This window comes from Salmonella sp. 741265055_HSA (genome assembly GCF_046569525.1).
GTDB classification, from domain to species: domain Bacteria; phylum Pseudomonadota; class Gammaproteobacteria; order Enterobacterales; family Enterobacteriaceae; genus Salmonella; species Salmonella enterica.
Genome location: NZ_JBKFSQ010000025.1, coordinates 1 through 57,671, shown reverse-complemented (window position 1 = coordinate 57,671; position 57,671 = coordinate 1). Strand labels below are relative to the sequence as shown.

The 57,671-nt window shown below is 52.0% G+C and carries 50 protein-coding genes and 3 pseudogenes (1 of these 53 running past the window's edge); 23 read left to right on the top strand and 30 right to left on the bottom strand.

Features of this window, described 5'->3' with window-relative positions; translation table 11 throughout:
• The 6 genes from sucA to ACLD4K_RS14715 all read right to left on the bottom strand — a co-directional run.
• Positions 1–2,310, bottom strand: partial view of a 2-oxoglutarate dehydrogenase E1 component gene (gene sucA / locus ACLD4K_RS14740; RefSeq protein WP_001181500.1) — the 5' portion only. Its footprint begins 492 nt before the window's first position; only the first 2,310 of its 2,802 coding nucleotides appear in the window; it begins with the start codon at positions 2,308–2,310; the stop codon falls past the left edge of the window.
• Positions 2,311–2,833: 523 nt separating this feature from the next.
• A complete protein-coding gene (gene sdhB / locus ACLD4K_RS14735; RefSeq protein WP_001727709.1) occupies positions 2,834–3,550 on the bottom strand; it encodes a succinate dehydrogenase iron-sulfur subunit SdhB in 717 nt (238 codons plus the stop codon).
• A 16-nt stretch (positions 3,551–3,566) separates the two neighbouring features.
• Positions 3,567–5,333, bottom strand: a complete 1,767-nt coding sequence (sdhA, locus tag ACLD4K_RS14730; protein ID WP_000775561.1) for a succinate dehydrogenase flavoprotein subunit — start codon at positions 5,331–5,333, stop codon at positions 3,567–3,569.
• Positions 5,333–5,680, bottom strand: a complete 348-nt coding sequence (gene sdhD / locus ACLD4K_RS14725) for a succinate dehydrogenase membrane anchor subunit (protein ID WP_000254356.1) — start codon at positions 5,678–5,680, stop codon at positions 5,333–5,335. The genes sdhA and sdhD overlap by 1 nt, the downstream gene beginning before the upstream one ends.
• The gene (gene sdhC / locus ACLD4K_RS14720) at positions 5,674–6,078 is read right to left on the bottom strand and encodes a succinate dehydrogenase cytochrome b556 subunit (RefSeq protein WP_000263340.1); all 405 of its coding nucleotides are present in this window, start codon (positions 6,076–6,078) and stop codon (positions 5,674–5,676) included. The genes sdhD and sdhC overlap by 7 nt, the downstream gene beginning before the upstream one ends.
• A 393-nt stretch (positions 6,079–6,471) precedes the next feature.
• Entirely contained in the window at positions 6,472–6,717 is a 246-nt protein-coding gene (locus tag ACLD4K_RS14715) for a hypothetical protein (protein WP_001539488.1), read from the bottom strand.
• Between the two features lie 100 nt (positions 6,718–6,817).
• On the opposite strand from ACLD4K_RS14715, the gene ACLD4K_RS14710 reads away from it, so the two are divergent.
• Both ACLD4K_RS14710 and ACLD4K_RS14705 read left to right on the top strand, forming a co-directional pair.
• Positions 6,818–8,101, top strand: coding sequence for a citrate synthase (locus ACLD4K_RS14710; RefSeq protein ID WP_000785811.1), 1,284 nt, complete (start codon positions 6,818–6,820; stop codon positions 8,099–8,101).
• Between the two features lie 135 nt (positions 8,102–8,236).
• Positions 8,237–9,283 (top strand): AbrB family transcriptional regulator, encoded by a 1,047-nt coding sequence (locus ACLD4K_RS14705; protein WP_023237461.1) that lies wholly within the window; start codon positions 8,237–8,239, stop codon positions 9,281–9,283.
• A gap of 54 nt (positions 9,284–9,337) precedes the next feature.
• Here the strand turns inward: ACLD4K_RS14705 and nei are convergent, their stop codons facing one another.
• Together nei and ACLD4K_RS14695 are read right to left on the bottom strand one after the other, a co-directional pair.
• A complete protein-coding gene (nei, locus tag ACLD4K_RS14700) occupies positions 9,338–10,129 on the bottom strand; it encodes an endonuclease VIII (protein ID WP_411012068.1) in 792 nt (263 codons plus the stop codon).
• A gap of 67 nt (positions 10,130–10,196) precedes the next feature.
• The gene (locus ACLD4K_RS14695) at positions 10,197–10,340 is read right to left on the bottom strand and encodes a hypothetical protein (protein WP_411012067.1); all 144 of its coding nucleotides are present in this window, start codon (positions 10,338–10,340) and stop codon (positions 10,197–10,199) included.
• Between ACLD4K_RS14695 and ACLD4K_RS14690 the strand changes: the two are divergent.
• A pseudogene (locus tag ACLD4K_RS14690) lies at positions 10,299–10,419 on the top strand (IS630 family transposase); the annotation flags it as partial. The gene ACLD4K_RS14695 and the pseudogene ACLD4K_RS14690 overlap by 42 nt on opposite strands.
• A gap of 97 nt (positions 10,420–10,516) precedes the next feature.
• Here the strand turns inward: ACLD4K_RS14690 and ACLD4K_RS14685 are convergent.
• The 16 genes and pseudogenes from ACLD4K_RS14685 to ybgI form a co-directional block, all read right to left on the bottom strand.
• Complete coding sequence (locus ACLD4K_RS14685) at positions 10,517–11,632, bottom strand: glycosyltransferase family 4 protein (RefSeq protein WP_411012070.1); 1,116 nt, start codon at positions 11,630–11,632, stop codon at positions 10,517–10,519.
• A 9-nt stretch (positions 11,633–11,641) separates the two neighbouring features.
• Positions 11,642–12,787 carry a glycosyltransferase family 4 protein gene (locus ACLD4K_RS14680; RefSeq protein ID WP_220536539.1) on the bottom strand — a complete coding sequence of 382 codons (1,146 nt, stop codon included), beginning with the start codon at positions 12,785–12,787 and terminating at the stop codon, positions 11,642–11,644.
• Between the two features lie 46 nt (positions 12,788–12,833).
• A complete protein-coding gene (locus tag ACLD4K_RS14675) occupies positions 12,834–15,356 on the bottom strand; it encodes a glycosyltransferase family 4 protein (protein WP_411012066.1) in 2,523 nt (840 codons plus the stop codon).
• A gap of 10 nt (positions 15,357–15,366) precedes the next feature.
• On the bottom strand, positions 15,367–17,517 hold the full coding sequence (locus ACLD4K_RS14670) for a methyltransferase domain-containing protein (protein ID WP_411012065.1): 2,151 nt from the start codon (positions 17,515–17,517) through the stop codon (positions 15,367–15,369).
• Positions 17,518–17,535: 18 nt separating this feature from the next.
• Entirely contained in the window at positions 17,536–18,831 is a 1,296-nt protein-coding gene (locus ACLD4K_RS14665) for an ABC transporter ATP-binding protein (RefSeq protein ID WP_411012064.1), read from the bottom strand.
• Between the two features lie 2 nt (positions 18,832–18,833).
• Positions 18,834–19,619: an ABC transporter permease gene (locus ACLD4K_RS14660; protein ID WP_411012063.1), complete on the bottom strand. Its 786-nt coding sequence runs from the start codon at positions 19,617–19,619 to the stop codon at positions 18,834–18,836.
• A 5-nt stretch (positions 19,620–19,624) separates the two neighbouring features.
• Positions 19,625–21,007 carry a phosphomannomutase CpsG gene (gene cpsG / locus ACLD4K_RS14655; RefSeq protein WP_411012062.1) on the bottom strand — a complete coding sequence of 461 codons (1,383 nt, stop codon included), beginning with the start codon at positions 21,005–21,007 and terminating at the stop codon, positions 19,625–19,627.
• A gap of 35 nt (positions 21,008–21,042) precedes the next feature.
• Positions 21,043–22,441 (bottom strand): annotated as a pseudogene (locus tag ACLD4K_RS14650) (mannose-1-phosphate guanylyltransferase/mannose-6-phosphate isomerase).
• 607 nt (positions 22,442–23,048) lie between these two features.
• On the bottom strand, positions 23,049–23,789 hold the full coding sequence (locus ACLD4K_RS14645; protein WP_411012061.1) for a transport protein: 741 nt from the start codon (positions 23,787–23,789) through the stop codon (positions 23,049–23,051).
• Between the two features lies 1 nt (position 23,790).
• Positions 23,791–24,126 (bottom strand): hypothetical protein, encoded by a 336-nt coding sequence (locus tag ACLD4K_RS14640; protein WP_077957009.1) that lies wholly within the window; start codon positions 24,124–24,126, stop codon positions 23,791–23,793.
• Positions 24,127–24,584: 458 nt separating this feature from the next.
• Positions 24,585–25,151: a tyrosine-type DNA invertase gene (locus tag ACLD4K_RS14635; RefSeq protein ID WP_000824704.1), complete on the bottom strand. Its 567-nt coding sequence runs from the start codon at positions 25,149–25,151 to the stop codon at positions 24,585–24,587.
• Positions 25,152–25,210: 59 nt separating this feature from the next.
• On the bottom strand, positions 25,211–25,342 hold the full coding sequence (locus tag ACLD4K_RS14630) for a hypothetical protein (protein WP_411012060.1): 132 nt from the start codon (positions 25,340–25,342) through the stop codon (positions 25,211–25,213).
• Between the two features lie 323 nt (positions 25,343–25,665).
• Positions 25,666–26,400: a 5-oxoprolinase subunit PxpA gene (gene pxpA / locus ACLD4K_RS14625; protein ID WP_411012059.1), complete on the bottom strand. Its 735-nt coding sequence runs from the start codon at positions 26,398–26,400 to the stop codon at positions 25,666–25,668.
• Entirely contained in the window at positions 26,390–27,322 is a 933-nt protein-coding gene (gene pxpC, locus ACLD4K_RS14620) for a 5-oxoprolinase subunit PxpC (protein WP_000932044.1), read from the bottom strand. The genes pxpA and pxpC overlap by 11 nt, the downstream gene beginning before the upstream one ends.
• A complete protein-coding gene (pxpB, locus tag ACLD4K_RS14615; protein ID WP_411012058.1) occupies positions 27,316–27,972 on the bottom strand; it encodes a 5-oxoprolinase subunit PxpB in 657 nt (218 codons plus the stop codon). Before pxpB ends, pxpC begins: the two co-directional genes overlap by 7 nt.
• 15 nt (positions 27,973–27,987) lie before the next feature.
• On the bottom strand, positions 27,988–28,731 hold the full coding sequence (gene ybgI, locus ACLD4K_RS14610; RefSeq protein ID WP_000798844.1) for a radiation resistance protein YbgI: 744 nt from the start codon (positions 28,729–28,731) through the stop codon (positions 27,988–27,990).
• 329 nt (positions 28,732–29,060) lie between these two features.
• Here ybgI and ACLD4K_RS14605 point away from each other — a divergent pair, with 329 nt between their 5' ends.
• The gene (locus ACLD4K_RS14605) at positions 29,061–30,542 is read left to right on the top strand and encodes an MFS transporter (protein WP_001041123.1); all 1,482 of its coding nucleotides are present in this window, start codon (positions 29,061–29,063) and stop codon (positions 30,540–30,542) included.
• Between the two features lie 38 nt (positions 30,543–30,580).
• Here ACLD4K_RS14605 and phrB read toward each other — a convergent pair whose 3' ends face one another.
• Positions 30,581–32,002 (bottom strand): deoxyribodipyrimidine photo-lyase, encoded by a 1,422-nt coding sequence (gene phrB, locus ACLD4K_RS14600; RefSeq protein WP_183059891.1) that lies wholly within the window; start codon positions 32,000–32,002, stop codon positions 30,581–30,583.
• 110 nt (positions 32,003–32,112) lie between these two features.
• Positions 32,113–32,319, bottom strand: coding sequence for a YbfA family protein (locus ACLD4K_RS14595; RefSeq protein ID WP_000401437.1), 207 nt, complete (start codon positions 32,317–32,319; stop codon positions 32,113–32,115).
• A gap of 336 nt (positions 32,320–32,655) precedes the next feature.
• On the opposite strand from ACLD4K_RS14595, the gene kdpF reads away from it, so the two are divergent.
• The 10 genes from kdpF to ACLD4K_RS14545 all read left to right on the top strand — a co-directional run bounded on the left by kdpF (position 32,656) and on the right by ACLD4K_RS14545 (position 45,266).
• Complete coding sequence (kdpF, locus tag ACLD4K_RS14590) at positions 32,656–32,745, top strand: K(+)-transporting ATPase subunit F (RefSeq protein ID WP_001670793.1); 90 nt, start codon at positions 32,656–32,658, stop codon at positions 32,743–32,745.
• Complete coding sequence (kdpA, locus tag ACLD4K_RS14585; protein ID WP_411012057.1) at positions 32,745–34,424, top strand: potassium-transporting ATPase subunit KdpA; 1,680 nt, start codon at positions 32,745–32,747, stop codon at positions 34,422–34,424. The genes kdpF and kdpA overlap by 1 nt, the downstream gene beginning before the upstream one ends.
• A gap of 20 nt (positions 34,425–34,444) precedes the next feature.
• Positions 34,445–36,493, top strand: a complete 2,049-nt coding sequence (gene kdpB / locus ACLD4K_RS14580) for a potassium-transporting ATPase subunit KdpB (protein WP_411012056.1) — start codon at positions 34,445–34,447, stop codon at positions 36,491–36,493.
• Positions 36,494–36,501: 8 nt separating this feature from the next.
• Positions 36,502–37,086 (top strand): potassium-transporting ATPase subunit KdpC, encoded by a 585-nt coding sequence (gene kdpC, locus ACLD4K_RS14575; protein WP_000579804.1) that lies wholly within the window; start codon positions 36,502–36,504, stop codon positions 37,084–37,086.
• Positions 37,083–39,767, top strand: a complete 2,685-nt coding sequence (gene kdpD, locus ACLD4K_RS14570; protein WP_411012055.1) for a two-component system sensor histidine kinase KdpD — start codon at positions 37,083–37,085, stop codon at positions 39,765–39,767. The genes kdpC and kdpD overlap by 4 nt, the downstream gene beginning before the upstream one ends.
• Entirely contained in the window at positions 39,764–40,441 is a 678-nt protein-coding gene (gene kdpE, locus ACLD4K_RS14565) for a two-component system response regulator KdpE (RefSeq protein ID WP_411012054.1), read from the top strand. The genes kdpD and kdpE overlap by 4 nt, the downstream gene beginning before the upstream one ends.
• A gap of 277 nt (positions 40,442–40,718) precedes the next feature.
• The gene (speFL, locus tag ACLD4K_RS14560; protein ID WP_015632840.1) at positions 40,719–40,823 is read left to right on the top strand and encodes a leader peptide SpeFL; all 105 of its coding nucleotides are present in this window, start codon (positions 40,719–40,721) and stop codon (positions 40,821–40,823) included.
• A gap of 378 nt (positions 40,824–41,201) precedes the next feature.
• Positions 41,202–43,400: an ornithine decarboxylase SpeF gene (gene speF / locus ACLD4K_RS14555; RefSeq protein WP_080207843.1), complete on the top strand. Its 2,199-nt coding sequence runs from the start codon at positions 41,202–41,204 to the stop codon at positions 43,398–43,400.
• Positions 43,397–44,716 (top strand): putrescine-ornithine antiporter, encoded by a 1,320-nt coding sequence (gene potE, locus ACLD4K_RS14550; RefSeq protein ID WP_000042655.1) that lies wholly within the window; start codon positions 43,397–43,399, stop codon positions 44,714–44,716. The genes speF and potE overlap by 4 nt, the downstream gene beginning before the upstream one ends.
• Positions 44,717–44,780: 64 nt before the next feature.
• Positions 44,781–45,266 carry a pyridoxamine 5'-phosphate oxidase family protein gene (locus tag ACLD4K_RS14545; protein WP_000070056.1) on the top strand — a complete coding sequence of 162 codons (486 nt, stop codon included), beginning with the start codon at positions 44,781–44,783 and terminating at the stop codon, positions 45,264–45,266.
• Between the two features lie 114 nt (positions 45,267–45,380).
• On the opposite strand, the gene pgm is transcribed toward ACLD4K_RS14545, so the two are convergent.
• Positions 45,381–47,021: a phosphoglucomutase (alpha-D-glucose-1,6-bisphosphate-dependent) gene (gene pgm, locus ACLD4K_RS14540; protein WP_000974385.1), complete on the bottom strand. Its 1,641-nt coding sequence runs from the start codon at positions 47,019–47,021 to the stop codon at positions 45,381–45,383.
• Between the two features lie 24 nt (positions 47,022–47,045).
• On the bottom strand, positions 47,046–47,588 hold the full coding sequence (seqA, locus tag ACLD4K_RS14535; protein ID WP_000848395.1) for a replication initiation negative regulator SeqA: 543 nt from the start codon (positions 47,586–47,588) through the stop codon (positions 47,046–47,048).
• Between the two features lie 184 nt (positions 47,589–47,772).
• Between seqA and ybfF the strand changes: the two genes are divergently transcribed.
• The 9 genes and pseudogenes from ybfF (at position 47,773) to tcuC (ending at position 55,408) form a co-directional block, all read left to right on the top strand.
• On the top strand, positions 47,773–48,543 hold the full coding sequence (gene ybfF, locus ACLD4K_RS14530; RefSeq protein WP_000773245.1) for an esterase: 771 nt from the start codon (positions 47,773–47,775) through the stop codon (positions 48,541–48,543).
• 133 nt (positions 48,544–48,676) lie between these two features.
• A complete protein-coding gene (gene ybfE / locus ACLD4K_RS14525) occupies positions 48,677–48,970 on the top strand; it encodes a LexA regulated protein (RefSeq protein ID WP_001040939.1) in 294 nt (97 codons plus the stop codon).
• Between the two features lie 150 nt (positions 48,971–49,120).
• A complete protein-coding gene (gene fldA, locus ACLD4K_RS14520) occupies positions 49,121–49,651 on the top strand; it encodes a flavodoxin FldA (RefSeq protein ID WP_001018621.1) in 531 nt (176 codons plus the stop codon).
• 203 nt (positions 49,652–49,854) lie between these two features.
• A pseudogene (locus tag ACLD4K_RS14515) lies at positions 49,855–49,940 on the top strand (ryhB-regulated fur leader peptide).
• Positions 49,933–50,385, top strand: a complete 453-nt coding sequence (fur, locus tag ACLD4K_RS14510) for a ferric iron uptake transcriptional regulator (RefSeq protein ID WP_000131699.1) — start codon at positions 49,933–49,935, stop codon at positions 50,383–50,385. Before ACLD4K_RS14515 ends, fur begins: the two are co-directional and overlap by 8 nt.
• A gap of 114 nt (positions 50,386–50,499) precedes the next feature.
• Positions 50,500–51,426: a tricarballylate utilization LysR family transcriptional regulator TcuR gene (gene tcuR, locus ACLD4K_RS14505; RefSeq protein ID WP_411012053.1), complete on the top strand. Its 927-nt coding sequence runs from the start codon at positions 50,500–50,502 to the stop codon at positions 51,424–51,426.
• Positions 51,427–51,523: 97 nt separating this feature from the next.
• Positions 51,524–52,927 (top strand): FAD-dependent tricarballylate dehydrogenase TcuA, encoded by a 1,404-nt coding sequence (tcuA, locus tag ACLD4K_RS14500; RefSeq protein WP_000228705.1) that lies wholly within the window; start codon positions 51,524–51,526, stop codon positions 52,925–52,927.
• Positions 52,914–54,053 carry a tricarballylate utilization protein TcuB gene (tcuB, locus tag ACLD4K_RS14495; protein ID WP_080097140.1) on the top strand — a complete coding sequence of 380 codons (1,140 nt, stop codon included), beginning with the start codon at positions 52,914–52,916 and terminating at the stop codon, positions 54,051–54,053. The genes tcuA and tcuB overlap by 14 nt, the downstream gene beginning before the upstream one ends.
• Positions 54,054–54,103: 50 nt before the next feature.
• Positions 54,104–55,408 (top strand): tricarballylate/proton symporter TcuC, encoded by a 1,305-nt coding sequence (gene tcuC, locus ACLD4K_RS14490; protein WP_000057014.1) that lies wholly within the window; start codon positions 54,104–54,106, stop codon positions 55,406–55,408.
• 48 nt (positions 55,409–55,456) lie between these two features.
• Here tcuC and chiQ read toward each other — a convergent pair whose 3' ends face one another.
• Together chiQ and chiP are read right to left on the bottom strand one after the other, a co-directional pair.
• Positions 55,457–55,789, bottom strand: coding sequence for a ChiQ/YbfN family lipoprotein (gene chiQ / locus ACLD4K_RS14485; protein WP_000722260.1), 333 nt, complete (start codon positions 55,787–55,789; stop codon positions 55,457–55,459).
• 49 nt (positions 55,790–55,838) lie between these two features.
• Positions 55,839–57,245 carry a chitoporin ChiP gene (chiP, locus tag ACLD4K_RS14480; protein ID WP_001258803.1) on the bottom strand — a complete coding sequence of 469 codons (1,407 nt, stop codon included), beginning with the start codon at positions 57,243–57,245 and terminating at the stop codon, positions 55,839–55,841.
• Positions 57,246–57,671: the final 426 nt, after the last annotated feature.

The window sequence follows — 57,671 nt, the reverse complement described above, 5'->3', positions numbered from 1 at the left end:
ACGCATCCCGCGCAGCGCCTGACGGCGCAGCATATGGTAGACCTGCGCCGGGGTGGACGGCACGCAAACCTGCATATTCTGCTCGGCGCAAAGTTGCAGATAACGTTCCAGACGCGCGGAGGAGTGCTCCGGGCCCTGCCCTTCATAGCCATGCGGCAACAGCATCACCAGACCGCACATCCGGCCCCATTTCTGCTCGCCGGAGGAGATGAACTGGTCAATCACTACCTGCGCGCCGTTGGCAAAATCGCCAAACTGCGCTTCCCAGATAGTCAGGGTACGTGGTTCCGCCGTGGCATAACCGTATTCAAAGGCCAGTACCGCTTCTTCAGACAGCACGGAGTCCCAGACTTTAAACTGTCCCTGACCGCTGTGAATATGCTGCAACGGCGTATACGTTGAGCCGTTCGTCTGGTTGTGGATCACCGCATGACGATGGAAGAAGGTGCCGCGACCGGAGTCTTCCCCGGACAGGCGCACCGGAATGCCTTCATCGACCAGCGTGGCGTAAGCCAGATTTTCCGCGCCGCCCCAGTCAAACAATTTCTCGCCTGCCGCCATTGCCTGACGGTCGCCATAAATTTTCGCCACGCGAGACTGCATTTCAATGGCTTCCGGCACGGTGCTGATACGTTTTGCCAGCTCCTGCAGGCGCTTCATTTCTACCTTGTTCGGGTATGCTTCATCCCATTCGTGGTTGAGATACGGCGACCAGGTGAACGAGTGCATATTCATCGGACGCCACTCTTTCACCACACATTCGCCTGCATCCAGCGCATCGCGATAGAGGTTGACCATTTCGGTGGCATCTTCCAGCGTTGCGACCTTATCAGCTTCCAGTTTGTCGGCGTAGATTTTACGCGGCGTCGGATGCTTTTTGATTTTCTGGTACATCAGCGGCTGGGTTGCGCTTGGCTCGTCGGCTTCGTTGTGGCCGTGACGGCGGTAGCACACCAGATCGATAAAGACATCGCGTTTAAAGGTGTTACGGAAGTCCAGCGCCAGACGGGTCACAAAAGCGACGGCTTCCGGATCGTCCGCGTTGACGTGGAAAATCGGCGCCTGGACCATTTTACCGATATCGGTGCAGTAAGGCGTTGAACGCGCATCCAGTGGGTTAGAAGTGGTGAAGCCCACCTGGTTGTTGATAACGATACGTACCGTACCGCCCACTTCGTAACCGCGCGCTTTCGACATGTTCAGAGTTTCCTGAACCACGCCCTGGCCGGTCACCGCGGCGTCGCCGTGAATAGTGATCGGCAACACTTTGTTGCTGCTCGGTTCGTCCAGTCTGTCCAGACGGGCACGCACGGAGCCCATCACCACCGGGCTCACAATTTCCAGATGCGATGGGTTAAACGCCAGCGCCAGGTGAACCAGACCGCCTTCGGTTTCGATATCTGACGAGAAGCCCATGTGATACTTCACGTCGCCAGTACCCAGATGTTCTTTATGCTTACCGGCAAATTCGTCGAACAGATCCTGCGGTTTTTTACCCAGTACGTTGATCAGCACGTTCAGGCGACCACGGTGCGCCATCCCCAGCACCACTTCGCGAGTGCCGCTGTTACCCGCATGGCGAACCATCTCTTTCAGCATGGGTATCAGCGCATCTCCCCCCTCGAGCGAGAAACGTTTCGCCCCCGGGAATTTGGCGCCCAGATAACGTTCCAGCCCTTCAGCGGCGGTCAGTTCGTTCAGGAAGCGTTTTTTCTCGTCAGCGCTAAAGGCCGCACGACCGGATTCGATGCGCTGTTGGATCCAGCGTTTCTCTTCGGTGCTGGTGATGTGCATATACTCAGCGCCAATCGGGCCGCAGTAGGTCTGTTTGAGCGCGTCGAGCAGCTCGCCCAGCTTCATCGTCTCTTTGCCGCTGGCAAAGGAGCCGACATTGAAGGTTTCCTGGAAATCGGCCTCGGTCAAATCATGGAAAGAAGGGTCCAGATCCGCCACGCGTTCTTGTTTCCACAGACCCAGCGGATCGAGGTTTGCATGCTGATGGCCACGGAAACGATAAGCGTTGATAAGCTGCAGGACTTTAACCTGCTTCACATTGGTGTCAGGGTCGGAAATCGTAGAAGAGTGACGTGAGCCAGCCAACGCCTGCCGCCGGAAATATTCACGTGTTTTTGAATGGAGTTGATCCGGTTTGACTCCGGTACCAGGTAACTGCTGGAACGTCAAACGCCAGTTAGCGTCTACCGAGTCAGGATCGGTTAAGAAGTCTTCATAGAGCTGTTCTATCCAGCTCTGATTCGAACCAGAGAGGTAAGAAGAGTCCAACCAGGCTTTCAAAGCGCTGTTCTGCATCGTGATCCCTTAAGCATCTTTTCTGCTTATTTAATACTCTAAATAGGTCACGTTTCAGGAAGGCGGCAAGCTTGCGAATCCCTGGGAGCTTACATCCAGTAAGTGACCGGGGTAAGCAAGTGCAGCCAACGCACATGCAACGTGAACTATGACGAGTATTTCGCCGTGGATACTAACCACGCATACGCTGTATGCGTGCCGGGGTTCACTTGTTGCGGACTGTCGTGTCATCTGCGTCCGCTAAGGAACCTTTAAAAACTGTCTAATAATCTTCGCTGTTCAGGCTACGACTGCGTTGCGGCCTTCGCTCACTCCGGTCACATAGTTAACTATGCTCCCGAAGATTCGTTCAGACCGCGCCTTGTCTCGCTCTGAACATCTCGATTATTACTAATCATATGGCAGTTTTTAGAGGTTTCCTGCACTTCTATTGCCTGATGGCGCTGCGCTTATCAGGCCTACGGGATTGCGCCTGTAGGCCGGATAAGACGGTACGTCGCCATCCGGCAACCACTACAACTACTTACGCGCTACGCTGCAACAGCATCGACTTAATATGGCCGATAGCGCGCGTCGGGTTTAGTCCTTTAGGACATACACTGACGCAGTTCATAATGCTGTGACAGCGGAATACGCTGAATGCATCGCTCATCCCTTCCAGACGACTATCGGTCTCGGTATCACGACTATCGATCAGGAAGCGATACGCCGCGAGCAGACCCGCCGGACCGATAAACTTATCCGGGTTCCACCAGAATGACGGGCAGGATGTTGAGCAACAGGCGCAAAGAATACATTCATACAGCCCATCGAGTTTTTCACGCTGCTCCGGCATCTGCAGATGCTCACGAGCCGGTGGATTTTGCCCATTATTCAATAAGTAAGGCTTAATCTTCTCATATTGTGCGTAGAATTGCCCCATGTCTACCACCAAATCGCGGATCACCGGCAAACCGGGCAGCGGGCGAATCACAATCTTCTTACCCGGCTGATTCAGCGCCGAAATAGGGGTAATACAGGCCAGACCATTCTTACCGTTCATATTCAAACCATCAGAACCACACACGCCTTCGCGGCAGGAACGGCGGAAAGAAAGGCTGGGATCTTTTTCTTTAAGCTGGATTAACGCATCCAGCAGCATCATGTCGCGCCCTTCTTCGCCTTCCAGGGTGTAATCCTGCATACGCGGAGCGTTATCGACATCCGGGTTATAACGATAAATCGAAAATTCGAGTTTCATCATCCTGTCTCCGCAATTAATAAGTACGAATCTTCGGCGGGAACGCCGGACGCAGTTTCGGCTCCATATTGACGCTTCGGCGCGTCATGGATTCCGTTTGCGGTTGATACAGGGTATGACACAACCAGTTGGCATCATCACGCTCCGGGAAATCGAAGCGGCTATGCGCGCCGCGGCTTTCCGTCCGGAAGTTGGCGGATACGGCAGTGGCGTAGGCGGTTTCCATCAGGTTATCCAGCTCCAGACACTCAACACGCTGGGTATTAAACTCGCTGGACGTGTCATCCAGACGGGCGTTTTTCAGACGCTCGCGGATCACTTTCAACTGCTCAAGCCCTTTCGCCATCGCGTCGCCTTCACGGAATACGGAGAAGTTATGCTGCATACACTCCTGCAACGCTTTGCGGATAGCCACCGGATCTTCGCCATTGCGGTTATTGTTCCAGCGATTCAGGCGCTCCAGAGAACCTTCAACGTCAGACTCGCTGGCGTCGCGCAACACGCCCTGCTCGGCGATGGATTCCTGTAAATGCAGCCCCGCCGCGCGGCCAAAGACCACCAGATCCAGCAGTGAGTTACCGCCCAGACGGTTGGCGCCGTGAACCGATACACAGGCGATTTCGCCTACCGCAAACAGCCCCGGAATCACCACGTCTTCGCCCTGCTCGTTCACGGTCAGCGCCTGACCGGTCACTTTAGTCGGAATACCGCCCATCATGTAGTGGCAGGTCGGGATAACCGGAATCGGCTCTTTCACCGGGTCGACGTGGGCGAAAGTACGGGACAGCTCCAGGATACCCGGCAGGCGAGATTCCAGCACCTCTTTACCCAGGTGATCCAGTTTCAGTTTAGCGTGCGGCCCCCACGGGCCGTCGCAGCCGCGACCTTCACGGATTTCGATCATGATGGAACGCGCCACCACGTCACGACCCGCCAGGTCTTTGGCGTTCGGCGCATAACGCTCCATAAAGCGCTCGCCGTGTTTGTTCAGCAGGTAACCGCCTTCGCCGCGGCAGCCTTCTGTCACCAACACGCCCGCCCCGGCGATACCGGTCGGGTGGAACTGCCACATTTCCATGTCCTGCACCGGGACACCGGCACGCAGCGCCATACCGACACCGTCACCGGTGTTGATGTGAGCGTTGGTGGTGGACTGGTAGATACGGCCTGCGCCGCCGGTCGCCAGCACCGTTGCGCGGGCTTTAAAGTACACTACTTCACCGGTTTCGATGCACAGTGCGGTACACCCCACCACCGCGCCATCCTGGTTTTTCACCAGATCCAGCGCATACCATTCGGAGAAAATCGTGGTGTGGTTTTTCAAATTCTGTTGATACAGCGTATGTAGCAAGGCGTGACCGGTACGGTCAGCCGCCGCCGCGGTACGTGCCGCCTGCTCGCCGCCAAAGTTTTTCGACTGGCCGCCGAACGGGCGCTGATAGATACGTCCATCATCAAGACGGGAGAACGGTAGCCCCATGTGCTCCAGTTCCAGAATCGCTTCCGGTCCGGTCTTACACATATATTCGATGGCATCCTGGTCACCAATGTAGTCCGACCCTTTTACGGTATCGTACATGTGCCATTCCCAGTTATCTTCATGGGTATTGCCGAGCGCCACGGTGATGCCGCCCTGCGCGGAAACGGTATGCGATCGGGTTGGGAACACTTTAGACAGCAGCGCACAGGTTTGGCCGCTTTGGGAAATTTGCAGCGCCGCGCGCATACCTGCGCCACCGGCACCAATCACAACAGCATCAAATTCTCTGACTGGCAGTTTCATTACACACCCCACACCACAACAAATCCATAGATGACGTAAACCACCAGCGCAACAACAATAACGAGTTGCAGTATCAGACGCACTGCCAGTGGTTTAACGTAGTCGGTTAACACCTGCCACATGCCGATCCAGGCATGAATCAAGATGGAAAAAAGCGCCAGCAGGGTGAAGACTTTGGTGAAGGCCGATGAGAAGAAACCGGTCCAGGCTTCAAAGGTCAGTTCGCCGCTCGTGGCGAAAAAACCCACCATGTAGATGATGTATAACGTCAGAACGATAGCGGTAGCACGGACCAGGATGAAGTCATGTACGCCATTGCGTCCTAATGCGGAGGCGTTGCTTACCATACGAGGACTCCTGCGAGAAGTGAAAGCACGACAGTGATAACAAAAGAGATTTTGGCAGAGCGTTGACCCGCTTCGAATGTTTCTTCCAGATAGCCAAAATCCATTAACATGTGACGAATTCCCACGATGACGTGATACGCCAGCGCGGTAAGGATGCCCCACATGATAAATTTAACGATGAAGCCGTCCATAATGTCGGCGGCCTGCTGGAATCCTTCCGGAGAAGAGAGGCTGGTGCCCAGTAGCCACAGTAGTATGCCGACGGCGATGAAAGTAATCACACCGGATACGCGATGGAGAATGGACGCTATCGCTGTGATGGGGAACCGAATCGTTTGTAGATCCAGATTGACAGGTCTTTGTTTTTTCACATTTCTTATCATGAATAACGCCCACATGCTGTTCTTATTATTCCCTTAAGACTTCGGTTACAGAGGTGAATCTACCTGTAGCCAGAAAGACGACGGGATTTCCTTCCTCCGGTCTGCGTGCGGGTCAGACAGCGTCCTTTCTATAACTGCGCGTCATGTAAAACACTGCTTCCAGTAGCTAAAACGACACGTTACAACGCTGGGTGGCTCGGGATTGCAGGGTATTCCGGAGACCTGGCGGCAGTATAGGACGTTCACAAAATCATTACAATTAACCTACATATAGTTTGTCGGGTTTTATCCTGAACAGTGACACAGGTCACGATAACAACATTTTTTTAATTTTCAATCATCTGATTTGACAAACATTAAACAAAATTGTTACAAACAACACCAGAAAAAGCATATAATGCGTAAAAGTTATGGGGTCACTCTTTCACCAGTTAATAAGTTATGCAACAGTACAATGATATTGACCCATTCTTTCAGGACAGTTATTAGTGATAGACAGGTTACATTACTCGGATTGCTACGTTCCTGATTTGCTGCTAATTCGAAATTAATCAATCCGTTACCTGCAAGCGCCCATTGCTCTGTACCCAGGTCATCCCCTCTTTCACAGAGCGGCGAGCCAAATAACAAACTGGTAACGGTTGATTGATGCATACACAGAATCTTCCCTGCACTAACGACGAGGAAGATGACGTGGAGAAGGCAAGTCTGAGTTCCGGCAGTCTTAAGCAATAAGGCGCTAAGGAGACCGTAAATGGCTGATACAAAGGCAAAAATCACCCTTACTGGTGACACTGCTATTGAACTGGATGTGCTAAAAGGTACACTCGGTCAAGATGTTATTGATATTCGTAGTCTCGGTTCAAAAGGAGTTTTTACTTTTGACCCTGGTTTCACCTCTACCGCATCCTGCGAATCTAAAATCACCTTCATCGACGGCGACGAAGGCATTTTGTTGCATCGCGGTTTCCCGATTGACCAGCTTGCTACCGATTCCAACTATCTGGAAGTCTGTTACATCCTGCTGTACGGCGAAAAACCGACGCAGGAAGAGTATGACGAGTTCAGAACGACAGTCACCCGCCATACGATGATCCATGAGCAAATCACTCGCCTGTTCCATGCTTTCCGTCGCGACTCACATCCGATGGCGGTAATGTGCGGGATCACTGGCGCGCTGGCGGCGTTCTACCACGACTCGCTGGATGTGAACAATCCGCGTCACCGTGAAATCGCGGCGTTCCGCCTGCTGTCCAAAATGCCGACCATGGCGGCGATGTGTTACAAATATTCCATCGGTCAGCCGTTTGTTTATCCGCGCAACGACCTTTCCTACGCCGGTAACTTCCTGAACATGATGTTCTCCACGCCGTGTGAAACCTATGAAGTGAATCCGGTACTGGAGCGCGCGATGGATCGTATTCTGATCCTGCACGCTGACCATGAGCAGAACGCCTCTACGTCAACGGTACGTACCGCAGGTTCAAGCGGCGCCAACCCGTTCGCCTGCATTGCCGCCGGGATCGCCTCCCTGTGGGGACCCGCGCACGGCGGCGCCAACGAAGCCGCGCTGAAAATGCTGGAAGAAATCAGCTCTGTTAAACACATTCCGGAATTTGTTCGCCGTGCGAAAGACAAGAATGATTCTTTCCGCCTGATGGGCTTCGGTCACCGTGTTTACAAAAACTACGATCCGCGCGCCACCGTGATGCGTGAAACCTGCCACGAAGTGCTGAAAGAACTGGGTACCAAAGACGATCTACTGGAAGTGGCCATGGAGCTTGAGCACATTGCGCTCAACGACCCGTACTTCATCGAGAAGAAACTGTACCCGAACGTAGACTTCTACTCCGGCATCATTCTGAAAGCGATGGGCATTCCGTCCTCCATGTTCACCGTGATCTTCGCCATGGCGCGTACCGTTGGCTGGATTGCACACTGGAATGAAATGCACACTGACGGCATGAAAATCGCCCGTCCTCGTCAGCTGTATACCGGCTACGATAAACGCGATTTTAAATCGGCGCTGAAGCGTTAATTGACAACCGGATGGCGACGCAACCCTCGCCATCCGGTACATTTTCCTTTTTTCTTATCCTCATTATTTTATTCTTACCCCGTTACTCTCTATGATTAATTAAGGTTTCGCTAAATATCATTCAGGGAGCATGGAATGCCGATTCTGCAGTGGTTTTTGCTGTTCCTGTTATCGCTGCTTATTTCCCTTATTTTTCTCTGGCTGCACCTTCCGGCGGCAATGCTGCTCGGTCCAATGATTGCGGGTATCGTGTTGAGTTTGCGAGGTAGTACGCTACAACTTCCGCGCGGTATTTTTCTCGCCGCGCAGGCGATTCTCGGCTGTATGATCGCCCAAAATCTAACCGGTTCGATATTGACCACCCTCGCCCTCTACTGGCCGGTCGTGCTTTTAGTGTTGCTGGTGACGCTGCTTTCCAGCGCGGTAGTCGGCTGGCTGCTGGTACGGTACAGCTCGCTGCCCGGCAACACCGGCGCATGGGGGTCATCGCCGGGCGGCGCGGCGGCAATGGTAGCGATGGCGCAAGATTACGGGGCGGATATCCGCCTGGTGGCGTTTATGCAGTATCTACGGGTACTGTTTGTGGCTGGCGCGGCGGTGCTGGTGACACGCCTGATACTCGGCGACAGCGCGGCAGCGGTCAGCCAACAGGTGATCTGGTTTCCGCCGCTTAGCGGTAATGTATTGACGACGCTGCTATTAGCGATCGTGGCGGGCATTGCCGGTCGCCTGATGCGTATCCCTTCCGGCACGATGCTGCTCCCCATGTTGGCAGGCGCGCTTCTCCATTCGCAAGGCATCATTGAGATTGAATTACCCGAATGGCTGCTGGCCGTGGCGTATATGGCGATAGGCTGGCGTATTGGGCTGGGTTTTGACAGACAGGTTTTTTTTATGGCGCTGCGGCCATTGCCGCAAATCTTATTGTCAATTTTCGCGCTGATGGCGATTTGCGCCGCGATGGCGTGGGGAATGGCTTACTACATGCAGATTGATTTTATGACGGCTTATCTCGCCACCAGTCCCGGTGGTCTGGATACGGTTGCCGCGATCGCGGCAGGAAGCAGTGCCGATATGGCGCTCATCATGGCAATGCAAACCCTACGGCTGTTCAGTATTCTGTTAACTGGGCCAGCAGTGGCTCGTTTTATTTCAACCTATGCGCCCAAACAACCTTTGTAGGGCTGATAAGCGTCGCGCCATCAGGCAATAGCCGCTCGCCGATGGCGGTTCCGGCTATTTCTGGCAATGCGGGCACCAGTAAAACGGGCGTGAGGACAATGTTGTCTTTTCAATAATGCCGCCGCACCGCTCGCACGCTTCGCCGTCACGGTGGAAAACCTTAAAGCGAAACAGTGCGCCATGATGTTTGTTTTCATCCGCCTGACCGCGAGTCGTGTAGGACAGGCGCGGAATATCCAACAGCGCGTAAGAAAGCGCATTCAGTTGCGCCTCGTTGAGATCTTTCGCTTTATGCTGTCCGGTTAACCCTACCTGCCAGAGGATTTCAACGCGCAGATAATTCCCCAATCCCGCCAGAAAGCCCTGATCCAGCAACAGTCCGGAAAATTGTCGGTTGCGAAAACGCGGCGACAGCAATCGAGCTTTAACCTCTTCCGGAGTGAGACGCACGTCCAGCACATCCGGGCCGACTCGCTGTAAAAAGGGGTGTGTCGTGAGCTGCTCTGCTGTCAGCATTTCGATATCAGACGCGCTATAAAGCAGAATAGTTTTATCCGCCGTTTGTAGCCTGACGCGCAATATACGCGTGGTCTGTGGTATTTCACCGGTATCGATCACCCGCCATACGCCATAGAGTTGGTTGTGGCTGTAGAGCGTCAGGCCATTTGAAAAGTGGGTCAATAACGCTTTTCCCCGCGTCTCTATCCGGGTAACAATTTGACCGGTAAGTTGCGATTCATACGGTTTTAACTGTGCAAAGGCAAACCAGACATCGGTTAAGGGTTTGCCTTTGATTGCCGCCTCCAGGTTATCCGCCGCACGACGAATTTCCGGGCCTTCAGGCATGATAATATCCTTTGTTAACAGGTGATTAAGGGGCTGCGCCGCGCACTATGATAACATCGTCTTTCAGCTACAGCGCCGTCGCTATCGCTTTGATCATGATATTTTTTATCCGACAACTCCAGCATCGCTGCTGGAACGTGCTAAAACCGCCGCCATTAGCATCATCAACGTCCTGTGGCAGGCGCTTCACAACATAATAACGTGTAATCATCAGTGCCGTTCAATGTGACAGTTGTTGAAAAAATTGCCATTTTATGGAAACCATCAATCCATTCCCCGGAGTTAAATAAGTGAAGTGAAACGAACTACTTCTTTTTTTAACTTTGTAATGTACATTACATATATTCATTAATGTCCTATTCCGTCATGACAGCGGTAACGGGCAGATCAGGTTTTTTGTTCCAGTAAAGTGAGATAGAGATTAACGTAAGCATCAATCATATGCCTGGCCGTAAACATCTTCTCAAAGCGATGACGTGAGTTTTCGCCATAGCGCAGGGCGATCTCATCGTTATGCCACAATTCATTCATCGCCTCCACCAACGCAGCGCTGTCGTGCGGTGGGATCACACAGCCGTTAACCTTATCAAGGTTGATAAATGATGTTCCGGTACCAATCTCGCAGGAGATAAGCGGCCTTGCAAATCGCGCACCTTCCAGCAGAGTGATGCCAAAGGCTTCAGATCGCAGATGCGATGGAAACACGACGCCACGGCAAAGTTGAAAGAGAATATATTTATCCTCATCATTGAGCCTGCCGGTAAAAATGACGTTACGCAGCCCGCGAAGTTTCGCTTCACGTAGCACCTCGGTTTCCAGCGGCCCGCCGCCAACGATGACAACCGCCAGTTGGCTTTGTTCAGCGGCATCCAGCAAAATGTGCAATCCCTTGTAATAGCGAAAAGTGCCGACAAAGAGGAAAAAATTCTCGCCAACCGTTTTGCGCCAGTGTGCCAAGCGTAGCGGGTCGTGCTGAATATGATACTGTTGCAGACCAAAAGGTATGACCACCGTTTTGTCCAGGTATTGTTGTAACGTCTGGCTGGAAGCCACATAGTTAGGAGATGACGCCACAATACAATCAACGCTTGAAAGAAAGCGATGCTGTAATGGTTGATACAACTTCATTAACCGCTTTTGTTTCACGATATCAGAATGATAAGTGACTACCGTTTTGGCATCCGGACGTGTGCTCAGATGCAAAATATCCATAAATGGAAATGGGAAATGGTAATTAATAATGTCGTAGTTATCTTTAATTTTTTTAAACCGCTTTATTGCCTGTAGGGAAAACGGCGTGGAAGCGACTTCAGTTAATTGCTTATTATAAATGACCCGATGATCCTCATAAACAACAGGGCCAGTATTTTTATCCGGACTAAAAGTAAATACATCGGTAGATATTCCCTGTTGGGCAAGGCCCTGAGACAACTGGTAAATGACCTGCTCAATACCACCATAGGTATCAGGATAATAGGTCTTATAGACGTGTAAAACTCTCAACATATACCCTTAAATCAATTTATAGGCATTGATGGTCTGGGCTGCGCAGTTTTCCCAGGAAAACTGCCGGGCCTGAACAAAACCGCGTGCTATAGCCGTTTTCCGCCACTGTTCATCCTGTAGACTTTGTAAAATATGAGCACTTATCGCATCTATATCATTGGGTTCAGATAATAACCCCGCGTCACCGGCTACTTCAGGCAGAGAACTAACATTGGAACTCACGACCGGAATACCGCAGGACATTGCTTCAAGAACAGGTAATCCGAATCCCTCATAAAATGAGGGGTAAATAAAAGACCTGGCTGCTGCGTATAAATAAGGAAGGTCATTATCAGGAACATAGCCTAAATAGCGAAGCCAGCCTTCACGCTTACTCTTTTCGACAATCTGCCAAAGAGTATCGTCTTCCCAGCCGTGATAGCCACACAGGATTAAAGGATATCGCATACGCGTTTCCATCGGCAGCATCTGGTATGCCTGCAACAGGCCGCGAATATTTTTTCGCGGCTCCAGAGTGCCAATATATAGACCATAACATTGCCACTCCAATTGATATTTTTGTAGTACAGCCTGACATTCCATCTGACGACGTGGAATATAATCACTACTGCAGGCTAAAGTGGTTGTAATAATTCTCTCTGATGGATAATTGAACATGCGTATCATTTCCTGACGGGAAAAGTCAGAAACGGTCAAAATCAGTTTTGCCGAGGATAAACTTTCGCGCAGCGATTTCTCCATATAACGAACACGATCTTGCGGATGATACTCCGGGCAGGTAAATATCGAAATATCATGGAATGTTGCCACTGCGCGCTCAAGCCGATATGGTAGGTAAAAATTAGGACCGTGAAAAATGTAATCTTTATAATTACGCAATGCCCATGCCTGATGCCGTGGGTGCATCATAAAATAGGCGTCAATCAGTAATGGTTGACGACGCAAAAAAGCTGACAATCGATGATGATTGTTTTTTTTATTATCCCCTTTATTTCCAGATAATGGTATTTGATCAATAAATGTAGTGCCGTGAAATAGCTTTAACTCTTCAATCTCACTAGCGACAGCAAGTTGCTTAACCAGTTCAAAAGAATAGCGGCCAATACCCGTTAATGGATATTTAATAGGTTCAGTTGCAAATATTATTTTCATAATCAGTTCATAGCAGGACGGTACCAACCGCCCCGCTTGAAAGTAATTATTTATTCACGGCAGGTGATATAATTGGTAGATTTTCCAACAGAAATTGAGTGCTCTGCTTCCAGGTTAACCAGTTTATATTTTCTGAACGAGGATGAATATTTTGTTCATAAAGAATTAACCATTCTTCAATAGCTTTAGCAATATTTTCCGGCGCCTCACCGGAAAAATAAAATGCGTGCTGTTGAGCAATCTCTCTAAATACTGGGATATCACGAATAATCACCGGTAGTTTTTTCTGTGCCGCCTCAATCAACGGTAAGCCGAATCCTTCTCCTAACGAGGCGAAAATCAGCGCGCGCGATTGTGTATATAGTTTCGATAAAAACTCATCGCTAATGTTCTGTAACCAGAACAGTTTTTTATTTAGTTGCGGGTGATGGCGTAGGCGTTCGCACAGCGCGTCAACTTTCCATCCCTGCTTACCAATAATAAAAAGATTATCGTTTTTACCCTGCTGCCACAGTTGCTCAAAAGCGGCCAGCGTTTGCGCATGTCCCTTCCTCGGCTCTATAGTGCCAACCATGATAAAAGACGGCTCAGCCGCTACTTTTGCCAGCAACTCATCGGCGTTTTCCGGCATACCCGTTGAGGGTAAACTATTATCAATGTCGGCACCGAGATGGAAATTACTTATCTTCAATAAGGGGTTAGCATTTACCCAGTGGTTGTTTTCGGCAATCCAGAGCTTTACGTCTTCCGCCACGCTCGCTGAGACGCAAATCAGTCGGTCGGCATGCTCCGCAAGGCAGGATAGCCAAATTGGGAATTCGCGTTGAATACCTTCAACACTCCATTCGGGCCGTCTTAGAGGTAAAATATCGTGCATCAGGAAACAGACGAATGCGCCAGCCGAGCGGATATAATCAATTGGTGTAGCCCCTTTCGAAAACAAATGCTCAGTCCGATCGGTAACAATGAGAATATCATCCTTACTGAATAACACGGGCTCATCAGAAGCGAATTCACAGTTGAAATGCCTGGAAAGATAGGCGTTAGCGTAGCGGTAGCATTCACCAGGCGTGTAGTAAACAGCGCTGACCTCATACCCTTCTACACCAGATTTCAACAGCTCGCTAAGAATACTACGCGATACGCGTTGAATGCCGGTCTTTGCATCGTGTTTCACTAATACGGAAATATCCACCAACAGCTTGCGCTGATGTTTTTTAAAGCTATTACGCGCTACCGCCCACGCCAGGCCAAGGCGATCAACCTCGCTCAATACATCAATTTCCTGTATTGCTGCAAATCGGGAAGCGCAAATATCGGCAACAGAAAGCGGAACGTGGTCCTTTTTCTCCATCAGTAATCGGCTAAAACCGTCGATAGCCAGTTTCGCCGTATTAGCCCAGGAAAACTTTGCCGACTGCGTTAACGCGTGTGCTTTCAGAGCAATGAAAAAGGCGTCATCGGTAAGGGCTTTTTCCATCAACTGACGAATATCGTTCACGTCCCGCGGATCGAACATCGCCTCATCCCAGCCGATAACTTCCGGCAGGCTGGTTACGTTAGAGCCCAGCGTCGCAGCCCCGCAGCGCATTGCTTCCAGCGGCGGCAGGCCGAACCCCTCATGCAGCGATGGAAACACAAACAGCTTGCATAACGTATAGAGAGCAATCAAATCGTCATTAGCCAGAAAGCCGGTAAAAATAAGCTGATTACGAGCTAATCCATAGTTCTCCGCCAGGGTTAAGATGCGTTCCAGGTCGTCCGGATCCACCTTGTATGCCAACACCATTGGATAACGTTGCTGCAGGGATTTTGGTAATTGACTATAAGCCTTAATTAACGCTTCGATATTTTTTCGCGGCTCGATCATCGCCAGGGTTAAAATGTATTCATCAGGAAGTTTATACTTTTTTTTCAGGACTAAAATCTCATCGGCCGAGTACTCCTGGGGGCCAAACTCTTCGCCAACCGCAGAAGAGATATGGTGCACGCGAGATGCGGGAACATTTGTATATTCAATAAGCTCCTGCGCTGCGGATTGTGAAATGGCAAAGAAGGCATCAGCCTGTTCAAACTCTGCGAGTTTATTCATATAAAACTCGCGGAAATTAGGATCGCGAAGATAGTGCTCCGAATTGAGCAACGGAATCAAGTCATGGCATACACAAACTGTTTTCCACGGCACGTTATCAACAGGTATGGAGACAGTGTAGTTATCACTATGTCCTTCAAATAAATTAATGATGTAAACGATATCAGGATTAATATTAGCGATCGCTATGTCTCTCGCCGCCAGCGCAGCTTTGCTGCGACCATGATTATCGGTATTACAATAGGCGGTTGGGCCAGCCGCGGAAAAGATGAACATATCCTCATCAGCCAGGATATCGTGGTAGGCTTTTTTGACATTATTAATATTGTCAATGGGGTACATGCCATTTATCAAAATACTAACGCGGTGTCCTTCTGAATTTTGAATAATGGCACGGCTCATAGCCAGAGTACTACGTCCGATTCCGCGGAATCTACTTTCCGACTGGTATCCCTGGACATCAATCAAAATGTGCAAGGTGATCTCCTTAATTATTTTTAGTTAGTTTGAGATAAATTTCATGGACTGCTGGCGGCAACATTTCAGGATGCAATACCTGTAACTCGGTCTGCGCAACCTGCTGCGTGCTGGCCTGGTACTGGCTATCCGGCAACGGATTCATTCGGCGGTAGAGCTGGTATGCGGGTTGATAAAGTCCTAACTTATGTAAAGTGTTTACCGCGTTATACTTCACTTTGGGATGTTTACGCAGGAACGAAAATGCAAACTGTAGGATTCGTTTTACCAGATGTTTACAGCGCTGGCTAAAACCATACTGCCGTAGCAAATGAATCTGTAGGCCGGCATAACGGTAACAACGGGTCATTCGCCATGAACGGCTGCGATGAATTTTGTCTATTTCATGGCGCAACTGATGTTTTACATTTTTTAAATGATGAATATCTTGATGGGCTGCCGCCAGCTTCTCCTGTAATATCGCTGTCTCAGGCGGCAACGACACAGCTTCCGCTGGCTGGCACCGGGCCTGTTGTAGTAAATTATCAAGCTGTTCAACGTGTTCAATAAGCCATTTCAGCTCGCTTTCCCCCCTCCTGGAACCAGCCCCGGCCATGACAGCGATATCAGATTCTGTCTTTGTTTCCGTCAGCGCAGCCATATCGTGCTCAAGCTGGATCATCTGCGTATTAAGTTGATACATCTGCTGACTCAGTTGTTCACAATGAGCCACCTCGTTACGCAGGCGGGTTTGGCTTTCCAGCAGCACCGTCTCCTGGGCGGTAATCCATTGCTCAATGGCGCTGATATTACTTTCCGGCGCCGGAAGCCGATCTTTGGTTTTAAACAACTGTGCCAACAGGGTAAAACTCCACGTATCAACTGGCTTTTGCCATACGGCGTATAACCAATTTGACCAGGGTTGCGGTAAATTAAAGGGGTGCAACGGCGCGGAACGCCATAATCCCTTCCAGCTTCGCTGTTCATCAAACAGTTCATTTACAAAAATGAAAAAGGACTGAACGATATTTGGCGGCCAACTACAGTCGCGCGGGATTTTAACGATAGATCCAAAGTCAATCAGAAAGGCCTTTTGCTGACTATCAACCATTACATTCCAGAGACGGATATCATCGTGCCATAGTCCTTGTTTCTCCAGCTTAACCAGTTCCATGAGCAATGACTGCAGAATTTTTTCACGATCGGGGGTTTCACCAGCTCTTAGCATATCGCTTAACAGGCGACCTGATAATTTCTCCATTACCAGCCAGCCAAAGTGATCATTATTGCCATACGCCAGCAACTTAGGTGCTTTAAAACCTCGCGGCGGATGGGTAAGTATTTTCGCTTCGTTGTTTAACTCTTCCCGATTGCGCTGTCTCTCTTCGACGGTTAATAAATCGTCAGGAGTATTATAATAGAAAAGCTTACAGATATAATTTTCGCCGAAATAATAGCGTCGGCTCTTTTTATGCGCAAAACCAGCTCCCGCATACGGGTGATCCTGCCAGCGCTCAAATGGCTGGTTGAAATTCTCCAGTATCACATGAGTATTGCTTATCAGGAACATAGGTCGCGGCACGGGAGAAAGATGGGTATTAAACTGCCCAATCACGCGATAAAACGCGCATTGTTCAATCAATTCACGGGGATCATGCGGCTGAGAAATATACCAGAACAATGGCTCTTCTTTTACCGCTAACTCAAGGATCATCGCTTGTGTGCAGTCGGCCAGGCGCGACAGTAACCGTTTAACTTCTTCCACACCGTGGAGATGTACAATATGGTGGAAAACACTCAAACCAATAGCAAGATCGAACTGGTTCACGTTTAACGCCGCGATGGTATCTTCAATACGTCCAACCCGGAAAGTAACATCTAACACCGGGTACTCATCCGCTAAGGCCTGACAAACAGTAATATTTTCCTGTTGAAAATCTATACCAACAACGCTTGCCCCCCTGCTGGCGAGACTAAGGCTGAAGAAGCCCTGAGCACAGCCAAGATCGAGCACTCGCAATGGTCGACCCAGTTCACGAGATAAATGGTCGTACTGCTTAGTAATCAGCGCCAGTCTTTCATGGCAGTCACGCACAGCTTCGCCATCCCATTCAGGATGACCAAAAATTGTCTGATAAATTTCAGGTAGCTCGCTAACTAATTTATCTAAGTTAGTAGTCATGTAATTGTAATCTCAACTTCACTGGTAACTATTAAACGTTGCCTTAAGATCGATAATGCCCCAGAAATCCATACTCCTGGTGACATGTAATATGATGGAGTCATAGCGCCTGTCGAGTGGGGTCATATCGGTTTGCGGATTCCCTTCGGAGATACCGAATGAGAGCAAATAATCACTGCTGTTCAAGTCGACAGGAATGCTGAATTTAAATACGCGGATATCACCGCGGGATACGGAAATATTTTCGCGCCCTTCAGATGCGAGAAAAGAATTTGTGCCATACAGAAATAACCCATCAAGCGTTTTAATCAATAGTCCCGGCACTACACAGTCAAAATCGTGTTCAAAAATGACCTTCATTATAAAATCGACTTGCTGATTGCCGATAAGCGAAGGTGGAAAATCTTCGCCATTACTCTGAATAAGATAATCAATGATTTTCGCTCCACCCTGCCCCCAACGATACTCTTCCGGCCTGTAGCCCGGACGAGTGTGATAAACATCAGAAATCTTTTCCGGAGACATTTTTATGGCCGGGTCACTGATCCAGCTTTTATTCTTTGTCCGGTTGGACGCAGCCTTACCAGGCTTACCGAATAGTTCGTCCAGGTAGCGGTTAGTTACATCGCGCGCCGCACCATCCATACAAATATCACCATCTTTCAGGAAAATGGCACGTTCGCAGTGCTTAACGATATCGCCAGCACTGTGCGAAACCAGCAGCAGCGTAGTGCCTCGTTTTTTGAAATCAGCGATACGCGCGTAACATTTTGCCTGGAAACGCGAATCGCCAACCGAAAGCGCTTCATCAACAATCAAAATATCCGGACGTGCCGCCGTAGCGACGGCGAAAGCGAGGCGCATAAGCATACCGCTTGAATAGATGCGCGCAGGCTCATTGATATAATCACCAATATCGGCAAAAGCTTCGATTTCCGGCAGCAAACGCTCGATATCTTCTCGGCTTAGCCCCATCATTAGCCCGGACATATAAACGTTCTGAGTACCGGTAAAATCAGGATGAAACCCCATCCCTAATTCAAGTAGCGCTGCAACTCTTCCCCGAATTTCAATAGAACCTTTCGTCGGTTGCGTAGTACCAGTGAGTAATTTCAACAGAGTACTTTTCCCTGCACCATTTACGCCGACAATACCCACAGATTCTCCCGGCTTAATGGTGAAACTAATATCTTTCAGTACCCATTTTTTACTGTGCTGCGGTTTATCTCCAGGCAGTAGCTTCTCAATCACCCGATTCCATTTTGATGAATAGTATTTATACGCCTTACCGACGTTTCGAACTTTAATACTCATCTTTAAATCTCGTCCACAATATCAGCCGAATGTTTTTTAAACAGACGCCAGGCGAATAAAAACAGTATAAGAGAGATAATGGCTACTGGAAAAAGCGCCATCCAGTCAGGATGTTGTTGGTAGAGTATTACATCCTGATAAGAGCCAATAATCGATACCATAGGGTTATATACTAAAAATCCCGATACCCATTCCGGCAGGGTTTTGGAGACATAAACAATAGGTGTGAACCAGAACCAGAATTGCAGCAGAACATTCACGAACTGCCCAACATCGCGGACAAAAACATTCAACACTCCCAGGATAATCCCCAGTCCAAGAGTAAATAGCACCTGAATTATTAATACCGGAATAACTTCGAAAAAAATCCAGCCAGGAAAATTCCCGGTAATAAGGAGAAACCCAATAAATAATAAGAATATAATTAAGAAATTAATAAAAGCTGAAGAGGTAATAATAACAGGTAAACAAATACGTGGAAAACTCATTTTTTTAAGGATATTAGCATGAGTCAGAAATATATTGACAAGGTTATTCAGCATTTCGGTAAAAAAGCCCCAGGTCAGTACCCCTGAACATAAATAGATGCTATAGGCAAAGGGACCATCCATACCTGCCAACCGTGTACGCATTAGTTCCGAAAAAATAAGCGTATACACGGAAATCATAGCGACAGGCTGTAAAATCAGCCACGCCACGCCCAGAAAACTGGTTTGATAACGGGCCTGAAAGTCTCGCTTTACACTGTCAATAATAAAACCACGATAGCGATAAATCCTTGAAAACATAGGCCTCACAGCGTTTCCTCTTTTAGCATGTTGAGCAACTCGGCGGTCTTCTCATTCATCAGCGCAGGGGCTGCTTTCGATTCCACATTAAGACGTACCATCTGCTCAGTATTCGAGCAGCGCAGGTTAAAACGCCAGTCCGTATATTCGATGCTGATGCCATCCGTTGTGTCTACCTTCACCGCCTCCGACTCATAACGCTCGCGAATGCGCGCTATCACTGCCGCCGCATCGCCCAGTCTGCGGTTAATCTCACCCGACGCCGGATACGCAGCCTGGCGATCCGCCACCAGCGTCTTTAATGTATTCCCCTTCAGACATAGCAGTTCCGTCACCAACAACCATGGGATCATCCCACTGTCACAGTAAGCAAAATCCCGAAAGTAGTGGTGCGCGCTCATCTCCCCGCCGTATATCGCATCTTCCCGGCGCATCCGCTCCTTAATGAACGCGTGACCTGTTTTCGACATCACCGACGTCCCCCCGCAGCGAGTCACAATATCCACCGTATTCCACGTCAGGCGCGGATCATGAATGATTTTCGCCCCTGGTTGTTTTTGCAGGAACGCTTCTGCTAACAGGCCGACAATATAATAACCTTCGATAAATTCCCCATTGTTATCAAACATAAAGCAACGATCGAAGTCGCCATCAAAGGCGATACCCATATCTGCCCCGTGTTCTTGCACCGCATCCGATGTGTCCTGTCGGCATTCAGGCAGCAGCGGGTTGGGAATCCCGTTCGGGAAGTTACCATCCGGCTGATGATGAATCTTAACGAAGGTCATCGGTACGCCCGCCGCGGTAAAGCGTTTTTCTATCTCGTCAATGACATGCCCTGCTGTTCCGTTACCGGAGTTCACCACCAGTTTCAGCGTACGAGTAAAGTTCGCCAGATTTACGTAGCCCATCAAGTGGTCCACATATTCCTGCAGGATGGAAATCTGGCGCAAAGTGCCACGGCGGGAGGAGTCTATCGACGTAAAGCGGTTATCCTCCGCCAGACGCTGGATATCACGCAGCCCGGTATCACCACTGATGGGCTTTGCATTCTCCCTAACCAGCTTCATACCGTTATAATTTATCGGGTTGTGGCTGGCCGTTACTTCAATTCCGCCATCCAAACCCAAATAGAAAGTGGCAAAATAAATCTCTTCGGTACCGCTCAGACCAATATCCAGCACGTCGGTACCCGCATCCATCAATCCGTTGGCTAGCGCCTGCTTCAGGGACTCACTAGTCAGTCGCACGTCCCCCCCTACTACCACCTGACGTGGTTTCAGTAACTCGCCATAGGCGCGGCCGATACGGTAGGCAACATCGTCATTCAGTTCTTCGCCCAGTTCGCCACGAATATCGTAGGATTTAAAACAGTTAAGCTGAGTCATTCTAAATCTGTGTCCTGCAAAAAATTAGCAACAACCTACTGGCCTTTAATACGGGTAATGTCGTTTTCACCCAGGCACTGACTGGATTTCCAATATTTCGAGAGGAATGCAGCCCGGATTTTCCAGGCAGTGCTCAACACCGATGGGAATAAAAGTCGACTGATTTTCGTTGAGCAGAAATTGTTTGCCGCTGAGAGTGATTTTTCCGGTTCCTGCGAGAATAACCCAGTGTTCGGCGTAGTGATGGTGCATCTGCATCGAGAGCGACCCGCCAGGCTTGAGAGTAATGCGCCTGACGTTGAAGCGCGGGGTCTGCACCACCACGTCGCAGCAGCCCCACGGAAAGTAGGTTTCCAGATGGCACTTATATTCGCTGCGCTGGTTCAGCTTCAGATGCTCAACCACCTTTTTCACGTCCTGAGAGCAATTTTTGTTCATCACCAATACGGCATCCCTGGTGTTGACAATCACAAGATCCTGGACACCTATCGCCGCCACCAACTTTCCATCACTGTTGACGTAGCTGTTCTGAGTGTTATGCACCCAGGAATCACCTGTTAACACGTTATTCTGCTCATCCTTAGGACTAACATCCCACAAAGCGGACCAGGAGCCGACATCGCTCCAGTCCGTATTCAGTCCTACCACCACCGCATCGGCAGTTTTTTCCATCACTGCGTAGTCAACGGACTCCGCCGGGCAAGTACTGAACACCTCAAGCGGAATGCTGATAAAATTATTGCCTCTATCCGCTGCGCGCACCGCAGCGGTACAAGTTTTGAGAATATCGGGGCGGAATTTTGCTAGCTCAGAAAGATACTTTTTCGCCCGGAACATAAACATACCGCTGTTCCAGTAGTATTCTCCGGAGTTCAGATAGGCTTTGGCATGTGCCAGGTCAGGTTTCTCCACAAAGCGAGCGACCCGGTAAAGCGAGCGTTCACTTTCGACTAGCGCGTTGCCACGATGGATATAGCCATACCCGGTTTCCGGAGCGTTCGGCACAATGCCGAAAGTGACCAGATGGTCAGCCACGGCATAGCGTTCCGCGACACGAATGGCATCGTGGAAGAGCTGTTGGCTGTTGATGATATGATCGGCCGCGAGCACTAACATCAGCGGGTCGTCGCCGTTATGTATGGCCTGTAAAGCCGCCAGGGCGATAGCTGGAGCGGTATTACGCCCCACCGGTTCAAGTATGATATTTTTCGACAGCTTATTAAGTTGTCTGAGCTGTTCAGCCACCAGAAACCCGTGTTCTGCATTACAGATAATCATGGGCTCATGGATATCCAGACCGGAGAGGCGCAAGATAGTTTCCTGCAGCAGGGTATTCTGTCCGTACAGCCTCAGGAACTGTTTTGGATAAAGCTCACGGGACATCGGCCACAGGCGGCTACCGGCGCCGCCAGCCAAAATCACAGGAAGCAACATAATAAAATCCTTAAATGTCTGGTGGTTATAGTCCATGCTGCTTACGGCGTAAAATCAACAGATGAGCAAATGCATCCATAAGAGTCATAATCTTACGCTTTTGGTCTACCATATTGTTTTACCTACAAAATATTAGCAGGTAGTATTTGATGTCGGCATTAAAAAGGGCTGGAGGCGCTTTCAGGATTCAAATTATTTCCCACAAAGATCCTATTCTCTTTATTAGAGTATTCTCCTGCTTTATAAATATATCTTTATGTTAATAGCCAATAAATTTGCGATATTTTATTTATAATCAATTCGGCTATTTGCTCTACCATAGCAACAGGGAAAATATTTTAGGCGACACAGATAATGTTAAACAGTTTATCCAGAACCATTTTCAGTAATATCAGCAGGGTAAAATGAAATTTACTCAACGCATCCAGATAATTCCACGCTACCGCCACAGCGCGTAAACCTTCGCACTGATTACAGATTCATTAATGTCACACGTTATGCGGTATTTCCGGACAACGATGATTGCCATATTTATTTTGCGAAGATAACTCATTCAGAACGCAACATAATGGGTTTGAATACCGCACGGCATGATGTAAATATGCTGTCAGCATAAATCCGATGCGTTACCGGCCCCGGTTTTTACCAACACACTCTGTTGACTGATGTCCGGGCCGACGTCCGGTATCCTTATTCTTACTGCATCAGATAGCGGTACTCCTGTCGGGATATCCCAGCGTTGTTTCAGCGTCTGCTCCGCGAGCCAGACCTGCCTCACGCCTGTTCCCAGCATACGGGCCGTCATTTCCGGGCTACAGCCTGACAATAGTAATCCCAGCACCCGCCGTCCCTGTTTTGGCAGACGCTCTGACAGTAACCTGACCAGCGTGCGGCTGTTTATCTCCATCACCAGCTCCGGTACACTCAACGCGTTTTTCATCTCCTCCTCGTAAGGCGATGTCTGTAGTGATGACCATATGGCAAGCTCAGCCATTCTGGCCAGAACCCTTACCGACATGGCGCGTTTAACCAGCCTCAGATGGCGGAAGTAACCTTCCACGCTGACGTCAACCGGTAAAAACGCGTTACTGCTGCAAAAAACCACTGTCCGCGGATAACGCAGAAAAACCTGTTGCCACAGCAGAAGCTGGGTTGATGGCCGTCCGGCGGATATCACCATCGCGCCGGGCCACCGACGCAACCGATCAAGCAGCCCTTCTGGTGTCCTGAGACGAACGCAGTCCTCCACGCAAAGGCCGCCGGTATCCGGAAACTGCGCAGGATTTTCACCTGACTGACAAAACATAATCAGCCGGAGAGGCGGCAGTACTCTGGTTAACGTCTGCATATCAGTACGTCAGAACCTGGTACAGGCTGAACAACGCTGCGACGGTGGAGACCGCCAGCAGGAGCAAAAATATTTTCGCGCCCATACTGTACCGGCACTTACTGGTGCCCCCCCTTCCGGTGGACATTTCCGCATATTCTTGCGTCATCAGATTGTTCTCCTCTGGCCATTGCCGACCCGGCACTGCGCCAGCAACGGCAGCTTCGTGTTGTGGAAACAACATGTCCGCACCCTTTCGTGGACCGGGAGCCATTCCATGTCTGTATGAAAAATGACGTCTGGCCCTATCTAAACACAGCACTCTGACACCCTGTCCGGTTCTGCTTTTCGGCTGCACAGGCCGTCAGCCCCTGGTAGTAAATGCTCCTGCCGCAGGGTAATTCTGCCCTGTGCGGAGTACAAAATGACAAATAAAAAACACAGTAATCTTTTGATTTATATGTTGATTATGTAAATCAGTTCTTCCCTGAACAGACTTCTCAGTGATTTAACAATATGATTCAAAAAGTCAAATAACGGATTTAATTCTTTAATATGATAGTTAATTAGCATTAAATATTATTTAATACGTTTTTTTAACACTTAAAATTAACATTTTGTGCAGGCAGGACAAAAATGGATACAGCATAGCACTGGTTGGACCAGATAAATTTTCCCTTAGTTTTTTTATTGTTATAGGGATAACTCCTTAATAAGCAAGAGATTACGATTGCATGACTCTTGTGTGGAAGGGGTAAATCTGAGAGGATAATAAAAGCGTGAAGCGGACTTAACTTTTTGAATCAGAACGTACGGTTATACTCGACGTTTTTTTCGCCATATTCCATGAAAACGCCCGGCGTTACTTGCGGTGTATCTTACGGTGTGCTGGATATTCCTGTGCCCCAGATAGTCCTGTATGAGTCGTGTATCAATCCCTTTGTCAGCAAGGGCGTAGCCGCAGGCATGTCGCAGCATATGAGGATGTGGCGCTATTGTTAATTCGGCCAACCGCCCTGCCTCACGAAGTATGTAAAAAAATTGTTGCCTGCTGAGCGGATGCCGTCGCAGCGACAGGAACAGCCAGTCTCCGTCAGCCCCTTTCTCAAGATACTTCCTGGCCCTGAGCCAGCTTTTCAGTACGTTATACTCATCGGGAAGGAGGGGGTGACATGTTGAAAAGCCATTTTTAAGGCGCCGGATATAAAGCTGTCTTCCTGCAAGATCAATATCCGACAAGCGCAGCCCCAGCAGCTCACTGGCCCGGAAGCCGTGAATAAACGCCATCAGAATTAAGCAGCGGTTTCTTTCCGGGAAGGGCATTCTGTCAGTCGCTGACAGCAGTTTTTCAATCTCTTCTTGCGTAAGATATTTTCTTTTCACAAAACAAATCCATCATAACAAAATGAGTAATATACTAAAAAATCACTGATCAGATGAGTTTAATTTTCGCTAAAAAAGTTGCTATGCGTAAACAGCTTAAAATCCATATAGTTGGCAATCTGGCACGCTATCCATGACGTGATAGTGAAACAGCGAATCAATCTGGCTTCAGTCTCCTGATAAGTCGTCATGACGAGGAATATAAATGCTAAAAATGAGGCTATTGTGAGGTAAATCAATCAGAAAGGGTAATAAAGAGTCAGGTAGTTTACTCGCCCCGGAGGTTTGATTAGATGGCGATAGCTAACGATATCATAGTGATTTTCAAAAATTCTGCTGCTAGCAACAATAAGCTCATCATACTGGCTATTACAGCATCACTTGGTTATTTTTAATAATAATATATTATAAGGGGATTTATATAGTATTGAATAAATCCCTCTTCCTGACATTAAGAGAACAGAACACGATAATTTTTAGCAGCCGTAATATAATAGCTTCAATCGTCTGGCTCTCAGGCAATAACGTGTATATTACGCGCATTAAACGCGGCGCGTAGCCTGCGTGCGAATGCAAGCGCATACTCGCCGTCGCCATGAATGCACACCGTTTGCGCCGTGACAGTCGTCCACACGCCAGTAACGCTTTTCACTCTCCCGGCTTGTACCATATCCAGCGTTTGCGCCAGCGCCTGCTCTTCGTCATGAATCAGCGCGCCAGGTTGCGTGCGCGGCACCAGACTACCGTCGGCCTGATAGCCGCGATCGGCAAACACCTCCTGCCGCGTCGTCAGACGATAGCGTTCACCGGCCCGGATCAGCTCACTTCCCGCCAGTCCAACCAGTATCAGTGACGGATCATAGTCGTGTACCGCTTTCGCAATCGCCTGTGCCTGATGGGGATCTTTCGCCGCCTGGTTATAGAGCATACCGTGCGGTTTGACATGGCGCATCACGCCGCCTTGCGCCTGAACAATCGCCCCCAGCGCGCCGATTTGGTACAGCGTCTGGGCGTATACCGTTTCCGGCGGCAAAACCATCGCCGTCCGCCCAAAATTATCCCGATCAGGAAAGCTGGGATGCGCGCCGATCGCCACGCCGTTTTTCAGCGCCTCGCGCACGCAGGTCAGCATGGTTTGCGCATCACCGGCGTGAAAACCACAGGCGATATTGACGGAGGAGACCAGCGTTAATAATTCGCTGTCGCTGGCGCAACCTTCGCCCAAATCCGCATTTAAATCAATGTTCATGCTGAAGTCGCCAGGTAAGCTGTTCCAGATAGCGCTGACGCTCGCGGCGCGCGTTGAGCGCCTCTTCCAGCGAACATTGCACAAAATGGATCGGTTGCCCTAGCGGGATCTGCGCCAGATGGTACATATCTGCCTCGATGATGCAGGCAATGCGCGGATAGCCGCCAGTTGTCTGAGCATCATTCATTAGCACAATAGGTTGACCGTTGTAAGGCACCTGTACGACACCGGGCAGCAAACCGTGCGACAGCAGTTCGCGATCCGTTGTCCGCGTTAACGATTGTCCCTGCAAACGATAGCCCATGCGATTACTTTGCGGACTGAGCTGCCACGGCGAACGCCAGAACGCTTCTTGCGAGGCGCGATCGAACTCACGGTATTCCGGCCCCGGCAGCGCACGGATGCGATTCCCCCACAGTAACTGCTTCACGCCCTGCGGCCCGCTAAACTGTCGCGATGGTTTACCCGTCGCCAGCCGATCGCCATCTTTTAGTAGCCGTCCTTCCAGCCCACCGATACCGGACTTCAGATCGGTACTACACGATCCCATCACCTCCGGCACAGCAATACCGCCCGCTACCGCCAGATAGCTACGCATCCCGTGAAGCGGTCGATGCAGCGTAAGACGCTGACCCGCTTTTACCGGCAATCGCCAGCCTGTCCAGACCGGTTGATCATCCAACTGCGCTTCGCAGCCTGCGCCGGTAAGAGCGAACCAGGTCTCATTTTCAAATTCGACAACCAGTTGGCCGAGAGTGATTTCCAGCGCCGGGGCATTCGCATCGTTCCCGACCAGGAGATTAGCTGTCTGAAAGGCGGGTTTATCCAGCGCACCGCAGTGACTCAGCCCCGACTGACGAAAGCCGTGACGCCCGCTATCCTGCACGGAGGTGTAAATCCCCGCGCGAATAATATTCAGCATATTCCCTCCTTTTGCGGCACAAAGCGTACGCTATCGCCAGGGCGTAGCAGAACCGGGGGCTCCCGCATCGGATCGAATAACTTCAACGGCGTGAGGCCGATCAGCTGCCAGCCGCCCGGCGTGGATAATGGATAAATCCCCGTCTGCGCGCCGCCGATGCCGACAGAACCGACCGGAACCTGCAGGCGCGGCTCCGCGCGTCTGGGCATATGGAGCGGTTCTGGTAAATTCCCAAGATAGGGAAAGCCGGGCTGAAAGCCTAAAAACCAGACGACATATTCAACGGAGGCATGTAGCTCCACGACCTGCTTTTCACTCAAACCGCTGTGCCGTGCCACCGCCGCCAGATCCGGCCCGCCTGCGCCGCCATAGATCACCGGGATCTCAACCGAACGCGAGTCCGGCTCCAGCGCCTCGCTCTCTTCCCACCAGCGCTGCAGACGCTCAATCGCATCCAGCGCCAGGGTTTGCGGTTCCCGCAAGATCACGGTGATATTGTTCATCCCGGGAATGGCTTCCACCACGTTCGGCATATCGACCAGACGCTGCGTCAGACGCCAGATGCGTTTCTGGCTCGCCAGCGTAATCGGCGGTTCAAGTTCCAGGACGACCGCCGTTTCGCCTAACAGATAACAACGCGCTCGCTGCACTTTATTACCTCTCAGTTATGCCGGGTTAGGGATATCAATAAACGTCACATCCAACGCCGTGTTTTCGTTCAACCATTCGCTCAGGGCGCGAATACCGCCGCGTTCAGTGGCATGGTGCCCGGCGGCATAAAAATGCAGCCCCTGTTCGCGCGCGGAATGAATGGTCTGTTCAGACACCTCGCCGGTAATAAAAGCATCCACGCCGAAGCGGGCGGCGCTATCAATAAAACTTTGTCCGCCGCCGGTACACCAGGCGACACGCTGCACATTCTCTGGCCCGGTATCGCCACACCATAGCGGTTTACGCCCCAGACGCGCTTCAATCCATGAGGCCAGTTCCAGCCCCGGCACCGGCATTGAGAGCTCTCCCCACGGCACCAGCGGCTCAATTTCTCCTTTTACGGTAATGCCCAATAGCGCCGCCAACTGCGCATTGTTGCCCAGCTCAGGGTGCGCATCCAGCGGCAGATGCCAACCGTAAAGGTTAATATCATTTGCCAGTAACGTTTTTAAGCGACGGCGTTTCATGCCGCGAATAACCGGAGACTCGCCTTTCCAGAAGTAACCATGATGAACAATGACCGCATCGGCCTGCAAACGCACCGCCTCATCGAGCAGCGCCTGACTTGCGGTCACGCCGGTAACGATTTTCTGTACCGTCTCTTTTCCTTCGACCTGTAAACCATTCGGCGCATAATCGCTTATTGCCGCACTGTTCAGCTTGTCGTTAATCAGTTGTTCCAGCTCGGTGTTTTTCATCATCGCTCCCTTTAACCCACGTTCTACTTTCCCGTTACGGGTTCAGCCTCCGTTAACATAGCCTCCCGTTAGCCGTTCGTCGATAAACATTTGTTTGACACATCAAGAAACAATCACCCCCGGTGTTTGGCGCAAATTACTTAGCAAAACACGATCGGTTTCATGTATATTTATGCAATCAGAACGCATATTGCAGAAAAAATCAGTTCTGTATCATGTTGGTAACTTTAAGGAAACACGGCGATACGGCAGACTTAATAAGCCCACAAAGAAAGGCATTATCAAAGAATGCCGCTTTCTTGCCGCAGCGCCTCTATCCCGGAAATACGATGAATAAACAAGCATCTCAACCCCGCGCTATTTACTACGTTGTCGCTCTGCAAATTTGGGAGTACTTCAGCTTTTATGGTATGCGCGCCCTACTGATTCTTTATCTCACCAATCAGCTAAAATACGACGATAACCACGCCTATGAGTTATTCAGCGCTTATTGTTCGCTGGTCTACGTAACGCCGATTCTTGGCGGCTATCTGGCGGATAAGGTGCTTGGCAACCGAATGGCAGTCATGCTGGGCGCATTTTTAATGGCTATAGGTCATTTAGTGCTGGGCGCCAGTGAGATCGCGCCGACATTCCTTTATCTGTCGCTGGCGATCATTGTCTGCGGCTACGGCCTGTTTAAATCGAATATTAGCTGCCTGCTGGGCGAACTGTACCAGCCGGAAGATCCGCGCCGCGATGGCGGGTTCTCGCTGCTTTACGCAGCGGGTAATATTGGTTCGATCGTGGCGCCTATCGCCTGCGGCTATGTGCAAGAGGAGTACAGTTGGGCGATGGGCTTTGCGCTCGCCGCCATTGGTATGCTGGCGGGGTTAGTGATCTTCCTGTGTGGAAATCGTCATTTCACCCACACCACCGGCGTGAATAAAGCCGTGTTGTGCGCCAGAAACTACCTGCTGCCGAACTGGGGCTGGCTGTTAATTTTGCTGGTAGCGGCGCCGTTGCTGATTACCGTTCTGTTCTGGAAAGAATGGTCTGTCTATGCCTTAATCGTGGCGACCGCGATCGGCCTGGTCGTGCTGGCAAAAATTTATCGTCAGGCGCAAACGGCCAAACAGCGCAAAGAACTGGGGCTGATTGTCACCCTGACCCTGTTCAGTATGCTGTTCTGGGCGTTTGCCCAGCAGGGCGGCAGTTCTATCAGCCTGTATATCGACCGCTTTGTGAACCGCGATATTCTGGGCTATTCTGTTCCTACCGCCATGTTCCAGTCGGTGAACGCCTTTGCCGTGATGCTGTGTGGGGTCGTCCTGGCCTGGCTGGTTAAAGAGAGCGTAAGCGGTAATCGCACCGTGCGTATCTGGGGCAAATTCGCGCTGGGTCTCGGTCTGATGAGCGCCGGATTCTGTATTCTGACCCTGAGCGCACGCTGGTCCGCCGCTTACGGACACTCCTCAATGCCGCTGATGGTGCTGGGACTGGCGGTGATGGGCTTTGCCGAGCTGTTTATCGACCCGGTCGCCATGTCGCAAATTACGCGCATTGATATCCCCGGCGTCACCGGCGTATTAACCGGAATTTATATGCTGCTGTCCGGCGCGATAGCTAACTATCTGGCAGGCGTCATCGCTGACCAGACCTCGCAAAGCGCCTTCGACGCCAGCGGCGCGGTTAATTACGCCATCAACGCCTATGTGGATGTTTTTGAACAGATCACCTGGGGCGCGTTAGCCTGCGTAGGGGTTGTCCTGCTGATTTGGCTGTATCAGTCCTTCAAATTCAAAAGCCGCGCGCTGGCCGTCGAATCCTGATAGCAGAAGGCCCGGTAGTTTGCGCTACCGGGCCTGTATCACGTCCCTTTTCTCGCCGCCTCATAGGCGGAAAGCGTCGCGATTCTCGCCTGTTTGTGTTCAACAATGGGCCGAGGATAATCAAGCACGACTCCCGCTTTTTCCGCCCACCGCCACGGCTCGTGAATCGCTTTTCCAGGGATATCGCGTAATGCCGGTAGCCACTGGCGGATAAATTCGCCGTCGCGATCGAACCTCTCTCCCTGAGTCGTGGGATTAAAAATACGAAAATAAGGCGCGGCGTCAGTACCGGTTGAAGCGGCCCACTGCCAGCCGCCATTATTGGCGGCAAGATCGCCGTCAATAAGCTGCGACATGAAATAGCGCTCCCCCAACCGCCAGTCAATCAGCAGATCTTTTATCAGAAAGCTGGCGGTAATCATGCGTAAACGGTTATGCATCCAGCCCGTCGCGTTAAGCTGGCGCATCGCCGCATCGACAATGGGATAACCGGTTTCGCCTTTCTGCCATGCCTGAAAATAGTGTGAGTTCTCCTGCCACGCGACGCGTTTTGTCCAGCGGATAAACGGCTGGTGTTTGCATAATGCCGGATACCAGGTCATTAAATGACGGTAAAATTCCCGCCAGATGAGCTCATTCAACCAGACGCTTCCCGGTCCGCCGTCCAGCGCCTGCGGCTGCTCCGCCAGTAATCGGTGCAGGCACTGTCGCGGCGACAGGCCACCCGTCGCCAGGCTGGCGGAAAGCCGACTGGTGCCGTCGACCGCAGGGAAATCCCGCCGTGACTCATACCCGTCCGCGCCCTGCGCGCAGAACTGACGTAGCTGCGCGATGACCGCGTTTTCTTCCACCGGGAAAAGCGCGGCGTCAAACGCCTGTTGCGGGTAGTTAAGCGAAACTGGCGTTAAGGGTGTAGAAAGCGCGCCGCTCACCCGGATCTTCGGGGCCGGAACGCACGGCGGGATATTCTCTTTTAGCCGTTTCAACCAGGCGTTTTTAAACGGCGTAAAAACTTTATACATTTCATGATTGCCGGTCATCACCGCGCCGGGCGCCAGAATCACGCTATCGTCAAAGCCTTCGCAGATGACAGATGGCAGCGTTTTTTCCACCGCCGCGTCACGCTGACGCTCGTTAAACTCATACTGATAGTTATAAAACAGATGGCTGACGTCATGCTGTCGGCAAACGTTTTTGACCGTTTCAATACTGGCATTAAAATCCGCCACTTCATGAAACAGCAGCGGAATCCCTTTCTCTGCAAGGGCCGTCTGTAGCGCATTGAGCTGCGCGCTGATGAATGCCGCCTGCCGCGGCGCCATATCATGAGCATGCCACTGCGCGGGGGTGGAAATATAAAGCGCCAGCACCCGCGCGGATGCATCGCGGCAGGCGGCGGCCAGCGCAAGGTTATCCTGTAAACGCAGATCGCGCCTGAACCAGACTAAATGGGTGGGCATACAACTCCTGAAAGATGAAACGTCACGGCGAATAGCGTTAAACAGTGTAGACCCTGGCGCATAAAAAAACCGCCAGCGTGGCGGCTGACGGTTTTTCAGGCTGGTCGCGATTAATAAAAGTCGCAGGTGGCTTTTTCAGCCTGCGCCATCCATACCGGCTTATCACTGGTTTTCGACCAGACACGGTGCAGATAACTATAAAAACGCGCGCGGTCTTTCCAGAAGAGCATCACCGGCAGCGCCAGCACGCCTGCGATCACCGCGAAAGCACGACGGACAAAAATGACATGCGCCGGATAGTCTTTATAATGTTCCATACGTTTCCCCCCTTTATACCGACGCTACCCGCCCCGGTATAGATTGAATCGGTGAATAGCACCGAAAAATTGAACCTCGTTACCTGATTAAAATAGTACCGCTTTCGGTGTAATTTTACTACTCATCCGACCACTTATTTTCACGCTTTTCCAGCAGATTTACATTCAAAGCGTAAATTAGTTACAAAAAGGTTAAATTAATACTAATCATTAGTTAAATAATGGTCTTTGCCATTTTTATACTTTTTTTACACTCCGCCCGCCAATTTTTGCGAAATCTTTGCAGCCAAAAAATTACCTTTCTCAGGAGTAAAACAATGCCACTGGAGGTGCTCTGTGAGTGCAGGCGTGATAACCGGCATCGTGCTGGTTTTCTTACTTTTAGGTTATCTGGTCTATGCCCTGATTAATGCGGAGGCGTTCTGATGGCCGCGCAAGGATTTTTACTGATCGCCAGTTTTTTACTGATTTTATTAGTACTGGCGAAACCGTTGGGTTCGGGCCTGGCAAGGCTCATCGCCGCCGTTCCGTTGCCGGGCGTGGCTGGCATTGAGCGTATCCTCTGGCGGACTCTTGGCATTACCGACCACGAAATGAACTGGCGTCAGTATTTACTGGCGCTACTGACGCTCAATCTGCTGGGACTGGGCATCCTGTTTTGCCTGCTATTCTGGCAGGAGTGGCTGCCCTTAAATCCGCAGCGGCTACCGGGGATGTCCTGGGATCTGGCGCTGAATACCGCCGTCAGCTTTGTCACCAATACCAACTGGCAAGCCTACAGCGGCGAAAGCACGCTGAGCTACTTTAGCCAGATGGCGGGGCTGACGGTGCAAAATTTCCTGTCGGCGGCGACCGGGATTGCGGTGGTTTTTGCACTTATCCGCGCCTTTACGCGCCAGAATGTGCACACGCTGGGTAATGCCTGGCAGGATCTGGTACGCATTACGCTATGGATATTATTTCCTGTCGCGTTAATTATCGCGCTGTTTTTTATCCAACAAGGCGTACCGCAAAACCTGTCGGCTTATCAGCCCATCACCACTCTTGAAGGCGCTAAACAACTCTTGCCGATGGGTCCGGTTGCTTCGCAGGAGGCGATCAAAATGCTTGGCACTAACGGCGGCGGTTTCTTTAACGCCAACTCTTCGCATCCGTTCGAAAATCCCACCGCGCTCACTAATCTGGCGCAGATGCTGGCGATATTTTTGATTCCAGCCGCGCTCTGTTTCGCCTTTGGCGAAGCGGCGGGCGATCGCCGTCAGGGACGCGCGCTACTGTGGGCAATGTCATTCATTTTTGTGGTCTGCGTAGCGGTAGTGATGTGGGCGGAAGTTCAGGGAAATCCACATCTGTTGGCGGCAGGCGCGGACAGTAGCGTCAACATGGAAGGTAAAGAAACACGCTTTGGCGTGCTGGCCAGCAGCCTGTTTGCCGTCGTCACGACCGCGGCGTCCTGCGGGGCGGTAAATGCCATGCACGACTCGTTTACCGCTCTGGGCGGTATGGTGCCGATGTGGCTGATGCAAATTGGCGAAGTGGTCTTTGGCGGCGTCGGTTCAGGCCTGTACGGCATGTTGCTGTTTGTCCTGCTGGCGGTGTTCATCGCGGGGCTGATGATCGGTCGCACGCCGGAGTATCTGGGGAAAAAAATCGACGTGCGCGAAATGAAAATGACCGCGCTGGCGATCCTGGTCACGCCGATGCTGGTCTTGTTGGGTTCGGCGCTGGCGATGATGACGGATGCCGGACGCAGCGCAATGCTGAACCCTGGCCCGCACGGTTTTAGCGAAGTGCTATATGCCGTCTCCTCTGCCGCCAACAACAACGGTAGCGCCTTTGCGGGTCTGAGCGCTAACTCGCCTTTCTGGAACTGTTTGCTGGCGTTCTGCATGTTCGTCGGCCGTTTCGGCGTGATTATTCCTGTCATGGCCATCGCCGGATCGCTGGTCAGTAAAAAAGTACAGCCAGCCAGTCAGGGAACGCTGGCGACCCACGGCGCGCTATTTATTGGACTGCTCATCGGCACGGTACTGCTGGTCGGCGCGCTGACGTTTATTCCTGCCCTGGCGCTTGGCCCGGTAGCGGAACATTTCTCTTTACCTTGAGCGATGCGGAGTACATTGATATGAGTCGCAAGCAACTGGCGCTGTTTGAACCTGTTTTACTCGTACAGGCGCTAACGGATGCCGTAAAAAAACTAAGCCCACGCGCCCAGTGGCGTAACCCGGTGATGTTTGTGGTCTGGGCCGGCAGCGTGCTAACCACTCTGTTAACGCTCGCTATGGTAACAGGACAAATAGCGGGAAGCGCCTTGTTTACAGGGGTGATCAGTCTGTGGTTATGGTTCACCGTACTGTTCGCCAATTTTGCCGAAGCGCTGGCGGAAGGCCGCAGCAAAGCCCAGGCAAACAGTCTGAAAGGAGTGAAAAAGACCGCGTTCGCTCGCCGCCTGCGCGCCCCGCGCCATGATGCGCAGGCCGATAACGTGCCCGCCGCTGAACTGCGGAAAGGCGACATTGTCCTGGTCAAAGCAGGCGATGTTATTCCCTGCGACGGCGAGGTCATCGAAGGTGGCGCCTCGGTGGATGAAAGTGCGATTACCGGCGAATCCGCGCCCGTGATCCGTGAGTCCGGCGGCGATTTCGCTTCTGTCACCGGCGGCACGCGAATTCTTTCCGACTGGCTGGTGATTGCCTGTAGCGTCAATCCTGGCGAAACCTTTCTTGACCGGATGATCGCGATGGTGGAAGGCGCGCAGCGGCGGAAAACGCCTAACGAGATTGCCCTGACGATTTTGCTCATCGCCCTGACCATTGTCTTTTTACTGGCGACCGCCACCCTGTGGCCCTTCTCCGCCTGGGGCGGTAACGCGGTCAGCGTCACCGTGTTGGTGGCGTTGCTGGTGTGCCTGATCCCCACCACCATCGGCGGGCTACTCTCCGCCATTGGCGTAGCCGGAATGAGCCGAATGTTGGGCGCGAACGTCATCGCCACCAGCGGCCGCGCCGTAGAAGCCGCGGGCGATGTCGACGTGTTACTGCTGGATAAAACCGGCACTATCACGCTCGGCAACCGCCAGGCATCCGATTTTATTCCCGCCCGAGGGGTAGACGAACGCACGCTGGCTGACGCCGCGCAGCTCGCTTCGCTGGCCGACGAAACGCCGGAAGGCCGCAGCATTGTGATCCTCGCCAAACAGCGCTTTAACCTGCGTGAACGCGATGTGCAGTCGCTTCATGCCACCTTTGTTCCGTTTACCGCGCAAAGCCGCATGAGCGGGATTAATATCGATAACCGGATGATCCGTAAAGGCTCGGTGGACGCGATTCGGCGTCATGTCGAGAGCAATGGCGGCCATTTTCCCGCCGATGTCGAGCAAAACGTCGAGAACGTAGCGCGTCTGGGCGCGACGCCGCTGGTAGTCGTGGAAGGCGCGCGCGTACTGGGTGTTATCGCCCTCAAGGATATCGTTAAAGGCGGCATTAAAGAACGTTTCGCCCAGCTACGAAAGATGGGCATTAAAACGGTGATGATCACTGGCGATAACCGCCTGACGGCGGCAGCGATTGCCGCCGAAGCCGGTGTGGACGATTTTCTTGCCGAAGCCACGCCGGAAGCCAAGCTGGCGCTGATCCGTCAATATCAGGCGGAAGGACGGCTGGTCGCCATGACTGGCGACGGCACTAACGATGCCCCGGCGCTGGCGCAGGCTGACGTCGCGGTGGCGATGAACTCCGGTACCCAGGCGGCGAAAGAAGCCGGTAATATGGTGGATCTGGACTCTAACCCGACCAAATTGATTGAAGTGGTGCATATCGGTAAGCAGATGCTGATGACGCGCGGCTCGCTCACCACTTTCAGTATCGCGAATGATGTAGCGAAATATTTCGCCATTATTCCCGCCGCGTTTGCCGCTACCTATCCGCAGCTAAACGCGCTCAACGTGATGGGGCTGCATTCGCCGAACTCCGCCATTCTGAGCGCGGTGATCTTTAACGCCCTGATTATTATTTTTCTGATCCCGCTGGCATTAAAAGGTGTGAGTTATAAGCCGCTTTCCGCATCGGCCATGCTGCGCCGTAATTTATGGATCTATGGTCTGGGTGGTCTGGTGGTGCCGTTTATTGGTATCAAAGTGATTGATGTGCTGCTGACCCTGCTGGGTCTGGCGTGAGGTGTATGATGATCGGTTTACGTCCTGCTTTTTCGACAATGTTATTTCTGCTGTTATTGACCGGTGGCGTGTATCCGCTTCTGACCACGGCGTTGGGGCAGTGGTGGTTTCCCTGGCAGGCTAATGGCTCGCTGATTCATAAAGACAATGTGATACGCGGCTCAGCGCTTATCGGACAATCGTTTACCGCCGCGGGTTATTTTCATGGCCGGCCCTCCGCCACCGCCGATACGCCTTATAATCCATTGGCGTCGGGCGGAAGCAACCTGGCCGCCAGCAATCCCGAACTGGATGCGCAAATACAGGCCCGCGTCGCCGCGCTACGCGCCGCTAACCCCCAGGCGAGTTCCGCGGTTCCGGTTGAGCTGGCGACGGCCTCGGCAAGCGGGCTGGATAATAATCTGACGCCCGGCGCCGCGGCATGGCAAATCCCCCGCGTGGCGGCGGCTCGCCAGCTTCCCGTTGAACAGGTCGCGCAACTGGTTGCAGAATATACGCACAGGCCGCTGGCGCGCTTTCTTGGGCAACCGGTGGTGAATATTGTTGAGCTTAATCTGGCGCTGGATGCGCTACAGGGACACAGAGCTAAATGAACGACGAACCCTTGCGTCCTGATCCGGATCGCTTGTTGGAACAAACGCCCCCGCCCCACCGGGGGAAGTTGAAAATTTTCTTCGGCGCCTGCGCAGGCGTCGGAAAAACCTGGGCGATGCTGGCGCAAGCGCAGCGGCTGCGAGCGCAGGGACTGGATGTGGTGATCGGCGTGGTAGAGACGCACGGTCGTAAAGAGACCGCCGCGCTACTTGACGGGCTGACCATTCTGCCGCCAAAACGTCACTCGCACCGGGGGCGGCAAATTCGCGAATTTGACCTGGATGCCGCCCTCGCCCGGCGTCCGGCACTGATTTTAATGGATGAGCTGGCGCACAGTAACGCGCCTGGCTCACGCCATCCTAAGCGCTGGCAGGATATTGAAGAGCTGCTGGAAGCGGGAATCGACGTTTTCACCACCGTGAACGTACAACATCTGGAAAGTCTGAACGATGTGGTGAGCGGCGTCACGGGGATTCAGGTGCGCGAAACCGTCCCCGATCCCTTTTTTGATGCCGCCGATGAAGTCGTACTGGTCGATCTGCCGCCCGACGATCTGCGCCAACGGCTCAACGAAGGTAAAGTGTATATCGCCGGTCAGGCGGAACGCGCTATTGAACATTTTTTCCGCAAGGGCAATCTGATCGCCCTCCGCGAGCTGGCGCTACGCCGGACAGCCGATCGCGTGGACGATCAGATGCGCGCCTGGCGCGCGCATCCGGGCGAAGAAAAAGTATGGCATACCCGCGATGCGATTTTACTGTGTATCGGGCATAACACCGGCAGTGAAAAACTGGTGCGTACCGCGGCGCGTCTGGCCTCCCGGCTCGGCAGCGTCTGGCACGCCGTCTATGTCGAAACGCCAACGTTACACCGCTTACCGGAAAAGCAACGGCGGGCTATTTTAAGCGCGCTGCGCCTGGCGCAGGAGCTTGGCGCGGAAACCGCCACCCTGTCCGATCCCGCCGAAGAGAAAGCGATCGTGCGCTATGCCCGCGAACATAATCTGGGGAAAATCGTCATGGGCCGTCCGGCGTCGCGACGCTGGTGGCGACGTGACGCTTTCGCCGACCGTCTTGCCAGGCGCGCGCCGGATCTCGATCAGGTGATCGTCGCGCTGGAAGAACCGCCTGCCCGCGCGTTGGCGCAAACGCCTGATAACCGACCTTTTAAAGAGAAATGGCGTGGGCAGATTCAGGGCTGTCTGGTCGCCGTGGCGCTTTGCGCCATCACCACGCTTATCGCTATGCAGTGGCTTGTCACCTTCGACGCCGCCAATCTGGTGATGCTCTATTTGCTGGGTGTAGTGGTGATTGCGCTGCTTTACGGACGCTGGCCGTCGGTAGTGGCGACGGTGATTAACGTGGCGAGTTTCGATCTCTTTTTTATCGCGCCACGCGGTACGCTCGCCGTTTCGGACGTGCAATATTTGCTGACCTTTGCCGTGATGCTGACGGTGGGTCTGGTAATTGGCAATCTTACTGCCGGGGTGCGCTATCAGGCGCGCGTCGCCCGTTATCGGGAACAGCGTACCCGTCATTTATATGAAATGTCTAAAGCGCTGGCCGTCGGGCGTAGCGAACATGATATCGCCGCGACCAGCGAGCGGTTTATCGCCTCGACGTTTCAGGCGCGCAGCCAAATTTTATTACCTGATGCTAACGGTAAGTTGCTGCCTCTCACCCATCAGCAAGGCATGACGCCGTGGGACGACGCAATTGCGCGCTGGAGTTTTGATAAAGGCCAGCCTGCCGGCGCAGGCACCGATACCCTCCCTGGCGTGCCTTATCAAATCCTGCCGCTGAAAAGCGCCGATAAAACGTACGGCCTGGCTATCGTCGAACCGGGTAATTTGCGTCAGTTAATGGTGCCGGAGCAGCAACGCCTGCTGGAAACATTCACTCTGCTTGTCGCCAACGCGCTGGAACGACTGACGCTGACCGCCAGCGAGGAACAGGCGCGTCTCGCCAGCGAGCGCGAAAGTATTCGCAACGCTCTGTTGGCGGCGCTGTCGCATGATTTACGCACGCCGCTGACGGTATTGTTCGGCCAGGCGGAAATTTTGACGCTGGATCTAGCCAGCGCAGGATCGCCCCACGCGCGTCAGGCCAGTGAAATCCGCCAGCATATTCTCAACACCACCCGGCTGGTGAATAATTTGCTGGATATGGCGCGTATTCAGTCCGGCGGGTTTAATCTTAAAAAAGAGTGGCTGACGCTGGAAGAGGTCGTCGGGAGCGCGTTACAGATGTTAGAGCCGGGTTTATTGCATCCGATTACATTGTCGCTGCCGCAACAGTTAACGCTTATCCATGTCGATGGCCCCTTATTTGAGCGCGTCCTGATCAACTTGCTGGAAAACGCCGTTAAGTACGCCGGGCCGCAGGCCAGTATCGGCATTGATGCTGCGGTTAAGGACGATCGTTTACAACTGGATGTCTGGGATAACGGGCCGGGTATTCCTGCGGGGCAAGAACAGAAGATTTTCGATAAGTTCGCCCGCGGCAACAAAGAGTCCGCCGTCCCCGGCGTGGGGCTGGGGCTGGCGATTTGCCATGCTATCGTAGAGGTACACGGCGGCACGCTTACCGCCTATAATCGACCGCAGGGCGGCGCCTGTTTCCGTGTGACGCTGCCGCAAGGAAAGCCACCTGAACTTGATGATTTTCATGAGGATATGTGACAAACGTTCTGATTGTTGAAGATGAACAGGCCATCCGCCGCTTTCTGCGCGCCGCGCTGGAAGGCGACGGCCTGCGCGTGTATGAAGCTGAAACATTACAACGTGGTTTACTGGAAGCCGCCACGCGAAAGCCCGATCTGATTATTCTCGATCTCGGCCTGCCGGACGGCGATGGAATCGATTTTATTCGCGACCTGCGTCAGTGGAGCGCAATACCAGTGATTGTCCTTTCCGCCCGCAGCGAAGAAAGCGATAAGATTGCCGCGCTTGACGCCGGAGCTGATGATTACCTGAGCAAGCCATTCGGCATTGGCGAATTGCAGGCGCGTTTGCGTGTCGCGCTGCGACGGCACGCCGCCAGCCCTTGCGCCGATCCGATCGTCCGCTTTTCCGGCGTGACGGTCGATCTCGCCGCACGGTTGATCCACCGTGGCGACGAAGAAATCCATCTGACGCCGATTGAGTTCCGCCTGCTGGCGGTATTACTCAATAATACCGGCAAAGTATTAACCCAACGGCAGTTATTAAACCAGGTCTGGGGCCCTAACGCCGTGGAGCATAGCCACTATTTGCGCATCTATATGGGACATTTACGCCAGAAACTGGAACAAGATCCCACCCGCCCACGCCATTTTATTACCGAAACCGGAATTGGCTATCGCTTTATTCCGTGAATAGCTATTCATTATTTTTAAATAACTTCTAATTTTTATGTCATTTATTTTCGGCGTCGCAAATAATTATTTTCGCGACGATATTATATTTTATAGAGGATATAAAAAACATATAATTAACATTTAAGAAACAATCCGTTATTTCACAGCACGATATGCATAATCGCCGACTAATTATTTTTCAAATGATTGTTTTTTGTTGATCTGGTTCACAGATCGCTGGCGCTCCCTGGATAAAATATCCATGCTTTCAATAAATCAATGAAAGGACCTCAAAATGGAAAATAATAATCGTTTTATGCCCCATATAAGGCGGACAACGCATATTATGATGTTTGCCCACCGTAATAGTTTCGATTTTCATTTCTTTAATGCCCGGTAGTTTTTCTGCTACGGGTACTTCAGCATACAGGTCTTTCCGACCCTTATGTCATTCAGGTCTATTGCCTAAATAACTCGAATTGTTAAAAGCGACAGTACGGTAATTTCTTTACGCCCAGCCAGCTAACCATGTGGTTTGACAGAAGAAATTCCGACTCAGCGCAATTTTAGTTATCACGGTTTCTGCCTGTATATCGTAGTACTCAACTTCTTAAATCCTGAATTTCCTGCAACCGGACGGGTTGGGATTTATTACATCTAAAATAAAGCTAATTTACTGATTTTTTATCAGCGGGATAGCTTTGATTTTTTCCGGAAGAATCAGTTTCTCATGCGAGAAATTGAGGGCCTGCTATTACCTGAAATAAAGAGATGAAAAATGTCAGAATTAAAAATTGCCGTTAGCCGTCATTGCCCGGATTGTTTTTCTACACACCGTAATATTGTAAATGTTGATGAGAGTCGTTTCATCGACGTGGCTGCCATCGTGTTATCCATCGACGACATTGAACACGGAAAACTCGATGAAATCGACGCAACGGGTTACGGTATTCCCGTGTTTGTCGCGACTCATGACGAAGGGCGCGTACCGCCTGAGTATTTGCCGCGTATCTCTGGTGTATTCGAATATAATGAATCCCGTACTGCCTTCTATGGTCGCCAGTTGGAAACCGCGGCAAGCCACTACGAAACGCAGTTACGTCCGCCGTTTTTCCGCGCGCTGGTGGATTATGTCAACCAGGGCAACAGCGCATTTGACTGCCCGGGGCATCAGGGCGGCGAATTCTTCCGCCGTCATCCTGCCGGTAATCAGTTCGTGGAATACTTTGGCGAAACGCTCTTCCGCTCCGACCTATGCAACGCGGACGTGGCGATGGGCGATCTGCTGATTCACGAAGGCGCGCCTTGTATTGCGCAGCAACATGCGGCGAAAGTCTTTAACGCCGATAAGACCTACTTTGTGCTGAACGGGACCTCCTCCTCTAACAAAGTCGTACTCAACGCGCTGTTAACGCCGGGCGATCTGGTACTGTTTGACCGTAACAACCACAAATCTAACCACCACGGCGCATTATTGCAGGCGGGCGCAACGCCAGTTTATCTGGAAACCGCACGTAACCCGTATGGTTTTATCGGCGGGATCGACGCTCACTGCTTCGAAGAAGATTACCTGCGCGAGCTGATTAGCGAAGTCACGCCGCAGCGTGCCCGCGAAGCACGTCCATTCCGTCTGGCCGTCATCCAGTTAGGCACCTATGACGGTACCATTTATAACGCCCGTCAGGTCGTCGATAAAATTGGTCATCTGTGCGACTACATCCTGTTTGACTCCGCCTGGGTCGGCTATGAACAATTTATTCCGATGATGGCCGATTGTTCGCCGCTGCTGCTGGAACTGAACGAAAACGATCCGGGTATTCTGGTGACGCAGTCCGTTCACAAACAACAAGCCGGTTTCTCCCAGACCTCGCAGATCCATAAAAAAGATAGCCATATCAAAGGGCAATCGCGCTACGTTCCGCATAAGCGCATGAACAACGCCTTTATGATGCACGCCTCCACCAGCCCGTTCTATCCGCTGTTCGCCGCGCTGGACGTTAACGCCAAAATGCACGAAGGCGTCAGCGGTCGCAATATGTGGATGGATTGCGTGGTTAACGGCATCGATGCCCGTAAATTGATCCTCGAAAACTGTCATCACATCCGTCCGTTCGTACCGGAACTGATTGATGGTAAACCGTGGCAGTCATACCCGACGTCAGAGATCGCCAGCGATCTGCGCTTCTTCCACTTCGTTCCGGGAGAACACTGGCATGCGTTTGAAGGCTATGCCGAACATCAGTACTTTGTCGACCCTTGCAAACTGCTGCTCACCACACCGGGCATTAATGCAGCGAGCGGCGAATATGAAGACTTTGGCGTTCCTGCCACGATCCTCGCCAACTTCCTGCGCGAGAACGGCGTTGTGCCGGAAAAATGCGACCTCAACTCCATTCTGTTCCTGCTGACGCCGGCAGAAGACATGGCGAAGTTACAACAGCTTGTCGCTCTGCTGGCTCGTTTCGAAAAACTGCTGGAAGCTGATGCGCCGTTAGCGGAAGTATTACCGTCCATCTACAAACAGCATGAAGCGCGTTATGCCGGCTATACCCTGCGTCAGCTTTGCCAGGAGATGCACGATCTCTATGCGCGGCACAACGTGAAACAACTGCAAAAAGAGATGTTCCGTAAATCGCATTTCCCGAAAGTCAGTATGAATCCGCAAGAGGCCAACTATGCCTATCTGCGCGGCGAGGTCGAACTGGTTCGCCTACCGGAAGCGGAAGGTCGTATCGCGGCTGAAGGCGCCCTGCCTTACCCGCCGGGAGTGCTGTGTGTAGTTCCGGGTGAAATCTGGGGCGGTTCTGTCCTGCGTTACTTCAGCGCCCTGGAAGAAGGGATCAACCTGCTGCCGGGCTTTGCGCCTGAACTGCAGGGCGTTTATATCGAAGAACACGACGGCCGTAAGCAGGTCTGGTGCTACGTCATTAAACCTCGTGACGCGCAGCGCTCCCTGCTGAAGGAGGAAAAATTATGAGTAAACCTAAATCCAATAAAATGGGTGTCGTGCAGCTCACAATTCTGACTATGGTCAACATGATGGGCTCCGGGATCATCATGCTACCGACCAAACTGTCTGAAGTCGGCACGATATCCATTATCTCCTGGCTGGTCACCGCCGTCGGCTCGATGGCGCTGGCCTGGGCGTTTGCGAAATGCGGTATGTTTAGCCGTAAATCCGGCGGCATGGGCGGTTACGCCGAATATGCCTTCGGTAAATCCGGCAACTTTATGGCGAACTATACCTACGGCGTCTCGCTGCTGATCGCCAACGTGGCTATCGCTATCTCCGCTGTCGGTTATGGCACCGAGTTGTTCGGCGCCGCGCTGACGCCGATCCAGATCGGCCTGGCGACTATCGCCGTATTGTGGATTTGTACCATCGCAAACTTTGGCGGCGCGCGTATCACCGGACAGATCAGTAGCGTTACCGTCTGGGGCGTCATCATTCCGGTTGTCGGCCTGTGCATCATCGGCTGGTTCTGGTTTAGCCCCAGCATGTACGTGGCGTCATGGAACCCGCACCATGTTCCGTTCTTTAGCGCGGTCGGCTCTTCCATCGCGATGACGTTGTGGGCATTTCTTGGACTGGAATCCGCCTGCGCCAACGCAGACGTGGTCGAGAATCCGGAAAAGAACGTCCCCATCGCGGTACTGGGCGGTACGCTGGGCGCAGCGGTCATCTATATCGTTTCGACTAACGTGATTGCCGGGATTGTGCCAAACATGGATCTGGCGAACTCCACGGCGCCGTTTGGTCTGGCGTTTGCACAGATGTTCACGCCTGCGGTAGGTAAAGTGATCATGGCGCTGATGGTAATGTCCTGCTGCGGCTCGCTGCTGGGCTGGCAGTTCACTATCGCTCAGGTCTTTAAATCCTCCGCTGACGAAGGCTATTTCCCGAAAGTCTTCTCTCGCGTAACGAAAGTCGACGCGCCGGTACAGGGGATGTTGATTATTGTGATTATTCAGACTGGCCTGTCGCTGATGACCATTAGCCCGTCGCTGAATAGTCAGTTTAACGTCCTGGTTAACCTGGCGGTGGTGACGAACATTATTCCGTATATTCTGTCGATGGCCGCGCTGGTTATCATTCAGAAAATGGCGAATGTGCCGTCATCAAAAGCGAAAGTCGCTAACTTCGTGGCCTTCGTTGGTGCCATGTATAGCTTCTACGCGCTATATTCCTCCGGTGAAGAAGCCATGCTGTACGGCTCAATTGTGACCTTCCTCGGCTGGACGTTATACGGCCTGGTCTCACCGCGTTTTGAATTGAAAAATAAACACGGCTGATGGCGTGCCCGGGCTGCGGTAACGGTAGTCCGGGCATTTTCACTCTTTGAATAAGATAATAGAAATGAGTAATCCAGAACGGGAAGTCACTGATATAGCAGAAATACTGGCTATTCTCAGTAAACACGAAGTGTGTCGAATAGGGTTTAACGACAATCTCTGTCCGTATGTTGTCCCCGTAAATTTTGGCTACGAGTATCAGAACGGACGCTGGATATTTTATTTTCACGGCGCACGCACCGGGAAAAAGATGCGTCTGTTACGTAAGAACCCGGCAGTATGCATTGAAATGGACGGCGACCATGCATTACTACGTGCCGATGACCCCTGTGATTATAGCTACGCCTACACCAGCGTTTTCGCCACCGGACTGGCATCGATATTGCAAACACGCGAGGAGATGCGCTACGGCCTGGACGTCATTATGCGCCAGACCGATCCGGGAAAAACCTTCAGTTATCGGGAAGATATGATGAAAGCGGTTTGCGTGGTGCGTATCGAATGCGACGCCCTCACCTGCCGCCGACATCTGGCGACTCAGAGCGAATAAGTCAGATATCACAAGCGCCTTATCCGGCCTGGAGGCGGTTTACAGGCCTGATAAGCACAGCGCCGTTAATATAAAAAAGGAGCCGTAAGGCTCCTTTTTCTTCCATATCGCCCATCAGGCGTTTTTCAATACTTCGCTAACGATTTCAACGGCTTCTTTCTCAATCTGCTTGCGATGTTCTTCCCCCAGGAAGCTTTCGCAATAGATCTTGTAAGCATCTTCCGTACCGGATGGACGCGCGGCGAACCAGCCGTTATCGGTCATTACCTTCAGGCCGCCAATCGATGCGCCATTACCCGGCGCTGCGGTAAGACGCGCGGTGATCGGGTCGCCTGCCAGAGTGCTGGCGCTGACCATTTCCGGAGACAGTTTAGACAATGCCGCTTTCTGGGCCGAGGTCGCTGCCGCCTGCAGACGGTTATAGCTCGGCGCGCCAAAACGCGCTGCCAGTTCATTGTAATGCTCTTGTGGGTTTTTCCCGGTAACGGCGGTGATTTCCGCCGCCAGCAAGCACATGATGATACCGTCTTTATCGGTAGACCACGGCGTACCGTCGAAACGCAGGAACGAAGCGCCCGCGCTCTCTTCCCCGCCGAAACCAAAGCTGCCGTCGAACAAACCGTCAACAAACCATTTGAAGCCTACCGGCACTTCCACCAGCTTGCGTCCCAAATCATTCACCACGCGGTCAATCATCGCGGAAGAGACCAGCGTTTTACCGACAGCCACGTCTTTGCCCCACAGCGGACGATGCTGGAACAGATAGTTAATGGCGACCGCCAGATAATGGTTCGGGTTCATCAGCCCTGCAGGCGTCACGATGCCATGACGGTCGTAGTCCGGGTCGTTGGCGAAGGCCAGGTCAAACTTGTCACGCAGCGCCAGCAAACCCGCCATTGCGCATTCGGAGGAGCAATCCATACGGATCGCGCCATCTTTATCAAGGTGCATAAAGCGGAAGGTTTGATCAACCTGATCGTTGACTAACGTCAGGTTAAGCTTGTAATGCTCTGCGATACGTTTCCAGTATTCAATACCGGAGCCGCCCAGCGGATCAACGCCCAGCGTCAGACCGGCTTTCTGAATCGCCGCCATATCAACGATATCCGCCAGCCCTTCGACAAACGGCTGTACCAGATCTACCGCTTTAACGTGGCCCGAGGCCATTGCCGCATCCAGAGAGATGCGCTTAACGCCTTGCAGGCCGCCCGCCAGCAGCGCATTGGCGCGATCTTCTACCACTTTAGTGACGTTAGTATCCGCCGGGCCGCCATTGGGCGGATTATATTTAATACCGCCATCTTCCGGCGGGTTGTGCGATGGCGTAATGACAATACCATCAGCCAGCGGGCCGCCTTTTTTGTTATGGACCAGGATAGCATTTGACACGGCAGGCGTTGGCGTGAAGCCATTATTTTCCTGCACGATAACGTCTACGCCGTTTGCCGCCAGCACTTCCAGCACGGAAATGAAGGCCGGTTCCGAGAGCGCATGGGTGTCTTTCCCCACATAGCAGGGGCCGGTAATGCCATTTTTCGCCCGCTCTTCAGCAATCGCCTGGGCGATCGCCAGAATATGCGGTTCGTTGAAACTGTGACGACCTGCGCTACCGCGATGGCCGGAAGTGCCAAATTTCACGGCATGTTCTGCATTCCCTGCCTCCGGTTTCAGTACATAATACTGCGCCGTCAGTTGGGCGACGTTAATCAAATCACTCTGTTGCGCGGGTTGTCCTGCGCGGTTGTGGATTGCCATTGCCTGGTCCTTCTAATGCAAGGATTAAATTGTTCCGCAAACCTTTTCAATCAATTCCGCCGGGAATTGCATTGACTGCATGATGTGTTCGATCATGCTGCATTTACGGCCGGTGTTGGTGTTGGTGATCACCCAGTACGGCGTGCCGGGAACGTGCTTAGGTTTAGTTTGATTCCCATTTTTCAGCAGCGTTTGTTCATCCGCCGCAAAATAGACGCGCGTGCGGCCATGCAACGACTCCGTCGCCTCCGCAAACGCGTGGTGATCCAGTGAATAGAGTGTAGTCAGAATCAGCATAAAGCGGTTGACCGCTTTTTTCTGCTCGGCATATTCGTCAGACAACAACAGCTCACGCATCGCGCGAACTTTGTCTTTTACCGGGTTGACCGGTTTCGCTTCGGCAACGGGTTGCGCCGCAGGCGTCCCCTTCACCGCTGAAGCCGTTGGCTGTGTCGTGGCGGAAAACTTCAACATACGCCGTAAAATGTCGGATGCGCTCTCGCCGATATGCTTGGTGTGGCTGGCAATATAGCTATAGAGTTCATCATCAACTTCAATCGTTTTCATCTTAATCCAGTGCGATGTCTTTGCTGAATACAAGTCATTGGGATTATAGGAACAAATCCCAACAGCGGATAGCGTTAAGCCCGGCTGACAAAAAAACTCGGAGTAAACCTTAGAGGTTGCAGCCCAGTGGCAGAATGGTCAACATAATACCCTAACCCGACAGAGCGAAAAAAAGAACTTTGCCATGAAATTAAACATCCGAGCGCAATCTGCACAAAACCTGCACAATAATTCCCCCATCGTTCTCGTTCATGGCCTGTTTGGCAGCCTGGACAACCTCGGCGTACTGGCGCGCGATCTGGTGACCGATCACGACATTATTCAGGTCGATATGCGCAATCATGGTTTATCGCCGCGCGATCCGGTCATGGATTATCCGGCAATGGCCCAGGATCTTCTGGATACGCTTGACGCGCAGCAGATTGAAAAAGCGACGTTTATTGGTCATTCCATGGGTGGAAAAGCGGTAATGGCGCTGACGGCGCTGGCGCCCGATCGCATCGATCGTCTGGTCGCGATTGATATCGCCCCCGTGGATTATCACGTTCGCCGCCACGATCGCATTTTCGCGGCCATTAACGCCGTCAGCGAATCCGACGCGACATCCCGCCAACAGGCGGCAGGGATTATGCGCCAACACCTCAACGAAGAAGGCGTAATCCAGTTTCTGTTAAAATCCTGGGCTGAAGGCGAATGGCGTTTTAATGTTCCGGTATTATGGGAGCAGTATCCGCATATCGTCGGCTGGGAAACCATTCCGCCCTGGGAACATCCGGCGCTGTTTATTCCAGGCGGTAACTCGCCGTACGTGACCGAAGCGTACCGCGACGCGCTGCTGGCGCAATTCCCTTTGGCGCGCGCGCATGTGATCGCCGGCGCGGGCCACTGGGTACATGCCGAAAAACCTGAGGCGGTTCTGCGCGCCATCCGCCGTTATCTGCACGATAAACGCTAACTGATTAAAAACTCATCGCCTGTGCGCGATTACGCGCGCGGGCGTTGGCGTCGCTTCCTCGCTGATGTATGATGGCGCGCTATCCATCCGGGCATAAGCCTGGCTGATTGTTTCCCCCGAAGTCACCAAAATCATGGCCAAAGAACAAACGGACCGTACGACATTAGATCTGTTCGCGCACGAGCGTCGCCCGGGACGACCTAAAACGAATCCGCTTTCGCGCGATGAACAGTTACGCATCAACAAGCGCAACCAGTTAAAACGCGACAAAGTTCGTGGCCTCAAGCGTGTCGAATTAAAACTCAACGCACAAGCGGTTGACGCGCTGAATGAGCTGGCCGAAGCGCGCAACATTAGCCGCAGCGAGCTCATTGAAGAAATATTAATGAAGCAGCTTATGGCGCTGCGCGGCCAGGGTTTAGTCTGAAAATAAGTTTTGTTTCATATTTCGTGTAGCAGAGCGTGCAGTCCCGCGTGATTGCTGTTTCCGCATATCTGCCTGTTCTGCTATGATTGCCCTTATCCGTGGGCAATTCGCCACCACCATTTCAATAAGTTTCAAGAGGTTATTTTACTCATGGCAATCACTGGCATCTTTTTCGGCAGCGACACCGGTAATACCGAAAATATCGCAAAAATGATTCAAAAACAGCTTGGTAAAGACGTTGCCGATGTGCATGACATTGCAAAAAGCAGTAAAGAAGACCTGGAAGGGTATGACATTCTGCTGCTGGGCATCCCAACCTGGTACTATGGCGAAGCGCAATGTGACTGGGATGACTTCTTCCCGACTCTCGAAGAGATTGACTTTAACGGTAAGCTGGTGGCGCTGTTTGGCTGTGGCGATCAGGAAGACTACGCGGAATACTTCTGTGATGCGCTGGGCACGATTCGCGACATTATTGAGCCGCGCGGCGCCACGATTGTGGGTCACTGGCCAACCGCAGGCTATCATTTTGAAGCCTCTAAAGGTCTGGCTGACGACGATCATTTTGTCGGCCTGGCGATTGACGAAGACCGTCAGCCTGAGCTGACCGCCGAGCGTGTTGAAAAATGGGTTAAGCAAGTTTCAGCTGAATTGCACCTCGACGACATCCTCAACGCCTAATCTTATGCGGCGCAGCGTTATATCTGCGCCGCATCAATAGACAAGACCAATCAAAATAATTGCTACAAATTTGTAACTTTCGCACCCATCCCTGTACAATGTCCGGGTGTAATCAGGTGGCGCCAAAATTTGCAGGCAAAACCACAGTTTTATTAACATCTGCGAGAGACTTGCGGTTTTCATTTCGGCATGGCAGTCCTATAATGATACGCATTATCTTGAGTGCAATTTCTGTCACTTCTCTAATGAAGTGAATCGTTTAGCAACAGGACAGATTCCGCATGACTGACAACAATACCGCATTAAAGAAGGCTGGCCTGAAAGTAACGCTTCCTCGTTTAAAAATTCTGGAAGTTCTTCAGGAACCAGATAACCATCACGTCAGTGCGGAAGATTTATACAAACGCCTGATCGACATGGGTGAAGAAATCGGTCTGGCAACCGTATACCGTGTACTGAACCAGTTTGACGATGCCGGTATCGTGACCCGCCATAATTTTGAAGGCGGTAAATCCGTTTTTGAACTGACGCAACAACATCATCACGACCATCTTATCTGCCTTGACTGCGGAAAAGTGATTGAATTTAGTGATGACTCTATTGAAGCGCGCCAGCGTGAAATTGCGGCGAAACACGGTATTCGTTTAACTAATCACAGCCTCTATCTTTACGGCCACTGCGCTGAAGGAGACTGCCGCGAAGACGAGCACGCGCACGATGACGCGACTAAATAAGTGTAAATCTTTCGAAGAGCCAACCGCCCGGTTGGCTTTTTTATATCCTCCTCTTTCCTGCCGCTTGATGTTGATTTAATGTAAAAAACGCTATCGCATCTCAGGAGAGCAGGAATGGAGCTTCGCCAGTTACGCTATTTCGTGCGTATTATTGAAACCGGCAGTATGGGCAGCGCCGCACAGGATCTTGATATTGGCGTTTCAGCCTTAAGTCAACAGATGTCCCGTCTGGAAAACGAGCTTGCTATCCGTCTGCTGCAGCGCACCTCGCGCGGCGTAACGCCAACCAACGCCGGGCTGGCCTTTTATTCGCAGGCGCAACTCGCCCTGCGTCATGCCGACGACGCGATTCTCGCCGCCAGAGAAGCGCGCCTTTCCGGTCATGTGAGCGTAGGAATGGCCCCCAGTACCGCCTCCATACTGGGTATACCGTTTATCCATGCCATGCAGGAAAACTATGCCGATGTCCGACTGCATGTGGTGGAAAGCTTGTCCGGTAATCTGGAAAGAATGATCAATACCCGCCAGATTGATTTAGCCGTTGTCTTTCAAAAAGATAAAATCCTGCGCTGGAGCGCCAGACCGATCCTTGAAGAACAGCTTTTTCTGATTGGCTCCCATGCCCTGCTGGCGGCGCTTCCTGATAACCCGATCACACCTGAACAACTGGCAGGCATTCCGCTCATTATGCCAAGCCTGGGACACGGGCTGCGCGGCAGGCTGGACGCTGTCTGCCAGGAACATGCGCTTAACGTTGAAATCGTCGCGGAAATTGACGGCCTGGCGTTGTTGATGCGCGCCGTGCGCGACGGTCTTGGCGCCACGTTGCAGCCCGGCGCGGCGATTTCTCACCTGGATAACGACGCGCTACGCGTGATCGGCGTCCATAATCCGGTACTCAGCCGCCCCAATTTTTTAGTCAGCCTGTCGGATGATGAACTGACGCCCGCCGGCCTTGCCGCCAGAGTAGTCCTTACCAAAGTTATGCGTCAGTTAGTCGACGCCGGTGAATGGCCAGGCGCAACCCTTTACGCTTACTAAACCCCTGTTTAGCGCTACCTGATAGCGCGCCGCTTATTTATCCGTATACATTTCAATTACAAATTTAACAAATAGTTAAATGGTACGGGAGTATAAGATGGTTGATGTACTGGTGATAGGCGGAGGCAATGCCGCATTATGCGCCGCCCTGACCGCACGGGAAGCGGGCGCATCGGTTCTGCTGCTGGAGGCTGCCCCGCGGGAATGGCGCGGCGGAAATTCTCAGCACACACGAAACCTGCGCTGTATGCATGATGCGCCGCAGGATGTGCTGGTAGAAAGCTATCCTGAAGAGGAATTCTGGCAGGATCTGTGGCGAGTCACCGACGGCAACACCAACGAGGCGCTGGCGCGGCTGGTCATTCGCACCTCTTCGCAATGCCGCGACTGGATGCGCAAACATGGCGTTAACTTTCAACCGCCACTGTCTGGGGCGCTCCACGTTGCGCGCACCAATGCGTTTTTTATGGGCGGCGGGAAAGCGCTCGTCAATGCCTATTACCGTAGCGCCGAACGGCTGGGCGTACAGATTCGCTATAACACGCCGGTTCACGCGCTTGAACTTCATGACGGCGAATTCGTAGCAGCGCTGGCGGGTAGCGAACGTATTACCGCCAAAGCCTGCGTATTAGCGGCTGGCGGTTTCGAATCAAACCGTGAATGGCTGCGGGAAGCCTGGGGAGAAAACGCCCGCGGCGAATGGCCCGCGGATAATTTCCTGATTCGCGGCACGCGTTTTAACCAGGGCGTATTACTCAAATTTATGATGGATGCCGGCGCGGATATCATTGGCGATCCGTCCCAGTCGCACTGCGTAGCGATTGATGCCAGGGCGCCGCTGTACGACGGCGGTATTTGTACTCGCGTGGATTGCGTATCGCTGGGTATTGTCGTGAATCGCGACGCCGAACGTTTTTATGATGAAGGCGAAGATTTCTGGCCGAAGCGTTACGCCATTTGGGGGCGGCTGGTGGCTCAACAGCCAGGACAAATTGGCTATTCGATTATTGACAGCAAAGCCATCGGCCACTTTATGCCGCCGGTTTTTCCTGGCGCGCAGGCCAATACGTTGGCTGAGCTGGCCTGCCAGTTGGGGCTGGACGCGGAAAAATTTACCCATACCGTCACGCAGTATAACCAGGCCTGCCAGCCCGGTCATTTTGATCATACCTTGCTTGATGACTGCGCTACTAAAAACCTGACGCCGGCGAAAACCCACTGGGCGCGCCCGCTTGATGCACCGCCCTACTACGGTTATGCGCTGCGACCCGGCATCACGTTTACCTACCTGGGCCTGAAAGTCAATGAACGTGCCGCGGTGCATTTTGCCGGTCATCCAAGCCGCAACCTGTTTGTTGCTGGCGAGATGATGGCAGGAAATGTTCTGGGCAAGGGGTATACCGCAGGCGTAGGCATGTCTATCGGCACAACCTTTGGCCGCATTGCGGGAATAGAAGCCGCCCGCGCGGCGCACAAGGAGGCGCAGCATGAAACAGCTTGAAAAATTAATCATTGAGGCCACCGTGCTTACCGAACCGGAAGCCGAGGTCGAACGCGTCATGCAAGTGTGTAACGCGTGTCGCTACTGCGAAGGTTTTTGCGCGGTATTTCCGGCGATGACCCAGCGGCTCGAATTCGGTAAAGCCGATATTCATTATCTGGCGAATTTATGTCATAACTGCGGCGCCTGCCTGCACGCGTGCCAGTACGCACCGCCCCATGAATTTGCCATTAACGTGCCGAAAGCGATGGCGCAAGCCCGCCTGGAGACGTATCAACAGTATGCCCAGCCCGCCGCTTTTGGCGCGTTATACCGCCGGGCGGGGATCACCGTCGCGCTGGCGCTGATAGTCGGTCTGACGCTCTTTTTATTACTGGCGATGGCGCTGAAAGGGTCGCTGATTCATCCACCGCTGGCCGGTGACTTCTATCAAATTTTTCCGCATAGCCTGCTGGCATGGATGTTTGGCTCAGTTTTTGTGCTGGCAATCGGTTTGCTTATGGCGGGCGTAATTCGCTTCTGGCGTGAGATCTCGCCGGGCGTACCGCGTTCGGCGGAGATTGCGGAAGCGTCGCACAATGCGTTAACGCTGAAATATCTCGACGGCGGTCACGGCAAAGGCTGTAACGAAGCGGACGATGCGTTCACGCTGCTGCGCCGTCGCTTTCATCACTTTACCTTCTACGGTTTTATGCTCTGTTTTGCCGCCACGGTCGTGGCGACGGGCTATCACTATGTCGCCGGTTGGGAAGCGCCCTATCCGTTCTTTAGCCTGCCGGTCATGCTCGGCACGCTGGGCGGTATCGGTCTGCTTATCGGCCCGGCCGGGCTACTGTGGCTCAATCTGCGGCGGTCGCCGTTACATGGCGATGCGCGCCAGAAACCCATGGATCGCGGCTTTATTCTGCTGCTGTTCTTAACCAGCCTTACCGGGCTGGCGCTGCTGGCAGGCAGAGACACCAGCGGAATGGGCATACTGCTGGCGCTCCATTTAGGCGTGGTGATGGCGCTCTTTCTCACCCTTCCCTACGGAAAATTCGCCCACGGATTTTTCCGCTGCGCGGCCTTACTCAAATGGGCAATTGAGAAGCGACGCGGAAAACATGCGGGAGATACAGGCAACTGACCCGCAACATCTTACCCATAAAACAATAAAGACAGTGGAGAGCAAACCCTATGGCACAACACACACCTGCAACATCGCGCGCCGGCACGTTCGGCGCAATACTGCGCGTGACAAGCGGCAATTTTCTTGAACAGTTTGATTTTTTCTTGTTCGGATTTTACGCCACCTATATCGCCAGAACGTTTTTTCCGGCGGAAAGCGAATTTGCCTCATTAATGTTGACCTTTGCCGTCTTTGGCTCCGGTTTTTTAATGCGCCCCGTCGGCGCGATTGTGCTTGGCGCCTATATTGACAGAATCGGACGTCGTAAAGGGCTGATGGTGACGCTGGCGATTATGGGCTGCGGTACGTTGCTCATCGCCCTCGTCCCCGGCTACCAAACGATCGGCCTGGCAGCGCCTGCGCTGGTGCTGTTGGGCCGGTTATTACAAGGATTTTCTGCGGGCGTTGAGTTAGGCGGCGTCTCAGTCTATCTGTCCGAAATCGCAACGCCAGGCAATAAAGGGTTTTATACCAGCTGGCAATCTGCCAGTCAGCAGGTCGCGATCGTTGTCGCCGCGTTGATTGGTTATAGCCTGAATATCACGCTGGGACACGACGCGATATCGGAGTGGGGCTGGCGAATTCCGTTCTTTATCGGCTGTATGATCATTCCGCTGATTTTTGTTTTACGTCGTTCATTACAAGAAACAGAAGCGTTTTTACAACGCAAGCATCGCCCCGACACCAGGGAAATTTTTGCAACTATCGCCAAAAACTGGCGCATTATTACGGCCGGAACGCTGCTGGTGGCGATGACCACCACAACGTTTTATTTTATCACCGTTTATACGCCGACCTATGGCAGAACCGTGCTTAATCTCAGCGCGCGGGACAGTTTGATCGTTACCATGTTGGTGGGGGTGTCCAATTTTATCTGGTTACCCATTGGCGGCGCGATTTCCGACCGGATTGGCCGTCGCGCCGTGTTAATGGGCATTACGTTGCTGGCGCTGATCACCACCTGGCCCGTCATGCAGTGGCTGACCGCCGCGCCCGACTTTACCCGCATGACGCTGGTACTGCTGTGGTTCTCTTTCTTTTTTGGCATGTATAACGGCGCAATGGTCGCGGCGTTAACCGAAGTGATGCCAGTCTATGTGCGTACCGTTGGTTTCTCGCTGGCCTTTAGCCTGGCGACGGCAATTTTTGGCGGCCTGACGCCGGCCATCTCTACCGCACTGGTAAAGTTAACCGGCGACAAAAGCTCGCCCGGCTGGTGGCTGATGTGCGCGGCGTTATGTGGACTTGCCGCGACGGCGATGCTGTTTGTACGTCTGAGTCGCGGCTATATCGCGGCAGAAAATAAAGCCTGAAAAAACCACGGGCGGAAAACATTCGCCCGTGGGTGGCAAGGCAGGGTTTTATTGCACATTATTATGACTGCGAATTTCCTGCCAGACCTTATCGCAGTCAGCCTTGACCGCCTGATCGTTACCCGTGCGCGTCGCCTGAATGCACTGCTGATAGTCCAGTACCCGCACACTTTCTTCGTTAGCAAATTGCTGATGTTTGCGCTCTTTTTTAAGGACATTCAGTACGCTTTGGCAGGCCTCTATCTTCTCAGGCGAGCCCTGTGCGGTATTGATACAGGCGCTGTACGCCTCTTTCAGCCGGCTATCTTCTTCCGGCGCGGGTGATGACGCACAGGCCGTCAAACCAGCGGTCATGCTGGCGATGAGTAAAATTTTTTTCATAGGTCGTTCCTCAACAGCGCGGCAGACCGGCTGCCTGCCGCATCTGACATCAGAAAATAGTGAATGGCGCAATAACGATAAATTTCACGTCACGCTCATCCTGGAAGATGTTGCCGTAACCACCGCCCCAGCTTGGAATATTGGAGTGGTTGTCATATTCGGTGAAGTGCAGCTTGAACATGGTGCCTTTGGCACGCCCCTCCTGCAGGGTATAGACCGCATCCAGACTGTATGAGGACTCTTCGATAGTGCGGTTTTTGTCGTAGTAAGCATCCGGGTTACTTTGCCAGGTTGCCGGTTTGGCATCCCAGGCGTAAACGTAAGACGCGCCCACAGCCCAGCCCGGCAGATTCCAGTTTTTCAGGTCATACATCGCGCCGAAGAAAACCGCCTTTTCACCGTTAGCGTTAAAGTCGGAGCGGTTATCCCACCAGATATCCAGACGACCGTTTGAAGAGGCGTAGGTTGGCGTCATACGTTGCAGAAAATAGCCCTGCTGACCGTCCGCTTTCACCCAGGTACCTTCCAGACGCAGGTCAACCACTTCCGCGACTTTGTAGCCGAAGGTCAACGCCTGCAGCCAGGCCGTACCGTCGTAAATATCATTCACGCTGCGATCGTCTACTTTGTCGCGCGCGCCGTAGAACTGGTAACTGGTGGTGAACGGATTGCCGCCTAAATCAAATTTATAGCTGGCCTTTGCGAAATATTGATCGACATAGCCTTCGGACTGACCAAACGCCGCTTCCAGCACCAGATCATTTTTGAAGTCGTACTTCGCGCCGATGGAATGGAGGTAGTCCACATTGGTTTTTTTATCCGCCTGATAAAACTTATCCATTTCGGTATGCCACGGCGCTTTATATTCGTTAGTCCACATGTAGGAAAAACTTAACGCGCCTGCATCGCCATAGTCAAAACTGGCGCCGGCTTCCGCACCCTGATAAGTACCCGGCATAAAACTCCAGTGCGGCGCTAACAGCGTCTGACCAGTAGGCTGAATATAACCGGCGCGCGCCCAGACCGGGCCATATTTAAATTTCGCAGCGGCTTTATAAAGACTGATACCGCTCTTATCGCCGGAATAGTCTTCGTCGTAGCCTTTATTCTTTTTCGAGAAGGCAATTTCGTTTGGATGACCGCTGTCGCCGTTTTCTGCCATTTCAATCGCGGTAAACGCCGCGATATCCAGACCGAACATATCCGCAGCGTAACCAGACTGAAAATCCAGGTTAGCGTTCCAGGTCGCATGAGAAAGGTTAGTTTTATATTTGTCGCCGTCGGTCACATCTTTGCGATCGCGTTCACGCTGCCAATAATAGATGCCGCCCGTTAACGTGGAGTCGTCGAAAAAGCCGGAGGCTTGCGCCTGCGGAACAACGATCCACCCCGACATTGCTGTGATACCGGCGATAGCCAGAGCCAGCGTACTACGTTTGCCACTAAACGTACGCATAAGTTAATCCTCTTTGACGTATAAATTGCTGCCGACAAAAGCGAACAGCGAAAAAATAAAAATAAAAAGTAGCGCTGAGAAACCTCATTTACTACGTTAAATAGACTATTTTTCGCGATGCGAATTATCAATCTCTTTCTGTAACCAGTATGTAATAATATGAGCAACCGCACATATTTAATTGCTTTCTGTTACATTCGGCTGCTGGTGGGGGAAGCAGACCGCCAGAAAGAAAATTGACTTGTTTTCCATAGGTATGAAAATAATTGTCTCCTGTTGACCTGACGCTTATAACATTTAGATTAATAATCATTTATCAGATCAATAATTTTCAGAGAATAATTAATTCGCCTCGCAAAAAAGAGAATCGACTTAGAGCCTATCCCACCAGGCGTTATTGGCGCAGCCAGTTTGGACACGGACAGC

Bases quoted from the DNA above. Each gene is read 5' to 3' on its own strand.
- sdhB (WP_001727709.1), bottom strand. From the start codon at position 3,550: ATGAAACTCGAATTTTCGATTTATCGTTATAACCCGGATGTCGATAAC.
- sdhA (WP_000775561.1), bottom strand. From the start codon at position 5,333: ATGAAACTGCCAGTCAGAGAATTTGATGCTGTTGTGATTGGTGCCGGT.
- sdhD (WP_000254356.1), bottom strand. From the start codon at position 5,680: ATGGTAAGCAACGCCTCCGCATTAGGACGCAATGGCGTACATGACTTC.
- sdhC (WP_000263340.1), bottom strand. From the start codon at position 6,078: ATGTGGGCGTTATTCATGATAAGAAATGTGAAAAAACAAAGACCTGTC.
- ACLD4K_RS14715 (WP_001539488.1), bottom strand. From the start codon at position 6,717: ATGCATCAATCAACCGTTACCAGTTTGTTATTTGGCTCGCCGCTCTGT.
- ACLD4K_RS14710 (WP_000785811.1), top strand. From the start codon at position 6,818: ATGGCTGATACAAAGGCAAAAATCACCCTTACTGGTGACACTGCTATT.
- ACLD4K_RS14705 (WP_023237461.1), top strand. From the start codon at position 8,237: ATGCCGATTCTGCAGTGGTTTTTGCTGTTCCTGTTATCGCTGCTTATT.
- nei (WP_411012068.1), bottom strand. From the start codon at position 10,129: ATGCCTGAAGGCCCGGAAATTCGTCGTGCGGCGGATAACCTGGAGGCG.
- ACLD4K_RS14695 (WP_411012067.1), bottom strand. From the start codon at position 10,340: ATGATTACACGTTATTATGTTGTGAAGCGCCTGCCACAGGACGTTGAT.
- ACLD4K_RS14680 (WP_220536539.1), bottom strand. From the start codon at position 12,787: ATGAAAATAATATTTGCAACTGAACCTATTAAATATCCATTAACGGGT.
- ACLD4K_RS14670 (WP_411012065.1), bottom strand. From the start codon at position 17,517: ATGACTACTAACTTAGATAAATTAGTTAGCGAGCTACCTGAAATTTAT.
- ACLD4K_RS14665 (WP_411012064.1), bottom strand. From the start codon at position 18,831: ATGAGTATTAAAGTTCGAAACGTCGGTAAGGCGTATAAATACTATTCA.
- ACLD4K_RS14660 (WP_411012063.1), bottom strand. From the start codon at position 19,619: ATGTTTTCAAGGATTTATCGCTATCGTGGTTTTATTATTGACAGTGTA.
- cpsG (WP_411012062.1), bottom strand. From the start codon at position 21,007: ATGACTCAGCTTAACTGTTTTAAATCCTACGATATTCGTGGCGAACTG.
- ACLD4K_RS14645 (WP_411012061.1), bottom strand. From the start codon at position 23,789: ATGCAGACGTTAACCAGAGTACTGCCGCCTCTCCGGCTGATTATGTTT.
- ACLD4K_RS14630 (WP_411012060.1), bottom strand. From the start codon at position 25,342: ATGACGACTTATCAGGAGACTGAAGCCAGATTGATTCGCTGTTTCACT.
- pxpA (WP_411012059.1), bottom strand. From the start codon at position 26,400: ATGAACATTGATTTAAATGCGGATTTGGGCGAAGGTTGCGCCAGCGAC.
- pxpC (WP_000932044.1), bottom strand. From the start codon at position 27,322: ATGCTGAATATTATTCGCGCGGGGATTTACACCTCCGTGCAGGATAGC.
- ybgI (WP_000798844.1), bottom strand. From the start codon at position 28,731: ATGAAAAACACCGAGCTGGAACAACTGATTAACGACAAGCTGAACAGT.
- ACLD4K_RS14605 (WP_001041123.1), top strand. From the start codon at position 29,061: ATGAATAAACAAGCATCTCAACCCCGCGCTATTTACTACGTTGTCGCT.
- phrB (WP_183059891.1), bottom strand. From the start codon at position 32,002: ATGCCCACCCATTTAGTCTGGTTCAGGCGCGATCTGCGTTTACAGGAT.
- ACLD4K_RS14595 (WP_000401437.1), bottom strand. From the start codon at position 32,319: ATGGAACATTATAAAGACTATCCGGCGCATGTCATTTTTGTCCGTCGT.
- kdpA (WP_411012057.1), top strand. From the start codon at position 32,745: ATGGCCGCGCAAGGATTTTTACTGATCGCCAGTTTTTTACTGATTTTA.
- kdpB (WP_411012056.1), top strand. From the start codon at position 34,445: ATGAGTCGCAAGCAACTGGCGCTGTTTGAACCTGTTTTACTCGTACAG.
- kdpC (WP_000579804.1), top strand. From the start codon at position 36,502: ATGATCGGTTTACGTCCTGCTTTTTCGACAATGTTATTTCTGCTGTTA.
- kdpD (WP_411012055.1), top strand. From the start codon at position 37,083: ATGAACGACGAACCCTTGCGTCCTGATCCGGATCGCTTGTTGGAACAA.
- speFL (WP_015632840.1), top strand. From the start codon at position 40,719: ATGGAAAATAATAATCGTTTTATGCCCCATATAAGGCGGACAACGCAT.
- speF (WP_080207843.1), top strand. From the start codon at position 41,202: ATGTCAGAATTAAAAATTGCCGTTAGCCGTCATTGCCCGGATTGTTTT.
- potE (WP_000042655.1), top strand. From the start codon at position 43,397: ATGAGTAAACCTAAATCCAATAAAATGGGTGTCGTGCAGCTCACAATT.
- ACLD4K_RS14545 (WP_000070056.1), top strand. From the start codon at position 44,781: ATGAGTAATCCAGAACGGGAAGTCACTGATATAGCAGAAATACTGGCT.
- pgm (WP_000974385.1), bottom strand. From the start codon at position 47,021: ATGGCAATCCACAACCGCGCAGGACAACCCGCGCAACAGAGTGATTTG.
- seqA (WP_000848395.1), bottom strand. From the start codon at position 47,588: ATGAAAACGATTGAAGTTGATGATGAACTCTATAGCTATATTGCCAGC.
- ybfF (WP_000773245.1), top strand. From the start codon at position 47,773: ATGAAATTAAACATCCGAGCGCAATCTGCACAAAACCTGCACAATAAT.
- ybfE (WP_001040939.1), top strand. From the start codon at position 48,677: ATGGCCAAAGAACAAACGGACCGTACGACATTAGATCTGTTCGCGCAC.
- fldA (WP_001018621.1), top strand. From the start codon at position 49,121: ATGGCAATCACTGGCATCTTTTTCGGCAGCGACACCGGTAATACCGAA.
- fur (WP_000131699.1), top strand. From the start codon at position 49,933: ATGACTGACAACAATACCGCATTAAAGAAGGCTGGCCTGAAAGTAACG.
- tcuR (WP_411012053.1), top strand. From the start codon at position 50,500: ATGGAGCTTCGCCAGTTACGCTATTTCGTGCGTATTATTGAAACCGGC.
- tcuA (WP_000228705.1), top strand. From the start codon at position 51,524: ATGGTTGATGTACTGGTGATAGGCGGAGGCAATGCCGCATTATGCGCC.
- tcuB (WP_080097140.1), top strand. From the start codon at position 52,914: ATGAAACAGCTTGAAAAATTAATCATTGAGGCCACCGTGCTTACCGAA.
- tcuC (WP_000057014.1), top strand. From the start codon at position 54,104: ATGGCACAACACACACCTGCAACATCGCGCGCCGGCACGTTCGGCGCA.
- chiQ (WP_000722260.1), bottom strand. From the start codon at position 55,789: ATGAAAAAAATTTTACTCATCGCCAGCATGACCGCTGGTTTGACGGCC.
- chiP (WP_001258803.1), bottom strand. From the start codon at position 57,245: ATGCGTACGTTTAGTGGCAAACGTAGTACGCTGGCTCTGGCTATCGCC.